This is a genomic window from Bradyrhizobium sp. 134, from assembly GCF_023074155.1.
Classification (GTDB): Bacteria; Pseudomonadota; Alphaproteobacteria; order Rhizobiales; family Xanthobacteraceae; genus Bradyrhizobium.
Genome location: NZ_JADPKX010000026.1, coordinates 169,648 through 227,318, shown reverse-complemented (window position 1 = coordinate 227,318; position 57,671 = coordinate 169,648). Strand labels below are relative to the sequence as shown.

At 59.4% G+C, this 57,671-nt stretch carries 42 protein-coding genes (2 of these 42 only partly in view); 24 read left to right on the top strand and 18 right to left on the bottom strand.

The genetic code is table 11. From position 1 onward, the window contains the following. From IVA75_RS09240 to IVA75_RS09210, 7 genes are all read left to right on the top strand, one after another. On the top strand, nt 1-642 hold the 3' portion of the coding sequence (locus tag IVA75_RS09240) for a glycosyltransferase family 1 protein (RefSeq protein ID WP_247282734.1). 444 nt of this gene lie to the left of the window's left edge; the window shows 642 of its 1,086 coding nt (coding positions 445-1,086); its start codon lies off the left edge, out of view; the stop codon is at nt 640-642. Between the two features lie 267 nt (nt 643-909). Then, on the top strand, nt 910-2,046 hold the full coding sequence (locus tag IVA75_RS09235) for a glycosyltransferase (RefSeq protein WP_247359011.1): 1,137 nt from the start codon (nt 910-912) through the stop codon (nt 2,044-2,046). Nucleotides 2,047-2,080: 34 nt separating this feature from the next. Continuing rightward, entirely contained in the window at nt 2,081-3,427 is a 1,347-nt protein-coding gene (locus IVA75_RS09230; protein ID WP_247282724.1) for a glycoside hydrolase family 5 protein, read from the top strand. 27 nt (nt 3,428-3,454) lie between these two features. Then, the gene (locus IVA75_RS09225; RefSeq protein WP_247282723.1) at nt 3,455-4,729 is read left to right on the top strand and encodes a glycosyltransferase family 4 protein; all 1,275 of its coding nucleotides are present in this window, start codon (nt 3,455-3,457) and stop codon (nt 4,727-4,729) included. After that, complete coding sequence (locus IVA75_RS09220) at nt 4,726-6,117, top strand: hypothetical protein (RefSeq protein ID WP_247282722.1); 1,392 nt, start codon at nt 4,726-4,728, stop codon at nt 6,115-6,117. The genes IVA75_RS09225 and IVA75_RS09220 overlap by 4 nt, the downstream gene beginning before the upstream one ends. A gap of 479 nt (nt 6,118-6,596) precedes the next feature. Then, on the top strand, nt 6,597-10,508 hold the full coding sequence (locus IVA75_RS09215; protein ID WP_247282721.1) for an RHS repeat protein: 3,912 nt from the start codon (nt 6,597-6,599) through the stop codon (nt 10,506-10,508). Between the two features lie 214 nt (nt 10,509-10,722). Further along, a complete protein-coding gene (locus IVA75_RS09210) occupies nt 10,723-11,880 on the top strand; it encodes an acyltransferase (RefSeq protein WP_247282720.1) in 1,158 nt (385 codons plus the stop codon). A 16-nt stretch (nt 11,881-11,896) separates the two neighbouring features. Here the strand turns inward: IVA75_RS09210 and IVA75_RS09205 are convergent, their stop codons facing one another. Then, complete coding sequence (locus IVA75_RS09205) at nt 11,897-13,258, bottom strand: polysaccharide pyruvyl transferase family protein (RefSeq protein ID WP_247282719.1); 1,362 nt, start codon at nt 13,256-13,258, stop codon at nt 11,897-11,899. Between the two features lie 19 nt (nt 13,259-13,277). Beyond that, complete coding sequence (locus IVA75_RS09200; RefSeq protein WP_247282718.1) at nt 13,278-14,735, bottom strand: lipopolysaccharide biosynthesis protein; 1,458 nt, start codon at nt 14,733-14,735, stop codon at nt 13,278-13,280. 247 nt (nt 14,736-14,982) lie between these two features. On the opposite strand from IVA75_RS09200, the gene IVA75_RS09195 reads away from it, so the two are divergent. Beyond that, nucleotides 14,983-16,128 carry a glycosyltransferase family 4 protein gene (locus IVA75_RS09195; protein WP_247282717.1) on the top strand — a complete coding sequence of 382 codons (1,146 nt, stop codon included), beginning with the start codon at nt 14,983-14,985 and terminating at the stop codon, nt 16,126-16,128. A gap of 22 nt (nt 16,129-16,150) precedes the next feature. Here IVA75_RS09195 and IVA75_RS09190 read toward each other — a convergent pair whose 3' ends face one another. From IVA75_RS09190 to IVA75_RS09175, 4 genes are read right to left on the bottom strand one after another with little or no spacing between them, the layout of a single operon-like run. After that, a complete protein-coding gene (locus IVA75_RS09190; RefSeq protein WP_247282716.1) occupies nt 16,151-17,245 on the bottom strand; it encodes an acyltransferase in 1,095 nt (364 codons plus the stop codon). Then, the gene (locus tag IVA75_RS09185; protein ID WP_247282715.1) at nt 17,242-18,348 is read right to left on the bottom strand and encodes an acyltransferase; all 1,107 of its coding nucleotides are present in this window, start codon (nt 18,346-18,348) and stop codon (nt 17,242-17,244) included. Before IVA75_RS09185 ends, IVA75_RS09190 begins: the two co-directional genes overlap by 4 nt. 8 nt (nt 18,349-18,356) lie before the next feature. After that, complete coding sequence (locus IVA75_RS09180; protein WP_247282714.1) at nt 18,357-19,700, bottom strand: hypothetical protein; 1,344 nt, start codon at nt 19,698-19,700, stop codon at nt 18,357-18,359. A 7-nt stretch (nt 19,701-19,707) separates the two neighbouring features. After that, complete coding sequence (locus IVA75_RS09175; protein ID WP_247282713.1) at nt 19,708-20,919, bottom strand: acyltransferase; 1,212 nt, start codon at nt 20,917-20,919, stop codon at nt 19,708-19,710. A 581-nt stretch (nt 20,920-21,500) separates the two neighbouring features. Here IVA75_RS09175 and IVA75_RS09170 point away from each other — a divergent pair. From IVA75_RS09170 to IVA75_RS09160, 3 genes are all read left to right on the top strand, one after another. Next, entirely contained in the window at nt 21,501-22,049 is a 549-nt protein-coding gene (locus IVA75_RS09170; RefSeq protein WP_247282712.1) for a hypothetical protein, read from the top strand. A gap of 30 nt (nt 22,050-22,079) precedes the next feature. Further along, nucleotides 22,080-24,311 (top strand): AAA family ATPase, encoded by a 2,232-nt coding sequence (locus IVA75_RS09165; protein ID WP_247282711.1) that lies wholly within the window; start codon nt 22,080-22,082, stop codon nt 24,309-24,311. Between the two features lie 441 nt (nt 24,312-24,752). Continuing rightward, nucleotides 24,753-25,046, top strand: a complete 294-nt coding sequence (locus tag IVA75_RS09160) for a hypothetical protein (protein ID WP_247282710.1) — start codon at nt 24,753-24,755, stop codon at nt 25,044-25,046. A 40-nt stretch (nt 25,047-25,086) separates the two neighbouring features. Here the strand turns inward: IVA75_RS09160 and IVA75_RS09155 are convergent, their stop codons facing one another. Then, nucleotides 25,087-26,517 carry an undecaprenyl-phosphate glucose phosphotransferase gene (locus IVA75_RS09155; RefSeq protein WP_247282709.1) on the bottom strand — a complete coding sequence of 477 codons (1,431 nt, stop codon included), beginning with the start codon at nt 26,515-26,517 and terminating at the stop codon, nt 25,087-25,089. A 595-nt stretch (nt 26,518-27,112) separates the two neighbouring features. On the opposite strand from IVA75_RS09155, the gene IVA75_RS09150 reads away from it, so the two are divergent. Next, entirely contained in the window at nt 27,113-27,850 is a 738-nt protein-coding gene (locus IVA75_RS09150; RefSeq protein ID WP_247282733.1) for a metallophosphoesterase family protein, read from the top strand. Between the two features lie 85 nt (nt 27,851-27,935). On the opposite strand, the gene IVA75_RS09145 is transcribed toward IVA75_RS09150, so the two are convergent. Next, entirely contained in the window at nt 27,936-28,199 is a 264-nt protein-coding gene (locus IVA75_RS09145) for a hypothetical protein (RefSeq protein ID WP_247282708.1), read from the bottom strand. A gap of 184 nt (nt 28,200-28,383) precedes the next feature. Here IVA75_RS09145 and IVA75_RS09140 point away from each other — a divergent pair, with 184 nt between their 5' ends. Next, nucleotides 28,384-28,557 (top strand): hypothetical protein, encoded by a 174-nt coding sequence (locus IVA75_RS09140; RefSeq protein WP_247282707.1) that lies wholly within the window; start codon nt 28,384-28,386, stop codon nt 28,555-28,557. Nucleotides 28,558-28,759: 202 nt separating this feature from the next. After that, complete coding sequence (locus IVA75_RS09135) at nt 28,760-29,026, top strand: hypothetical protein (RefSeq protein ID WP_247282706.1); 267 nt, start codon at nt 28,760-28,762, stop codon at nt 29,024-29,026. A gap of 674 nt (nt 29,027-29,700) precedes the next feature. Here IVA75_RS09135 and IVA75_RS09130 read toward each other — a convergent pair. The 3 genes from IVA75_RS09130 to IVA75_RS09120 form a co-directional block, all read right to left on the bottom strand. After that, the gene (locus IVA75_RS09130) at nt 29,701-29,916 is read right to left on the bottom strand and encodes a hypothetical protein (protein ID WP_085383826.1); all 216 of its coding nucleotides are present in this window, start codon (nt 29,914-29,916) and stop codon (nt 29,701-29,703) included. Nucleotides 29,917-30,280: 364 nt separating this feature from the next. Further along, on the bottom strand, nt 30,281-30,697 hold the full coding sequence (locus tag IVA75_RS09125) for a DUF5681 domain-containing protein (RefSeq protein ID WP_247282732.1): 417 nt from the start codon (nt 30,695-30,697) through the stop codon (nt 30,281-30,283). A gap of 327 nt (nt 30,698-31,024) precedes the next feature. Continuing rightward, complete coding sequence (locus IVA75_RS09120) at nt 31,025-32,515, bottom strand: hypothetical protein (RefSeq protein ID WP_247282705.1); 1,491 nt, start codon at nt 32,513-32,515, stop codon at nt 31,025-31,027. A gap of 389 nt (nt 32,516-32,904) precedes the next feature. Between IVA75_RS09120 and IVA75_RS09115 the strand changes: the two genes are divergently transcribed. Beyond that, entirely contained in the window at nt 32,905-33,786 is an 882-nt protein-coding gene (locus IVA75_RS09115; RefSeq protein ID WP_247282704.1) for a hypothetical protein, read from the top strand. A 53-nt stretch (nt 33,787-33,839) separates the two neighbouring features. Here IVA75_RS09115 and IVA75_RS09110 read toward each other — a convergent pair whose 3' ends face one another. The 4 genes from IVA75_RS09110 to IVA75_RS09095 form a co-directional block, all read right to left on the bottom strand. Next, entirely contained in the window at nt 33,840-35,150 is a 1,311-nt protein-coding gene (locus IVA75_RS09110; RefSeq protein ID WP_247282703.1) for a DNA methyltransferase, read from the bottom strand. Between the two features lie 104 nt (nt 35,151-35,254). Continuing rightward, entirely contained in the window at nt 35,255-35,767 is a 513-nt protein-coding gene (locus IVA75_RS09105; RefSeq protein ID WP_247282702.1) for a hypothetical protein, read from the bottom strand. A 37-nt stretch (nt 35,768-35,804) separates the two neighbouring features. Next, on the bottom strand, nt 35,805-36,419 hold the full coding sequence (locus IVA75_RS09100) for a hypothetical protein (protein ID WP_247282701.1): 615 nt from the start codon (nt 36,417-36,419) through the stop codon (nt 35,805-35,807). Nucleotides 36,420-36,853: 434 nt separating this feature from the next. Continuing rightward, nucleotides 36,854-37,369: a hypothetical protein gene (locus IVA75_RS09095; RefSeq protein WP_247282700.1), complete on the bottom strand. Its 516-nt coding sequence runs from the start codon at nt 37,367-37,369 to the stop codon at nt 36,854-36,856. A gap of 179 nt (nt 37,370-37,548) precedes the next feature. Here IVA75_RS09095 and IVA75_RS09090 point away from each other — a divergent pair, with 179 nt between their 5' ends. The 6 genes from IVA75_RS09090 to IVA75_RS09065 all read left to right on the top strand — a co-directional run bounded on the left by IVA75_RS09090 (nt 37,549) and on the right by IVA75_RS09065 (nt 50,756). Further along, nucleotides 37,549-37,836, top strand: coding sequence for a helix-turn-helix transcriptional regulator (locus IVA75_RS09090; protein WP_247282731.1), 288 nt, complete (start codon nt 37,549-37,551; stop codon nt 37,834-37,836). Nucleotides 37,837-38,002: 166 nt separating this feature from the next. Next, the gene (locus IVA75_RS09085; RefSeq protein WP_247282699.1) at nt 38,003-39,076 is read left to right on the top strand and encodes a helix-turn-helix transcriptional regulator; all 1,074 of its coding nucleotides are present in this window, start codon (nt 38,003-38,005) and stop codon (nt 39,074-39,076) included. A 301-nt stretch (nt 39,077-39,377) separates the two neighbouring features. Then, the gene (locus tag IVA75_RS09080) at nt 39,378-47,117 is read left to right on the top strand and encodes a tandem-95 repeat protein (RefSeq protein WP_247282698.1); all 7,740 of its coding nucleotides are present in this window, start codon (nt 39,378-39,380) and stop codon (nt 47,115-47,117) included. A 1,044-nt stretch (nt 47,118-48,161) separates the two neighbouring features. Further along, complete coding sequence (locus tag IVA75_RS09075) at nt 48,162-49,025, top strand: YqaJ viral recombinase family protein (protein ID WP_247282697.1); 864 nt, start codon at nt 48,162-48,164, stop codon at nt 49,023-49,025. Further along, a complete protein-coding gene (locus tag IVA75_RS09070) occupies nt 49,009-50,157 on the top strand; it encodes an ERF family protein (protein ID WP_247282696.1) in 1,149 nt (382 codons plus the stop codon). The genes IVA75_RS09075 and IVA75_RS09070 overlap by 17 nt, the downstream gene beginning before the upstream one ends. 41 nt (nt 50,158-50,198) lie before the next feature. Then, entirely contained in the window at nt 50,199-50,756 is a 558-nt protein-coding gene (locus IVA75_RS09065) for a hypothetical protein (RefSeq protein WP_247282695.1), read from the top strand. 406 nt (nt 50,757-51,162) lie between these two features. Here the strand turns inward: IVA75_RS09065 and IVA75_RS09060 are convergent, their stop codons facing one another. Next, entirely contained in the window at nt 51,163-51,393 is a 231-nt protein-coding gene (locus tag IVA75_RS09060; protein ID WP_247282694.1) for a hypothetical protein, read from the bottom strand. Between the two features lie 724 nt (nt 51,394-52,117). Between IVA75_RS09060 and IVA75_RS09055 the strand changes: the two genes are divergently transcribed. Together IVA75_RS09055 and gmd are read left to right on the top strand one after the other, a co-directional pair. Continuing rightward, nucleotides 52,118-52,702, top strand: coding sequence for a transglutaminase-like cysteine peptidase (locus IVA75_RS09055; protein WP_346658418.1), 585 nt, complete (start codon nt 52,118-52,120; stop codon nt 52,700-52,702). Between the two features lie 190 nt (nt 52,703-52,892). Continuing rightward, entirely contained in the window at nt 52,893-53,984 is a 1,092-nt protein-coding gene (gmd, locus tag IVA75_RS09050) for a GDP-mannose 4,6-dehydratase (protein WP_247282693.1), read from the top strand. 324 nt (nt 53,985-54,308) lie between these two features. On the opposite strand, the gene IVA75_RS09045 is transcribed toward gmd, so the two are convergent. Together IVA75_RS09045 and IVA75_RS09040 are read right to left on the bottom strand one after the other, a co-directional pair. Beyond that, on the bottom strand, nt 54,309-55,283 hold the full coding sequence (locus tag IVA75_RS09045; RefSeq protein WP_247282692.1) for a GDP-L-fucose synthase: 975 nt from the start codon (nt 55,281-55,283) through the stop codon (nt 54,309-54,311). Nucleotides 55,284-56,027: 744 nt separating this feature from the next. Then, nucleotides 56,028-57,101 (bottom strand): ABC transporter substrate-binding protein, encoded by a 1,074-nt coding sequence (locus IVA75_RS09040; RefSeq protein ID WP_247282691.1) that lies wholly within the window; start codon nt 57,099-57,101, stop codon nt 56,028-56,030. A 233-nt stretch (nt 57,102-57,334) separates the two neighbouring features. Here IVA75_RS09040 and IVA75_RS09035 point away from each other — a divergent pair, with 233 nt between their 5' ends. Then, nucleotides 57,335-57,671, top strand: the beginning of a protein-coding gene (locus IVA75_RS09035; RefSeq protein ID WP_247282690.1) for an undecaprenyl-phosphate glucose phosphotransferase. It continues 1,106 nt past the right edge of the window; 337 of the gene's 1,443 nt are visible here — the first part of the coding sequence; the start codon lies at nt 57,335-57,337; the stop codon falls past the right edge of the window.

Here is a 57,671-nt window from a genome sequence, read left to right as displayed (position 1 = left end):
CGCAATGAATTGGCTGCGATGCTTGGCCTTTCGAAAACGGACATTCCGATATTCCCCAACAGCGCGGAGCATTTCGCGTCCACAAAGCCTGACCCCGGCATCCTCGACCGACTAGGGCTTCAACCGGGAAAATATTTTCTCTTTGTCGGCTCCAGAACCAAGAACAAGAATCTCGCCGTTGCAATCGAGGCCGCGCGGCTGCTCGAACGAAAAGACGTTCCGCTCGTCATTGTTGGCGGAGATAACAGCAAGGTATTTCAAGACAATCTGGGCGAGAGCGAATCGGGCCTGCTTCTCGCAGGACGCCTGGCGGACGGGGAGATTGCAGCTCTCTATGCGCACGCTCTGGCGTTTGTCTTTCCCTCTCTATACGAGGGCTTTGGTGTCCCGCCACTGGAAGCCATGATCTTCGGCTGTCCGGTCATCGCCTCCACCGCTGACGCGGTGATGGAAACGTGCGGCGAAGCAGCTGCTTATTTTTCCGCCAACGATGCTCGAGCGCTGCAACAGCTTATGCTCGAAAGGTTGGCAGTTGGCGCAATCTCTGATCAGGAGCGCAGAAAGCAACAGGATCGTCTTGCATTATATTCGTGGCAAGACTCGGCGCGAGCATTGCTTGGTTTTCTCGCATCGCGAGCATAGCGAGGCGCCGCCGGTTTGGCGGAAGCGCTCAGATTTTGCGCGCAGTTGCTTGAGCACGACGCCGACGGCGGCTCGGCATCCAACGAGTTCCATGCGCACGTTCGACTTCGAAGGATGCGAGCTTCAACATCGCGGCGCAACAACACCACACCGCTGCCTAAATCTCGCTATGGATTGGATGGATTGTGATCGCATCCGTTGATGCTCAATTAAGGATGCGCCATGTCGATCTTCCCAACTCAATCCTCCGCAAGGCAGGCGGTGAAGGTGCTGCATGTCGCGGAAACCATCCGGGGTGGGATAGCGAGCTACCTGAACGAATTGCATCCGCAGCAGCAAGCGAGCTTCGGCGCGGAGAACGTGCACTATGTTGTGCCATCGGATCATCGCCACGACCTCGTTGGAATCGATGACAGCCAGATCACAACCTTCGACAGATCGGGCCGCAGCATCGCCGGACTGTTTCAGATGCTGCGGGCGAGCATGCAGGCGCTCGACGCCTTCAAGCCTGACGTCATGCATCTCCATTCGTCGTTTGCCGGACTCGTCCTCAGGCCCGCGTTGGCCGCTCGTTCTGAAGGTCCGCGCGTCGTCTATTGCCCGCATGGCTGGGCATTCTCGCGAGAGACCGGCCGCCTGAGCCATCTGGCGGCAAAAGCTGCAGAGACTCTTCTGGCCCGCACGTCGGATCGTATCATCTGCATTTCCGGCGATGAATTCAATGAAGCGGTGCGGGCGGGAATTCCGACTGACCGTCTGACCCTGGTGCACAATGGCATCTCCAAGAGCCGCCCGCTGCCGCACGGCGTTGCAACGGATTGGACTTCAAAGAAGGCCAAGGTCCTTTTCATCGGTCGCCTTGATCGACAGAAGGGCTTCGATCTCCTGATCGAGGCCGCACGATCCCTCGAAGACGTCCTGGATGTTCGCATTGTAGGCGCCTCCGTCGTCAACAAATTCGACGGAGCTGCGGTTCCCGCCAACGTCTCGCTGCTAGGCTGGCTGGATCGTCAGCAAATCGAGACTCAGCTGGAGGCGGCCGATCTCGTCGTCATCCCGTCACGATGGGAGGCCTTCGGCCTCGTCGCTCTGGAAGCGATGCGCGCGGCCAAGCCCATCCTGGCGTTCCACAGCGGAGCGCTCCCTGAAATCGTCGTTGACGGCGTCACCGGCGTGCTTTGCGAACCTGTCGCCGTTCAACCTCTCATCGACGGCTTCCGACGGATGCTCGATCTGGATCTCAAGGTCCTGGGTCAACGCGGCTACGATCGCTTCAAGCAGTTTTATGACGTCCAGAAGACACACCGCCAGTTGCATCAGGTCTATGTCGAACTCCTCGACGACAGCAAGAGCGGAGTCGAGCAGAACGTGGCGCTGCAATCGGACCTCTCGAAGCCTTTTTGAGGTGAGTTGCGGCAGGCGAGACATGATGACGAGTATGATCCAGGCGATGGCAGGCCACCGCACCTTGGGTCGCAACGGGCTGCTCTGGATCGCGAGCGTCATCGCGTCTGTTTCTCTGTCGGTCCCGGTATGCGCTCAACAGGCTCAAACGCTTGAGAGCAGATTCCTGTTGGGTATCGGCACCCATCAGGGACTGGGAGGGCCGGTCAGTTCGCGAGGCTACGTGCCCTCCGTGAACGTCGGTCAGATCAAGCAATTGGGCTTCAACGCCTTCCGCGACGATTTTCCCTGGTCTGATTTCGAATTGCCTGGCCGCCGGATGGGCTTCACGCCACGGTTGGGCAGGCTCGACGCGCAGGTTCAGTCCGGCATCGCCCGGCCGCTCCTCATCCTTGCATTCGGTCATCACCTCGTGCCGAACTCGTCACCCCCGACGACGGACGAAGCCCGGCAGCGGTTCGCGGACTATGCGGCGGCGGCAGCGCGATCGGTAGCGCCGCAGCGCCCGATCTTCGAACTCTGGAACGAGTGGAATCTGGCAGCGAAGAAAGACGCTGCATTCTCGGCCGAGAATTACCTGGCCCTCGCCAAGGCAGCACGGCCGGCGGTCAAGCAGGCGGTGCCGAATGCGCCTTTCGTCGTCGGCGCGATCGGCGACGATCCCGGCTGGACGTGGACGGAGAAGATGCTGCAAACCGGTATTCTTCAATACGCCGACGGCGCCTCGATTCATCTTTACAATTTCTGCATGGCGCCGTCGAAGCGCAATTCGACCGAGATTATCGACCGGCTCACTGCGTTCCATCGGCTGGTCGGCCAAGCGAGCGGCAATCCCGACTTCCCCATTTACGTGACCGAAACTGGCTGGACCACGGCTGCGAACAAATGCGGTGTCAGCGAGCAGGCCCAGGCCGACAACACGGCACAGCTCATCCTGTGGGCCTCGACAGCGGCGCGCTGGCTCAAGGGGATGTGGATTTATGAGCTCAAGAACAGTGGCCAGAATCCAGCCGAGCTGGAGGACAATTTTGGCGTCTACGGTTTCGACAATTCGCCCAAACCCGTAGCCTGCGCGGCGCGTGGCGCCTGGGCATTCATCCGCTCCACCCTAACCGCGGAACGTAGGAGCCTTGCCACCGGGGTGATGTCGATCGGAGCATCCTCGACCACCGGCGGCAAAGTCGCGGTCTGGTCCGAAGATCCGGATCGACGCTACGAGGTCCGGATCAGAGGCGATCTGCCGGGTGCGACTTTCGCGGCGCCCTGCGATGCAACCGCAAGGCCTGCCTCCGGGATCTGGCTGCCGGTTTCGAGCACGCCGGTCCTGATCGCCGCCAATAATGACGCCATTCCCGCACTGGATATACGGCCGGCACGGTAATCGGATCGGCACAAAGAGGTTGACGCGATGAAGATCCTTTTGACATCCACACTTTATCCGACCCCGCAGGCACCGAAGATCGTCGGCGGAGCAGAGATCTTCGCGCGGAGATTCGCCGAGGGCCTGGCTCAGCGCGGCGACGAGGTCGAGGTGGTGCGCGCCGCATCCGCACCCGAGCAGGGGCGTGAATTATGCAACGGTATCAACGTCTATTCCGCACCGGTGCAAAACGTCTATGCGCCGTTCACGGAGCAAAAGACCGTCGTGAAACGGAGCATCTGGCATGCGATCGACGATTGGCAGATCCAGGCCCCGATGATCGCGGAGCGCATTCGCGCCTTCAAGCCGGACGTGCTGCATTCCAATAATTTATCGGGCCTGACCACGGCGATCTGGCGGGTAGCCGCCAAGCTCGGAGTTCCGGTCCTGCACACGCTTCATGACTACTATCTGACGTGTCCACGCTGCTCCCGCTTCGACAAGGGCCACTCCTGCGAACGCACCTGTACGAGCTGTGGGATCCTGACGTACCACCGCAAGCGGGCGACGCATTGGCTCGATGCCGTGGTCGGCGTCAGCGAGCGCGTCCTTTCCATTCACACCGATATGGGCATGTTTGCCGAAACGCCCATCCGCACCGTCATCCGCAATGCCTCGACCGAGCCGCCGCGCTCACCCTACCCGCGGCCTGTCTGCACGACGGAAGTGACGTTCGGCTTCATCGGACGGATCACTGAGGAGAAGGGCATCGACAATCTCATGCGAGCGCTTGCCATGCTGCCGCCTGATCGGATCCGGATGATGATTGCCGGCCGCTTGAGCGATCAGGAGCAACAGCGCCTGAGAGCACTGGCGCCGCATGCGCGGGTCGAATTCATGGGATTCGTATCTCCCGATGAATTCTACAGGCAAGTCGACGTCGTGGTCGCGCCGTCCATCTGGCACGATCCCGGCCCGCTCGTCGTCGCGGATGCCAAGGCGGCGGGCAGGCCGCTGCTCGGTACGCACTTTGGCGGCATGCCGGAGGCGATCGAGCATGGCATGACGGGGTGGTTGACCCAAGCGGATCCACAATCCCTGGCCAGGAGCATGCGGGAAATCGCCGCGGATCCGCACAAGATCGACGAGATCAGCCGGCGGCTTATCGCGGACACGAACAAGTGGATCTTTTCCGACGTATTGTCGTCGTACAAGAACCTGTATGAACAACTGCGTCAGCAACGGATGTCGTCGGTGCGTCCAGCAATAGCCGGGGCGCCGCATGCGCATGCGGTGGCAAAGAGTAGCTTCATTCCGAGATGACACGTCTCTTCGCGATCGCCGGCTACGTTTACCAAAGCGCAGCAGCGATCATCCTGATCTTTGTGATCAGTCACCTGTTGCCTGCCGCCGACTACACCAATTATTCCCTCGCAATGGCCTCGAGCCAGTTGCTCTGCGTCCTCATGTTCGAGTGGCTGCAGCTCGCGGGGCTGCGCTTTCTTGCGGCCGCCAAGGAGAGCGAGGCTGCTCGACTGAGATCGTCGCTCTTTGCGGCGGCGCTCATGAGCGCCGGCGCGCTCGTTGCCGTCGGGAGCTGCGCCTCCTTGATCAGCGGCCTCACGCCACGGCTGGTCGTCCTCGGCCTGAGCGTGGCCGTTCTTCAGGGCTCGACCGATTTGTATTTCTTGTCGGTACGTCTGTCGAACCGGCTGGGGACCGCCTCCTGCCTTCTTGCCCTGCGTGCGACAGCTCTTCTGTGCGGGGCCGTCGCGGGCGGAATGATCTCAGGCACAGCCGAAGCGACGCTGCTCGGCATCGCATTGGGTCACCTGCTTGGGCTCCTTGCCGGTCTCGTCGCATATCGCACGCCGCTTGATCGCGTGTCGCTGCGAACAATGCTGGCTGACTGGAAGGACTTCTCGCGTTACGGCATGCTTGCAGCCGGCGCGTCCGTGATCCATTTGTCCGTGCCGGTTCTGCTTCGTATCATCGTCGTCGGGCGACTCGGCGCCACGGGAGCCGGTGCGGGATTTTCCATTGCGCTCGACCTGCTGCAACGTCCCTTTTGGGTCCTCAATGCGGCGATCCACACCGTGAGCTATCCTGAAGTGGTCAATGATTTCGAGCACGGGAGCGCCACGACATCGAGACAATCGGCGCGGCACATGTTCGAGTTCATGATCTGCACGACCCTGGTCCTGCTGGGCGGGCTTGTCGCCTTCATTCCAGACGCGGCCCGCATCCTGGTCCCGCGGGAGAGCGTCGACGGCTTCCTGGCGACAGGGCCGGCGGTCGCTGCTTTCTACTTCCTCCATACCCACCTGCAGGCGACGATCGCGGTCGTTCCCCACCTGGAAAAGCTCGCAACCAGGCTCGTCCTCGTCGCTGCCGGGCAGCTTGCAATGGTTGCGGCGTTCTCCCTGGTTGCCGTCTGGGCCGGCCTGTCGCCGCAAGCAGCAGTCACCTGCGCCTCGATCGCCACGCTCGCAGCGATCTCGGCCGGGCTTGGCCCTACCCTCAGATTCGAGGCGTTCCCGCGCTGGCCCCTGGTGCTTCAGGCGCTCGCAGCCGCCATCCTGATCGCGTCGTTAAATCATGCGCCGAGCGAACCGGTGACGTGGCTTGCCGGAAAAATCGTCATCGCCGCAATCGTCACGGCTGCGGTCGGCTGGCGCGGAAACTTTCTCCTCATGGCCCGCCCAAGCTGATCTGTCGACCGGTTCCCGTCACAAATCCTCTTTGGAGCTGAGGCGACTGACACTCCGCTCGTGTTCGCGAAGTTCCTACCGTGGAACTCTCTACTTCGCCCCAAATGCGGCAAAGTGACTGGCAACCAATACGCGAATACTGAGTGGCTTGCTCGTACCGGCAAAATTCTACCAGCGCATCGGGTCGGCCTGACAGTTTCACCGCATCCACGCCCGAACTCACATGCATCATTGAAGCGCGACATGCGAATTTATTCAGCAGTGAAACTCTGCGAATTCTTGGAAGCGCCATGTTCAGGTCATGCTGCGTCGGCACGACATCGTTATTGTCTTGAATCAGAGTCGACCTGTTCCTGCGAGGAACTGCTGATCGCTCTCGATTTGTAGCTCCGATTTTTATCTGAAATTCACACTCGATCGAGAAGGTTGAACGCAAATCCCTGCGAGCAATTTCGTTCGCGTAGAAATTCGAGTGTGAAATGTCGTCAGATCAAACCATCCTCTCCGCAAGCGGCTTCATCAACTCCATCGGCGTCAACACGCATGCCGGCTTCGGGTGGACCGACTACAATAACCTCGCATTGATGGTCGATGACCTGAAGTATCTCGGCGTCACCCATCTCCGCGACGCGATGGGCACCAGCCCGGCGGCACAACCGGTCGTTGAAGGGCTGGCGGCTGCCGGCTACAAATTCGACTTCCTGGTGTCCTCCGCCCTACCCCAGCTGGGCACGGCCGGCCTTCAGAAGTATATCGTTTCGCTCGAGAAGTTCGTGGCGAGCCATCCGGGCAGCATCAGCGCCATCGAGGGGCTCAACGAGGCCAATCACCAGCCCTTCAGCTACAATGGCAGCTCAAGCCTTAACGCCGCGGGCCAGTTCCAAAGCGCACTCTATCAGGCGGTCAAGGCAGACGGCACGCTTTCCAGCATTCCCGTATTCAATCTGTCGCTCGCCTACAACGATCCCCAGGGCTACAGCCAGCTCGGCAACATGTCGGGCTCGGCCGATTTCGCCAATGCGCATGCCTATGTCAGCACCAGCTTGGCGACCAGCAGCTCACTTGCCGCCACGTTGAGCGCCGTCTCGACCGCGGCGCCGGGAAAGCCCGTCGTGATTACGGAGACCGGCTACACCACCCAGGCCAACACCCAATATCTCGGCGTCGACGAGACGGTGCAGGCCAAGTCGATCTTGAACACCCTGGTCGATGCCTACAAGGCTGGCGTGAGCGCGACCTATCTCTACGAGATGTTCGACCGCGACTCGTCCGCCAGCAACACCAATCCTGAAGCCAACTTCGGCTTATTCAACTCCGACGGAACGCCGAAGCTCGCCGCGACGGCAATTCACAACCTGACGAGCATTCTGGCCGATGATGGCAAGGGCGGCCTGCAGCCGACTAATCCATTGAACTACACGCTGAGCAACATGCCGGCCTCGGGCAACAGCATGGTGCTCGGCAAGAGCAATGGCGCCTACGAGCTGGTCGTTTGGGCGGAGCCGAAGCTCTGGAATGATGCGGCCGATGCCGAGATCTCCAATCCAACCCAGACGGTCACGGTGAATCTGGGTGGCATGCATCACTCGGTCAAGGTGTACGACACGCTGACCGGAACCACCGCGATCGCGAGCTACACGGACGTCAGCACCATTACGATTCCGGTCAGCGATCACCCGCTGATCATCGAGATCGACGCGCCTGCGACCACCCCGATTCCGCCGGACACCCGAACCAGTGTCAGCGGTACGGCTGCCGAGATCGTGCCGCAACTGTCCGACCTGAGCACGTCGACGGCGCTTAAAACCATCACGCTAACCGACTCGCATGTCCTGCCCGTCGCGTCGAAAGCGACGATGGACTATATGATCGCGCATTACGGCAGCGCACTGTCCAAGATCCAGGGCGGCCATTCCTTCTCGGTCACGAACTCGGCCGCGACCTGGAGCAGCACGAAAACCTATGACGCCAGCGGCAACCTCCTCTCGAAAGCGGACACCGGCCTGAACGCAAGCGGACTGCCTATTTCGACCACGATCGTCTACACCGACGGGTCCAAAGACGCGATCGGCTACACCGGTGGCGTAAAGACCACCTCCGTCCATTTCGCTACCGACGGAACCAAGACCACCGACACCTACAACACGACCGGCACGCTTCTCAGCGAAGTCTTGCAAAAGTCGGACGGCTATTATTCGACGACCATCTACACCAACGGCGTGAAGACCACGGTCTATGTCAAGAACGCCGACCACACCCAGGACAACTATACCTACAACATCAAGGGGCAGAGCTACACGAGCCAGGTCCAGCACCTCGATTCGACTGGCAAGGTCACTTCGGTGGTCCGCAGCCATGCCGACGGCTCGCTCGATTCGACACAGGTCTACAACAGCGACAGCAGTCGCGTGATCACCACCTATAGCGCCACGGGGGTCAAGCTGATCGAGACCGACTACCATGCCGATCGCAGCAAGGACGTCTGGACCTACAACATCAAGGGGCAGAACTATGCGACCGAGCACGACGTTTACGATACGACCGGCTTTCTCACGACCCTGACGCGCCTCCACACCGATGGCAGCCTGGCGTTCAAGCTGACGCAAACGACGGACGGTACCAAGACGACCGATTGGTACAATGCCGCCGGCGGCCTCACCAGCGAAGTCGTCCAAAAGGCCGACGGTTTCAGCTCGACGACGCTCTACAGCAACGGCGTCAAGACCAACGCCTATGTCAAGAATGCCGACGGCAGCCAGGACAATTACGCCTATGGCATCACCGGCCAGAGCTACAGCACACTGATCCAACACGTCGATCCATCCGGCAAGGTAACGGCCGTGACCCGCAAGCATGCGGACGGCACGCTCGACTATACGCAAGTCATCAACAACGACGGCAGCAGCGTCGTCACCAACTACAACGCAGCGGGAACGAGGACGAAGGAAACCGACTACAACGCCGATGGCAGCAAGGATATCTGGCTTCTCAACATAACCGGCCAGACCTACACGACCGAGCACGATATCTACGATGCGGCAGGCTTCCTCACCTCGCTGGTTCGCACGCACGCCGATGGCAGCCTGGCCTTCAAGCTGCAGCAGAGCAGCGACGGCACCAAAGTCTCGGACTGGTACGACGCCAGCGGCATTCTCACCAGTGAGGTCCTGGAAAAGACGAGCGGCTACAGCGCAACGACGATCTACACCAACGGCGTGAAGACCGCCGCCTACATCACCAATGCGGACCAGAGCCACGACAATTACAGCTACAACATTACAGGTCAGAGCTATACCACGCAGTACCAGCACCTCGACCCCTCCGGTGTCACAACCGAAGTCGTCCGCACGCACGCCGACGGGTCGCTCGACTACAGCCAGGTCGTCAATAGCGACGGCAGCAGCGTGGTGAGCAACTACAATGCCTCCGGCGTCAAGATGACGGAGACCGATTACCACGCCAACGGTTCGAAGGACGTCTTCCAGTTCAACATCGTGGGGCAGACCTACACGAACGAGCACGACAGCTACGATTCGACCGGCTTCCTCACCAACATCGTGCGCACCCACGCCGATAGCAGCCTCGCCTTCACGCTTGTCCAGAGCTCAGATGGGACCAAAACCTCGGACTGGTACGACGCCAAGGGCGTTCTGACCAGCGAGGTGACGACGAAGATCGACGGCTATAGCTCCACGACCGCCTACACCAACGGCGTCAAAACCGCCGCGTACATTACCAACGCCGATGGCACGTCGGACAATTGGAGCTACAACATCAAGGGGCAGTCCTACACCACACAGCATCAGCACCTCGATGCCTCCGGGCATATCGTCGAGCTTACCCGGACCCACGCCGATGGCACCCTGGACTATACCCAGGTCACCAACAACGACGGCAGCAAGCTGACCGACATCTACGACGGCTCCGGTTCCAAGACCCAGGAGATCGCCAACAATGCCGACGGTTCGAAGGACGTCTTCCTGTTCAACTTCAACGGACAGGCCGGCACGACGCAACACGAGAACTACAATTCGGCCAACGCACTCCAGTTCTTCGACGCCACCAAAACCGATGGCACGCACAACGTCACAGCGGTTGCCACCGGCGTGACGATCCAGGGCGGGGCCGGCAATGACCTGTTCTCGGCGGCGCCGAGCTCGACCACGATCGCCTACGATCACGGCCAAGACCAGATCGTCAACTTCCAGGCCGGCAACGCCGCCACTCACGACGTGCTCCAGATCTCGAAGCTCCTCGCCGCGGACTATAGCCATCTGCAAATCACGCAGTCCGGCGCGAACGCCCTGGTCACGCTTTCGGCCAGCGACTCGATCCTCCTGAAGAATGTCAACGTCGCCAGCCTGACGAGCCACGATTTCCTGTTCGTCTGACCACGGTGAATTGTCTGCAGGATCGCATCAACATCTCAGGCGTCGGGGCCAGCTCAGGCAAGTTCCGGCGCCGTTCAATAATTAGGCGGCTGCCTTGTCGCGAGGCATAAGCCGCATAATGGCTATTCGCCTGCCGTCGAACGCGGCCCAGCGAACTTGCGTCACAATTCACCGCTAAGCAGAAGGTAGCGTCACGCAAGGAATTCGACACACGATGGAAGCCAATGAAGCCAGACGGTTCGTCGTTCTCGACTTCTATCGTTTCGTTGCCGCTCTCGGCGTTTTCATTTTCCATCTGAAGACCATCGACAGCGGCGTTGCACCGGTCTGGAACGGATCTTATGGCCTTTTCGTGGACATGTTCTTCATCTTGTCCGGATTCGTGATCTCCTATTCCTATCCCTCTGACGCCCGTGGTCTCAAGGCATATTCCCGATTCATGATCCGCCGCATCGCGCGGATCTATCCGCTGCATCTTCTGACTCTACTCGTGTTCGTATTGCTGATCGGGTTCGGTCTGGACCGATCGGCGAGGTCCACGCCGCTGGACTTCCTGTACAACCTCGTGCTGCTTCAAGCCTGGGGCGTTACCGATCATTTGAGCTTCAACTCTCCGTCCTGGTCGATCAGCGCGGAATTTTTCTGCTATCTGATCTTTCCCCTGCTTATGCTGCTTGCACGCAAGGTCCATCCGCTGGTGCTGGCCGCCAGCGTTGCCGCGCTCTATCTGGTCCTGGCCCACGGCCATCTGCCGATCTGGCAAGAACGATCGCAGATGTATGGAGCCAATTACGACTACGGGATGCTCCGTGCGCTGCCGAGCTTCCTGAATGGAATCCTGCTCGCCATATTGTTCAGGTTGTCGCAACCGTATCGGCACAAGCCGGTCGTCTTCGCCGGCATCGCCCTGTTCGGGATCTCCGTGCTTGTTCTGAACGTCTTCGCCAAGCCGGATCTGGCCATCATTCTGTTCTCCTGCGCGATCCTGCTCACCGCCGTCGGGGAGAGCGCCTTCGTGCAAATTCCCGGCAGCCGCCTCCTCGGGCGGCTCGGCAACACCTCATATTCGATCTACATGCTGCACGACGCCGTGCTCATCGCCGTGTTCAAGCCGTTATGGACCGCGCTTGGGCTGCGTCCGGATCAATTTGGCCTCTTCGCCCTGGCCTGCTGCGCGATCCTGACCATCATCGCCGATCGCACCTATGCCTATTTCGAGAACCCGGCGCGGCGCCTGATCAATCGTGCGGCCGACATCGGATTTGGATCGCCTCGCAAAGCGCAATCGTCCGCCAAGACGTCTGTCACCAACAAGGCGCCTGCCACCAAGACGTCCGTGCGTTTCGACGAGACGGAGCAGGCCGCCAACTGACGTCCGCCCGCTTCTCTCAGGCGACCTTACCGTTGGACGCCGCGTCAACCGACATCAAACCATCGCCCCGCAGCGGAGCGATGTTGGCGCGCGACAGCTCCATGACTGTCGGCAACATATTGCGGACCTGCGCGCCAGCCGTCTCGTAGGCGCCAAGGAACCTCAGCAGAAACTTCTCGAGATTGTCTCCCGCGAGAAGTTGCTCCGGTGAGAGAAGAAGCGATTCGCTCACACCGAAATGAGCGAACAGACCCTGGAACTTATCCTGGTATGTGATGGCCGCAACCGGCGTTCCCTGTCCGAGAGCCGCAATCGCCAGATGCATGCGGCCGGTGACGACGCCGTCCACCAGACCGACGACCGCCTTGATCTCGCTTGCCGACAGAATGTGCTCGACATGATGAATATGGTCGCCCAGCGCCGCGCGCAGGCGACCAGCCAGCGGTCGAAGGCAAATATCGTCAGCGATCCCCGGACGATAGTCGTGCGCGAGCAACACCCAGCTCGCGTTATGCTCTCGAGACATGCGCCCCATTGCGCTCGCCGCGAGTTCGATCATTCGCTGCAATTTGGCCGGCTCGGATTTCCTGAACAACATCGGGTGGATATTGAAGACAAAGACGTTGCGTCCCTGTCTGCGCTGCTCCGCAATCGCGGCCTCAATCTGCGTCACAGCCGCAGTCTCCGGCTGCGGCACCAGCATGAATGCGGAATCGGAGACGAGATGCGCACGATTTGGGGCGAAATCCTTGAAGCGCTGAAGCGATAGTGCATCGCGCAGATTCAAGACCACGCCGGGATCGAGCAGCCGAAACACCTCGCGCAATGCCTTGGCCGGACGGGAATTGAAGCTGAATCCGAGCACGCTGACCTTGGCGCCGCACGCTGCCATGAGATCAGCGACGAGCAACATGCGAGCGGCGTCCACGGGGGAATAGTAGCCGTCCAGCACATCTGCCCCCAGAACCATTCCGAAATCCGGCCGGGTGAGAGAAAGCTCCTGCGCCACCGTCATATAGGAAAACGGCTGCCTCCAAAGTTCGAGCGGCTTGAAGCCCATTGCGCGCACTTCCGCGCTTGCCGCTTTGGTGGCGGTGACAATGTAGACCTCGATGTTCGGATGGGCCTGCTTCATCTCGCCGACGGCCGCCTCGATCATGGCCTCATCGCCGCGCGACTGATGAATGCTCCACGGATCGGACGGGAGCAGGACGAGCCGGCGCGGGTTGTTACGCGGCGCGGCATTGACACCGATAGCCTTCCTGGCAATCTGCCACCTGCGCAGTTCGAGCAGATCGACCGCAAAGGGCGTGTTCTTCGCGCTGTTGAGCCAGCCTCGGAGATGCTTGCGAACAGGTACCGGAATCAATTGCTTCACGACGTCTTCCTTGTCTTCATCAGGCGGTCGCACCACGCTTCACGACGAAAGCGATCAGGGAGAACAGCTGCTTCCGCCAGAACAGCAAGATGCTCATCAGATAGGTCGCCCCGAAGCATGACGAGAGCAGCCCTATCCGCAAATAGGGATTCATGTCCGGGGTGGCTTCGCGGCATAGCGCAACTGCGCCATAGGCCAGAAGGATGGCGCAAAGACAGCCCGCGACGGGCCGCAGAAACTGGTTCCAGCTCAGGCCCAGCAGCCTGAGCGCCAGCGCGAATGTCACGGGCGTAACCACGAGCTGTGCGACAGCGAAGATGGTGGCCAGCTGACCAATGTCGCGCGACGGCAGCAGGAACATTGCCGGCACCACCGTGGCGAATTTGAGAATGTTCAGCAGGAAGACGTAGTTGGGCTTGCCCATGGCGCCGAAATAGGCGCTGTTCACGAACTGCACCGTCTGAATCGCGCCGATGAGCATCAGCGGCCTCATCACGGCTTCGCTGCCGGCCCATTTCGAGCCGAACAGCAGCAGGGAGAACTCCGGCGCGATTGCTGCCAGTAGCACAAAGACCGGAGAGCCAATCAATGCTCCGAGGCTGACGCTGCGCAAATACGCGTCTGCAATACGGTGGCGCTCATGCGCGATCTTGGACAGTGCGCTCAGCGCGACATCCATAACCGCCTGTGTCAGCAATTGCATCAGGATGATGTAAACTCGCGCGCCCACCGTGTAGATGCCCAAGGCCGCGACGCCATAGAGCGACAGGATGATCATGTCGATCGTACGCACGATGGCGAAGTCCAGCAGCCTGTTCGACACGACGTGGATGCTGTAGCCGGAGAGTTCGCGCAAGCTCTTCAGATCGTAACCGCGCATCGGGAGCCATCTGGGCTGGCTCCAGAGCCACAGGCCGCTGACCGCGCTCTGAACGACCACCTGGATCACGAGGCTGAGGGCGCCGAACCCGGCATAGGCACAGGCGATCCCGACCACTCCGGAGATCGCGGTCGCCACCATGGTCCTGAGCGCAAGCACGCGAAAATCCATCTGGCGCTTGTAGAGCGCCTCCTGGAACAGCGTGGCGGTACCGATCGGAAGCGAGAGGCTCGCGGCCGTCAAGAGCGGGGCAAGTCCCTTCACGCCGAGCCAACGTTCGATATCGGTCGCCAGCAGGGCGATGAGAACCGCAAGGAGGGCCGACGCCGCCAGTGAGCAGAAAAATGGCAGCGTCACGTCCGTAGGCTCGAGCGCGCGTCGCTGGATCAACGCGTCACCGAACCCGAATTCAGAAATGGAGCTCAGGAGCAGCAGGATGAAGCCAACCAGCGCGGCAAGACCGAAATCCGCAGGATTGAGCAGCCGCGCCAAGATCAAGAACAGAACAAATGACAGCGCACGGCCGCCCCAGTTCTGCGCCAGCGACCACAACAACGCGACCACGACCTGATGTTGTTTGCCCGGAGTGACGTTCATCAAAAAATCGACCTAATTCCGACAGATCCAATCACAATCGCCCGCTAAACAAGTAGTCAATCGATGACCGCGCGTGACCTCGCCATTTTCCACTCCGTCCCGATGGCGGCAGCAATCGCGCAGCAGTGCGACGACGTTATGGCAATCAGATGAGCGCCATCAATCATCCGATTTAGCGTGGAAGTGAGTTCAAATCGTGGACTACACTCCAACCGGCTCAGCGATGTGATGCAAAATGGATGCTTTGATGAATTCGCCCGCCACTGCCTTCAAACGTGACTCCAGGCGCTTGCGCGTGGCGATCTATGCGCCGCATTTTGCAGAATATTCCTACCGGCTCGCATCGGGGTTGGCGCGCCATTGCGATGTTCGCCTCGTCCTCAACCGCAAGGATGCGAACCAGCAGTGGGAACTGGCCGATATCGCGGCGACGACACCCTTCAACACGAGGATTCGCGATTTGAGCCTGCGCCGCGCCGGCGCCATCGGCATTCCGGCTTCGTTCATGGACATAATTTCGTTTCGTCCAGACGTGGTTCATTGTCACGAAGTTCCGGAAGTCTATACGTCCAAGCTGATCCAGTTGCTGCGACCACTTGGAATCCCGCTGGTGCTGACCGTTCATGACGCGATTCCCCATTCGGAAGGCGGTTCTGGCACTTCTCCACGCGAGGATGGCTGGCGCGCGCGCATGCGCGCGGCAGCATCAGTCGTCACGACGCACGGCGAGAGCTGCATTGCAGATTTTCGCCAGGCCTCGCCGGACTTTACTGGAGAAATCGTCTCCAGCATGCATGGCGTGCTCATGGTGCCCCCGACGCGCGCCGCCGCCATCGAATCCGAATCTGCACGAATCCTGTTTTTTGGGCGGATGTGGGCTTACAAGGGGTTGGACGTCTTCATCGACGCAATCGACCTGCTCGACCGGCGCGGCGTGGCCCACGAAGCGATCGTCGCGGGCCGCGGTCCCGAGATGACGCGGCTTGGCGCGCGCATGGAGGCGATGCCGACGGTCAAAACGATCAACGCCTATATCTCGCCCGAGGATACCGGCCAATTGTTTCAGTCGGTGGCCGTGGTCGCCCTGCCCTATAAGGATGCGACGCAGAGCGGCGTGCTGGCGTCTGCTTACGGGAATTCCCGTCCCGTCGTCGCCAGCGCCACCGGTGGCATTCCTGACGTCGTGACAGACGGCGTGAACGGGCTTCTAGTTCCGCCCGGCAATGCTGCCGCCTTGGCCGATGCGCTCGAACGCGTCCTGACCTCGAAGTCGCTTGCCGCGGCATTGACCGATGGTGCACGGCAGACAGCAGCCGGTCCGTTGAACTGGGATCGCATCGCCGATGGCCTGTTGCCATCCTACCGCAAGCTTGCCGGCCGTACCGTGAGTTGATCGTGACGGATATTGCAATCTTCTAGGCGGATTGTTCCAGCTTGCTCAACGACCGAAAGAACATGCCGCGGACCGCGCCATCCAACAGGCGTCTCAACCTTACCTCGATCAGCTCATAGCTGATCGCGCTTGCAATCAGCGACATCAACGAGCCCAGCAGGATGAATGCTGCCCACAGCAGCCAGCGGTCGACACCGATAGCCACGAGCTTGAGCCCGATCACCTGCAACGGAAACAGGACAAACGGGTGCACGAGATACAGGCTGTAACTGATCTTGCCGACATACTGCAGGGCCGGCGTGCTGAGGACCCTGGCGAAGCCGGAGTCCGGAGCCAGCACCATGGCAAACAGCAAAAGGCCCGGAATAAGACCCACGAACGGGTGAAACAGCACGAGACTCGCGTACATGGCGATCCCGCAAGTCAGGCCCGCCATCAAACCAAGAGGTCCCGGAATGGAGATGCGCCAGCCCGTGGCGCTGAGAAGCATGCCGATGCAGAAGAACGCCGTGATCGGCCAATGCAGAAGGCAGGCCACACCCAGCAAGATCATGGGCGCCGCCAGCATTCTACCTCCGATGCGCACCATCGAGAATGTCAGCGCGAACCAGATGTAGAACGCCCACTCGTAAGTCAAGGTCCAGGCATTCTGCTGAGCGATGGGCAAGCCGAGAGCATCCTGCACGAAGAACAGATTGGCCGTGAAGATCGCCAGATAGCTGGTCAGATCGATCCCGCGGAAGAATTTGTAGCCCACGATCGGGCCAATCACGAACAGCGCGAGATGCAGCACGACGAACACCGGCATGATGCGCAGGATACGGTCGAAGAAGAACCGTGGCAGCGAGCCGTGCCGCACCAGACTGGCCGGGATCAGGAAGCCGCTGATCATGAAAAACAGCTCGACACCGTGGCCGCCGACATTGATTACCGATTGCAGCCAGAGCCAGAGCGGCGGCAGGAAACCGGGATCCGGAATGTCGTACACGCCTCCCTTTGGCATGTCGTAGAAATGATCCATCAGCACGCTCAGAGCCGCAATGCCACGAAGTCCCTGGACGGAGGGAACGAAAGATCCGTCGTATCCGGCATTCGGCTGGCGCGTTGTTTCGATCACTCAGCTGCCCCTTGCGCGCTGAGTGCCGGCTCGAGAACGACCGCCCTCCTGCGCTTCGACCGGAACCTCTGGCCGAACGAGATACTGGGCTTCTCGACGAACGCATAAGTCGACCAGCTGACCAGGATCGACAGCGCCGCGACCAGCGCCGCGAAGGCCGCCCATCCCAGCGGTCCATCACCGAGCCAGACGAGGCGATGGATCCAGACGATCACGAATGGCGACATCAAATAGACGGAATAGCTGATGGTTCCCACGAACGCCATCGGGCGCCAGGCCAACCTCTCACCGAACGCCGCAAACGCGATGAAGACAAGCGCAGCGCAGACGTAAGCCGCTCCGATCGAATAGCTGTAGAAGAAGTTCTCCTGATAGACGCCGCCGAACCGCCTCTCCGCCAGCGTCATGGCGAAGATCGCATAGAACACCGTACACACGGCGACGTGCGACCATCGCAGCTTCCCGCCGATGACGGTGTCGCGGATGACCTTGCCCAGGAACATCGCCGAAAGGTTCAGCCCAACCTCCATGAGCGACGACACCGTCCTGCTTTCGACCAGGAGTGCTGCGGCTGTCCCGACCAGCGCCGCAGCAATGACAATCGCAACTGCAGTAAACCGGCGGTTCAGCAGTCCCATCGCGAACAGAATGGTGCATCCGACATAGAACAGGAGCTCGATCGCCAACGTCCAGTAGAAGACCCAGAGGTTCGGGATGTTCACGAAAGTCTGCAGCATCGTCACGTTCGCGATGACCTGCGACAAGGGATAGGCGTTGGACTCCAGCAGCTGCATCGTGACGAGCCCGATCAGCATCGACGTCCAGTACGCCGGATAGAGCCGAAAGAAGCGGCTGATCGTGAAATCGCGCACGGGCGTAGCACTGTCCGGAAAACTAAAGGGGATGACGAATCCGCTGACGAAGAAGAACAGCACGACTCCGAACCGGCCGAAGTTCATGTAGTAGCCGATCGCATCGTGGAAGACCCAATAATACGCGCCGGTGGGGTGCTTCTGGACGATCACCTCGAGCACGTGCTGGAACAGCACCGCCAACACGGCAATGCCGCGCAGCGTATCGATGAATGCAAGCCGTCTATGCATCGTTTATCTCACCTGCTCCCACGCGCTGCCGTCCCTGGCATATCGACGCCGAAACCCTCCAATGAGCGGATCGGCCGCGGCAATTCTATCGGAACGGTATCGGCTGCCCGCGCGGACGTCGCCCGCCGGGAGAATACTTCGCTGAAGCTCAAGGCGATGATCAGGAGTCCTGATGCGGGGCCGTAGTTCAGGACGGTGATCGTAAACAGGTTGACGACGAAGAGCAGCGTCAACTTGTAGACGTCGGTCGCTCCGAAGTTGGCCCGGAACACCATCACCATGAATGCGGCGAACGGGAGCCCGAACATCAGGTATGTTCCGATGTAGAAGTTGTCGACCGGCACCCAGTACGCCGCCAGCGGCGAGAAAAGCTTCTGGGGATAGTTGAAGCAGCCTGCGCCGCAGCCGGTTATCAGGCCGATCGGCATAAGCTGGCTCATGTAGACGAACGGCAGCTGCCAGCTGTTATTGATACGGTCGAGAATGCTGAACAAGGTCGAGTGCGGCACTGCTGCGGTGCCCGATGCGACCACGATCATGAAGAACGGAACGAGGATCGCAGCGAACGACCACAACGCAATCGCGCGGATCGCGGGGAAGCGCGACTTCTCCGGCAGCATTCGCACGATCACCAGCAGCACCAGGTACAGCACAAGAACGATCATGGTCGTCTTGCTGGTGGTCAGACGAATGACGTAGACCGCCAGGGAGCCGTACAGGAGGCACCAGAGCGTGCTCTTGCGGATCGACGTGATCGCAAACGACACGAGGATGAAGAATGCGGCCATGGTATTGTCGGCGGCAAAGCCCATCAGGCGCTGGTCGTCACCGCCATAGGCCCACCACAGCCGGCCCGCCTCACGCACGGCGCCAAAGGATTCATATTTGTAGCCGACCCAGGGCATGAGGTAGAACTTCGTCAACAACACGCCGATGACGGAGAGATAGAAGGTCACGGCGATGACCGACAGCAGCTTTCGGTAGGAACCCAGGCTCGAATCGCAGAAGCAGAATCCGACGAACACCGGCAGCATCATCTTGAAAGCCGAGATCGCGGCCGTCGCAGTGCCCATCATGAAGTAGCCGAGCACCAGCGACAGCATGATCTGCGCGAACACTAGGAGCGCCAGGGTGCTGCGGTTACGCAAAATACAATGCACGAAGAACTGGACCAGACACAGAAGCGCAACGCCGTCGGGCAGGTACCAGAGCGTGTCCAGATGAAAGATGCTGGTGTAGTAGCGGATCACGCCGCCGAAGGCGTCCCGGACCAGATAAACCCCGAGCGCGATCGCCTCGATGTTGAGGCTGACCAGCGTGATCTGCGGGCGCTGCAGCGCTAGGGCCGTCATGCTCGCCTCAGTTCGTCAGCCGCGCCGATGGCGCGGGAGATGGCGAAAAATCGGGCCGGCTTCCAAGAACATTCCGAAGCAGCTTGCCGCCGAGAATCTCAACGTAGAGATAGCTGAAGTGCGAAACCGCCAGCACAGCTGCCAGGGAGATCACGAGATTCAGCGTTGCCGGCAGCCCCGCCCAGATCGAATCGAGTGCCGCGATCGGCCGCGGCCCGAGTGCCCGCACGAAGTACTCCGCGAAAAGCACCACGAGCGCATGCACCATATAGATCGAGTAGGATCTGCGCCCGAGCCACACCAGCGGCCGCGCCACCAGAATCTTCGGCACCAGCAACGCATCCGGAAACGCCAGCAGGCTGCCGAGGAAGGCTGCGAACACAAGCGGCGCCAGGAAGGTGGCCGCCGGATTGGTCTCGGCGAGGCTGACCAGGACGATACTGGCAATCATGGCGATCAGCTGCAGCCCTCCCTGCACGGCAGGGCTCGGCTTGCCTGGCAGGCGACGAACGATCCTGACGGTCAAGACACCGAGAAAGAAGCTCACAAAACAGCGAAGAATGCCGAAATCGGTCTGGAGTCCCAGGCTCCTCTTGTCGAGCACGAAGACGATGATGACCAGACTTGCGACCGCGACCAGCCCGGAGACGGCGTAGAACCACGACAGCGAACGCATGCGCTGGGCCAGCAGGACGATCAGGCCGAACACCAGGTAGGTGTAGAATTCGACACTTATGCTCCAGCTCGGAGCGTTCCAGCTGAGATAGTCGATCAGCCCCATCGAATGCAGGAGAAAGACGTTGAGCAGGAAGGAATAGGCATTGTTCACCTCGAAAGCGGCTGGCGCGGCAACCACGACGCCTGCGGCGACCAAGCCGATACGCAGGAGACGGAACAGCAGGTTTGCGATCAGCATGACGATGTGAAGCGGATAGACCCGCGCCAGACGCCGCACCATGAATTCGCGCAACGAGAAGCGCCCGAAGTCGCCCTCGACATAGCTCAACGACATCACGATGCCACTGAGGACGAAGAACAAGTCGACCAATAACCACGCGCTTCTGAAGAACGAGCAGTTGATCCATGCATTGTGTGGGAATGCCGCGAGAAAGGTCGGCATCAGCAGGAGATGGTGGATCACCACAGATGTCGCGGCGATACCCCGGATGCTGTCGAGCGGCAGGACATGCGCTTTCTCACGATGAACCAACTCCGTCACATCGACATTCCGTAGCTGTTGCACCGCAGCAGTCTCTATCAGGTCCTTGCGTGCTTTCAATCGTCACGATTGAGGATTCGCGTCACGCATGACGACCGGCGATAAATTCATCGCTCTCTGTCATTCGAACATGCGCGCGACAACTTTGCGCCATTTTTGCCGATCGAGAAGCATCGCGACGAACGAACTGAGTCCCACGGCGAATGGTCGCGAGCCTTTGCGAGCAAAGTATGCGCGAAATCCGGCGGTGTTGCGATTTGGCCTTTATGGAAGATGTTTCTTCATCCGCGCGCTGCTGTCGCTGGAACAATTTCCGCGTGTCAATTTCGCGACGAGATTATTTCGATCGCCTCATAAATCTTCAAACTGCAAAATTCGCAGGCGGCATTGTGCTGATCTCGCGAGCATTGCAAATCGTAGTTGCACAACCGTCGAGAGGTAAGGCCCTGATTTGGCAATCGATGGCACGCGCGACCGAATGATACCGCTTTTGCGTCGCACAAAAATTGACACAGTTGACTGCCATTCTTCGTGTGTACTGGTTTTGCAGCAACGACGAAGGGACACGGATGAGCTGCGGAGTGACGCGTCGTGCGAAGCCGACATGGCTATCCATCATCTTGACGGTATCTGCTCTGATCGCATCGGGCGTCGGTCCGACCCGCGCTCAATGCGTCGGATTCTCAGACCGCGCCTCACAAACCGAACTCGACGCCTTCGTGAAGGCGCCGTCTTCGCTTCTGGAACGGCTACGCAACGACAAAGAGAAGCTGAGGTCTCGCCTCTCCTCATATATCGCGACCAATCCATCGGTGTTGCCGTCGGTGCAGACGCTCATCTCCGAATCGGCTTCCCCCGACCGCTCGACCATCGGCGCGGCGCTGCGGCTCGCAGAAGCGCTGTGTACGTCAACGAAACCGGACGCTGCGCGCAAGATCAGGGATTTCACGCAGCGGGTCGGCGACCTCGCCGTGCAAGCAGGCTATTCCGCGGCGGGAGAAGATGGCTCCAGCGCCCAGTTGCAGCCGAGAGACAACAAGCCGACGCAGTCTCGGGGCGGAGCGCTCTTGGAAGGCGAATGGAAGACCAAACTGGCCAACCCGTTCAAACCGGTCCCCCTTCCGAATTGATTCCTTGACCATTAAGGCAGCGATTTTCAGATGTATCAGCCTAGAGAACACTTCCAATCGGGACACCGATTCGGCATCGAGTTTGGCGGCGCGGTCCTCAGCTTTGACCGTGTGACCGACGTCCTTCGTCGGCAATGGCCGCTGATCGCTGCGGCAGTTGGCGCCTCGCTGGCTCTGGTGATCGTCTATCTGGTTCTGGCAAAGCCGATGTATACGGCAAACGCCCGTATCATGATGGACACCCGGCAAACCCAGGTTCTGGACAAGGACAGCGGGACCAACAGCGCTCTGATCGACACCGGCTATGTCGACAGCCAGGTCGAAGTCATCAATTCTGACGACCTTATCCTTTCAATCGTTCGCCGCCTGCGGCTCACCGAGGATCCCGAATTCAACGGATCCAATCCAGGACTTCTCGCCGTCGTCACCGGCAAGATCATGTCGGTGTTCGGATCCGGCGAACCGCCCACCCAGGAGCGGATTGAACATGCCGTGGTCGAATCGATTCAAAAGAGTCTCAGAGTCGAGCGCGTCCTGACCACATATGTCTTGTCGCTCAGTTATCGCGCACACAGCCCGGACAAGGCAGTCAAGATCGTAAATGCGATCGCCGATGCCTACATCGTGGGCGCACTGGAAGCAAAATACCAGTCCACGAAACGGGCGACCGAATGGCTCCAGCAACGGAGCGTCGAGCTCAGCGAGCAGGCGACGGCCAGCGACCGCGCGGTGCAGACCTTCAAGGCAGAGCACAATATTGTCGGAACCAGCCGCGGCCTCATGTCCGAGCAGCAATTGTCGGACTTGAATACACAGCTGGTTCAGGCGCGGGCAGCCACGGCCGAAGCCAAGGCGCGCCTCGATCGGATCGAAGCGATTTCCGACCAGGACCTCGCCCAGCCGACCGTGACGGACGCCCTTAACAATTCGGTTATCACGCGCCTGCGCGCCCAGTACCTCGATTTGCAGGCCCAGTATGCCGATTGGTCAAGGCGTTACGGCAAGACTCATCTTGCGGCGGTCAATTTGGCCAACAAGATGGAGGAACTGCGCAAGAATATCGCCGATGAGCTTCATCGGATTGGCGACGCTTATCGCAGCGACTACGAGATCGCAAAAAGCAGAGAGGCTTCTCTCGATAAGAACGTGAAAGAGCTGGTCGCCCAAGCGGGTCACACCGGCCAGGCGGAAGTCAAGCTCCGCGATCTCGAAAGCGCCGCCGACACCTATCGCAATCTCTACAACAACTTCCTGGAGAAGCTGCAAAGCGCCACGCAGAACCAGAGCTTCCCGCTCAGCGAGGCACGCCTGATCAGCACCGCGACCAAGCCTGATCGCAAAAGTTCGCCGCGGACGGTTTTGGCCCTGGTGGGGGGCTTGGTAGGCGGCCTCTGCCTCGGCTTCGGCGCGGCCTTTGCGCGCGAGCTCCTCAACGACGTCTTGCGGACCCCCGGAGAGGTCGAGGACGAACTCGGCGTGAAGTGCCTTGGTGTCCTGCCAGATATTCGCCCGCCGACAAAGACGCGCGCGTTGCTTTCGGCATCCGCGAAAGCCGACGAAGCCGGACTATCCCGCTACGTCGTCGATCACCCGTTCTCGCGGTTTGCCGAAACGTTGCGCAACATCAAGGTTTCGATCGACGTTGCGCGCATGACCCGAGAGATCAAGGTCATTGGCATTGTATCGTCGCTGCCAAAGGAAGGAAAAACGACGGTCGCGGCCAATTTCGCTCAATTGATCGCCATGACAGGTCACCGCACCATCCTCATCGACGGCGACTTGCATACGCGCTCACTCACGCGGGAACTCGCACCTAACGCCAACAGCGGACTGGTCGAGGCCCTCAGTGATCCCACGGGCTTCAGCTATCATGTGCAACGAAGCAAGGAGACCGGTCTCGATTTCCTGCCCTCCATCGTTGCTTCGCGCATGGTCAATTCGGCCGACGTCATCGCGTCGAGGCCAATGGCCGACCTGCTCGCGATGCTACGGGAACACTACGAATATATCATTATCGACCTTGCCCCGGTGATGCCGGTGGCGGACTCCAAGGCGTTCAGCCCCCTCATCGATGCAATGGTCTATGTGATCGAATGGGGAGCAACCACGCGAGCTGCGCTTCAGGAATCAATCTCGGGATCGGAGATCCTTCAGAAGAAGCTGCTGGGTGCCGTCCTCAATCGCGCCAACCCGAAGATGCTTGGGCGCATCGAGGCGTATAAGGGTAAGCACCGCAACAGCTATTACGTCGAACATTCCTAGGGCGAAGGAGGCGCAAGCCGCACAGTCTGCGGCCGCGCCCCTCGCCCCGACCTGCTGACGACCGTCGCGGGGTTTTCCCAAGATAGGACGCCCGGCGGGGCGAAGATGCGTCAGCGGGCTCTATTGAGTTCCGGGATGACGAGACGTCGGAACCAACCCGCCAAGTGACATTATCGTCGGCTCCGATACGCGTTCCATCTCCGTATTCATCCGGAATCCACAAATGGCGATCTCTGCCATAGCCCAAGGCATGGATTGACGACGGCAATCCGGACGAAAGATAGTAGATAGTGACGTGTTGCCTGCACAAACTTGCCCCCGGCACGAAGGGCTATTGATCGTGACCGCAGCCTGGACTGCCGAATTCTTGAGCACCTTTCCTTCCGAGGTTCAGGAGGCTAACGTGCGCTCATACTCTTTGTACTTTTTCGGCAGGTTCGGATGGTGATTGCTCTTATTGTCTTGAGCATCTGGGTGTTGCTCAATATTCTTTTCGTGTTGATCGTGGTTCCCCCGCGTAAAGCCCGCCGGGACTCCCGGCCGATGGCGACCACACTCGCGCCTGCCCCGCTCGATCCGAATCGCCGGGAGCTCGAGCATGACGAGCCTTTTTCGCTGCGCCACGTCGTCGTCTCGGTCGCCATGGGAGCGTTCTTCGTCCTTGTCCCGCCAATGCTTGCGCTGCGGGACGCCGTCCTTCGCCTCTTCAAGAAGACCCCCGGCAACGGAAGCTAACGGCTCATAGGTGCCGCTGGTCCCCCCTAGGCGGGTCCTACTAATAGGCCTCCTGGAACAGCACCGTCGAGGCCGTACGCGCCATGATCTTCAGATCCAGCCAGATACTCCAATTGCTGACGTACCAGACGTCATATTCCACCCTTTTTTCCATCAGGTCGATGGTCGGGGTTTCCCCCCGGAAGCCGTTGACCTGAGCCCAGCCTGTCAGGCCCGGTTTCATGTGGTGGCGGTAGACGTATTTGCTGATGAGCTCGTCGTAATAATTGTCGTGGGCGAGCGCATGCGGGCGCGGCCCGACCAGGGACATGTCGCCGCGCAAGACATTCCAAAGCTGCGGCAACTCGTCGATGCTCGTCATCCGAAGGAAACGCCCGATCTTGGTGACCCGAGCATCCCGCTTGGTGGCCTGGGTAATCGTCTGCCCGTCCTCGCAGACCGTCATGGTCCGAAATTTCCATATCTCGAACGGCTTGCCGTTGAATCCTCTACGCGACTGGCGGAAGATGGCAGCTCCCGGCGATCCGACCTTGATCAGAACGGCGACAGTCAGCAGCAGCGGTGTAAGTATGACGAGCGCCAACAGGGCTACTCCCACATCTAGACAGCGCTTTTGGAGACGCTCGAAAACGCTGAGCGGCGGCCGCTGAATCTCGACCGCCACGGTCCCACTGACCGGCAGGAATGGGCGCGACACGAGGTCGGCGATTGAATCGTCTGGCAGAAGGCGTACCGGTTGGGGCACCGCGCGCAGGAAGGGCCCGATCTTTCGAAGCATCGGCAATTCGTTCCAATCGATCGCTAGAAGATATTCGTCGACGTCTGCCTGGCGAGACTGCCGAATGACATCGCGAATCTGCCGCTCCCAATGGCCATCGCCGCTGTCGATCCCAAGCACGAAATGACGCATGACGTCGAAACCGTTCCTGCGCAAATCCTTGAAGCGGCTTGAGGTGAAATCGAGCGGCTTCAGGCTCAACAGGATCACCTTGCGATCGACCAGCCGGCTTCTGGCATAGTTTGTCGCGAGTACGAACTGCCAGACAAAGCGCAGGCTGATCAATCCGGCGCCGCCGATTGCAGCAAAAATGATCACTGTGCCGCGAGACAGATTGTCCGTCGATTTCAGCAAAAAGGCCGCGACAGCGAGGATCGTCAGCGACGCCAACCAGATGAAGACGGCCTTGCGCAGCTGCCAGACCAGATTCAGCAAGCGGTGCGTGGCGTAGACATCCTGGGAATATGCGACTGCGACGAACACAACGCCGACAATCAATCCAGCCCCCATCGATGCGCCGTCGCCAGTGGAGGCAAGCGCGACATTGTAGAGCGCCGCCCCTGCAGCGTAACTGAGCAGGATGAGCAGCAGATCAGCAGCGATTATGACGATCTGAAAAGGCCGCTGAAGAGCCGTGCCGCGCGCTGACGACAGTGCGCCAGCGCTTTCAGAACCATAAGTTGCAACAGCCATTCGAACCTCTGCTATCGAGAATGCTTGACGCTGATCCGTGATGCTGAAGATCCGTCACTTCCCCGAACGCAAACTGTGAAGTGAACACAGCGATATTGTGGCGCTGCACGCGAAACTTTTGCGATGCATGAATGCATCGCGTTTTGTTGAGATGTCGTCGCGCGCGGAAGATTTGCGTCACAGTGCTGACACACGATCGAAACTCGCTGCCCTATTTTGAATCAAGTTCCACTTCGAATTCGGTCGGGCGCTTGCATGAAGAGCTAGCAGCTCATCTTTGATGCGCCTGTTGTCCGCATTGAGTCACTCCGCAAGCGATATGATTCGATTACTAGAAATTCGACGAATTGCGATCTAAAGCTGTATCCTCCCCAAACGTCTTCAGCGAGGCATGCATCATCCCTCTGCCGATCGCGATGCACCCCAGGGCGGGATTGCCTGATTTGCTCAGCGCGCGCTGACAAGCTAAGCAAGCGAATATCCTCCTTTCTTTCGGCGCAATCGGGCCGTCTGAGAGGCGGCTCCCTTCAATAGGGGTCCGGCCGTGGACTGACTTGGCGAAATGATCCCCACCACCTCACCGAGTGTGCGCGCCATGACATCTCTTGCCCGGTCACACCCGCCAATTCACAGGCCGCAACTGCCCGACGGCGTTCGCATTTACGCGATCTCGGATATTCATGGCTGCTCGCATTTGCTGCAGCCCATGCTGCGGGTCATCGACGCCGACTTGGCCCACAGTCGGCCACGCTATGCGATCGAGGTGTTCATGGGCGATTACGTCGATCGCGGACCGGACACCCGCGCCACCCTTGACCTCCTGGTTGAACGAAGCCGGCGCGGAAACTCGATTTTTCTCAAGGGAAACCACGAGGCATTTCTGGTGAGGGTTTTCGAAGACCCTTCGTTGTTTGAAGATTGGCTTCGCATCGGCGGCGCCCAGACGCTCATGTCCTATGGACTCGCGCCGCCAGATCTGAAGCGCGACGACCCGGCGTCGATCATGCGCGACTTGATCCGCGCAATGCCGGGGGAGCATCTGGAGTTCCTGGACGAACTACGCCTTAGTTTTACCCTTGGAGACTTCTTCTTTGTCCACGCCGGCGTTCGCCCGGGTATCCCCTTGGCCGAGCAAAGCGAAAGCGACCTGCTTTGGATTCGCGAAGAATTCCTTCAGAGCGAGGAGCAGTTCGGCAAATATATCGTTCATGGTCACACGCCGGTGCGCACCGCCGAAGTCCTGGCAAACCGGGTCAACATCGATACGGGCGCCTACGCGACGGGCAATCTGACTCTCATGAGCATCCAAGGCAGCAGGATGCTCGCGGTATGACCAGCCCGGGATGACTGCCGTTCCGTCGGGGAGATTGTTCCTGAAGCGAACGGATGGCCTCGCAGTCACGGGCTAACGGCGTCACCTAGTTGAGCACGAGGGGCACTTCCCGTCCTGCTCGCGTGTCGGCCATCCAGTTGCGCCAGGCCCGCTCATGCTTGGCGTATAGCTCCAGCCATCGTTGTCCCGGCTTGCTCTGATCGAGGCGAAGGCCAGGGCCGAGGGGCGCGTCGGGCTTGTCCAACGTCTCGAACTCGATGGTTTCCGCAATCGTCAAACCGAAAAGCACACGCTGTCCTGTACCGTCCACGATGTAGCGTCGCGGTGCGTCCCTCATCGGCTGGGTCATGTCCTATGTCGCCTATGATCGTGAGAACCGAGGTGTCGCCCGCACCCTGGATGAGGCCTAAAAGGCACGTCGGGTGTGTCCGAATGCCGAACTGGGAGTCGATCGGGCCGTTCTGCGCGGCGTATCGGAGGGCTCGTTCGTCGTCGAGCGTTGCGGGCGCAAGGTCCGCACCGCATAGCCCAACATGACGCCGGCGCAGAAGATCAAGGCGAAGACAAAAGCAGAAGCCATAGGAATCGTCCTGAAGAGTGCGGTGCTCATCAAGAGTGAGCAGTGTGTCGACATGATGATTCCCGATGACTCTCCTGGCGCCAAAAGATTGTTCAGGCCTGATCATGTCGTGAGCAGCAGCATCTGAGTTGTCGGCTCATCGGTAGCGCTGTCTTCGCCGGCCGCAACGACGGGTGTCACCCTCAAGTCTGCTCTGCCCGAACCTTCCGGCTGGATTCGCGCACCTGAAAAGCTGGATTTCGCAGCCGTTCTATGGAACGATGCGCTTGCAACCTTTCACAGGCCGTCGCATTTTCTATTTCTCGCCCATTTCGAGAGGGATTGATCCAATGAACTTCCGCACCCTTGCTCCATCCATTGCTCTTTCTGTTCTTGGCCTTGCTTTGATAACGACCACAGCTTCAGCCGCGGAGCTTGCGCTGGCTCCTGCGCATCATCGGTCGGCCTACGTCCGAACCGGCTACGTGTTTTGGGATGATGTTTACCCGCCTGCGATCTATGGCCCCAACCTTCGCTCTGTCGAGGAAGTCGCGGCGCTCAAGGCGGAAGCGCGGCCCGTGTCGCAACGCTGGTGGGGGTATTGGTACGCTCGGTGAACGGCGACGCGTTTAGCGAGCAGCCGCGTTCAACCATGAATCGCCGCAAGGCCGGGCAGCCGGTGGCGGCGATTTTGTTTGAGCATGCCTGGCCCATCCAATCATGATCACCGCGCGGGCGGCAGCATGAGGCTCAAAACAGCGGCGGCAAGCCTATGTTTTTTCGCGGGATACTGGCTGCAAGCGCATGCTGCGACCGCGGGTGAATGTGCCTTGCGGCCCGAACGCTTCGTACTGCTTTCCGACACCGTATATTGGGTTATTTCAATCCCAGCCGGGACGGAATGCCTGCAAGGCCTGCGCGGCAGAACTCAGCTTTTGGACGAAGTTAAACTGGCAGAGGCGCCCAGTGCCGGTAGCGTGACGATCGCCGGCCCGTCATTTCGCTACCAAGCCCCCTCACGCCCAGGAACGGACCGGTTCCGAATTGCGGTGTCGGGCGAAAACCGCAGGCAGCGCGGATCCTCGGTCATCGCTGTGGAAGTGACCGTCAGATAGGCCGTGCCGACTGGCGAGGAAGCGGAGCCAGGGCCCGCTGCCCCGGGCGGCTCGATAGAGAAATTGAGGCAGCTCAGCTCAGCCCGTGCCGCGTAAACTCAGTTCCGTCACGGAAGGCTCCTTACGGAAGGCTGCCGATTGCCGGCAAAGCCTGCGAGTTCCCGTCGAGAACGCTGCTACTTCGCCTGGGCGCCCCGGTCCCAGGGCCGCTTGCCATCCGCGCCCCTGTCCCACGGGCGCGCGGTTGGGGCGTCCTTCTCCTGCGTGGCGGCCTGCGCACGATCGGCCTGAACCCGTTCGCGATCGGTCAATGGGGCCTTCGCAGCTGGCGGTTCGGGCTGCGCCAATGCCGGCGTCGCGATGAGCAGCATCGCCAAAATGAATTTTTTCATCCCCGCCTTTAACACACCGGCCGCAGGCTGTCCGATCTATTCGGGGGCCCTCCAAACGGAGCGGGATAAAGCTTTCTCCTGTCGCCTGAAAAAAACGCACTTGATCGCCCACCGGGGTGGCTGGCGAGAGAAGTTAGCGATTAACAAAGACTTGCGCGGCTCAGTGGCTTGCCGAGGGATGGCGGAACAGGCTCGAAAACAGGTCCCGAACAGGCAGCAAACAGGTACTTAACAGGCACCAAACACGCTCGGATCTGTCGCGGACGAGTCGCATCCCGACGGGCCTGTGCATGGCCAGCAGCAAGACAAAAAAAGGGAGCGCGAGAAGCGCTCCCTATTTGCGAGTGTGAAACGTCGAGTTTGTTTAAAGCAAGTAGTCCGGATCGATCTTCATGCGCAACAGCGCCAAGACCCGCTTATACTCATCCGTGACGTCCTCGGGAAACATGCGGATGCGATCTTCGCCCTCGAAGATGAGTTCGAGACTCTTAAGCTGCGCCCGGACATGCTCCAGCGTGTAGCGCTCGCGCCTCTTGTTGTATTCGCAGATGGCCCGCATGTCGCCTGACACCGCCTTGATGACCAACTGCTTGTCAATGGCATGGTGTGCAGGGATCATCTTACGCTCATTGCCTTCGATGATCGGCACCAGCATTTCGGTCGCATCAAAGAAATCGCGCCGCATCTGACCATCCGAGATGGGATGCGACCGCTTCCGCGGACGGCCCTTTGGATTGCCAGTCGTGCCCTTGTCGAACTGTCCCTTGCTGTTGCGAGGCATGTTGTACTCCTTGAACAATGGATTCAGGGAGGGCCCACAAAAGAGAAATGGCGTGGCCCTCCGGGTGACCAAATCCCTGCACGCAGGAATTCGGACCCATCAGGCGTCACGCCATCATTTACGCACTACATGCCGGGTTTCGGCGTCACGCAAAGCCCATTGGGCTCAACCGCAGCTCTCGTGCGAGGCAATTAACTTGTACCAAAATCTGCGATCTCAATCAAGTAAACCGGGCAGTTAGGCGCTTCATTAGCGCTGTGCAGTGACTGCGCGACCTTGGCCTCAGCGGGCCTCAAAGAGCAGCAATGCTGCACCGAACTTTTTTCGTCATCGAACCCAGGAGGCTCCTTGCGGAGGCCTGGTCTCCATGGCCACGATCCCGCGGGCGGACGCGCTAAATCGTCGAACGATGTTGCGAAATTCCTCCGGCAGGTACTCATACTTCGCGTCACGCGCAAATACAGTGACGGTGCCAGCATCGAGCAACGCTGCACGAACAGATCCATCGTGAATGGAAATCCAGACGGTTGCTTCTTTCACACCGCCTTGATGCTCGGCATTGCCCGTCAAGACGACGTCTGCGCCAATGAGCCCGATAGGGCTCATGACCGAGATGGAGTCCCGGAGCTTCTTCACTCGTCCGTCTCCAACAAGCTCTTGCAGCGCGCGTTTGACCTCGGGATCGTCCAGTACGGCATTATAACTATAGGTGCCAGCAAACGAGCTTAGGCGGCCAAGCTTGCCATTCTTCCAGTCTCCAAATGGGCCGTCTGGATCATTCGGCCGGGCTGACGGCGCCCCGCTCGTGGCGGCATCCACCCTCGCGTTCGTCATAGAGGCAACATCGGTGCGACTCACGGCCAGGGAGGCCACCACATTCTCAAATCCTCCGTTCAAAAGGGGATCAAAGTTGAACTCGAGCCTGGCATGCTTCGAGTCTGTAGAGGCTGAGGATACGCGGCAGGAAGACTTGTCGCGTCGGGGAGCAGCGCCCTCCAGAACCAGAACGCCATTCTGTCGCTTACCCGTGACTGGATAACCAGCTCCTTCGCAATTTGCCTTGAAGACGTAGGCGGTCCCGCTTAGCGCTCCACCGGTCTCCTGCCCCGAAAAGAGAACAGTGTTCGGCTCTATGGGAAGGCCCTTTCGGGGCTCCTTATAGCGGATCTCAATAAGCCCGCGCTCGGATCGGGTCAGATCCACAATCGAGCCGTTATGGTCTAGCAGCTCGGAGGAAGCGAAGTGGCCATCCAGTCTGCTGATGTTGCTTCCATTATCGTCGGCCGCCAACGAAGGCTTGTCGATACCACATCGGAATAACGGACCACGATCATCCGCCAGCCTGCGAGCGTTGCTCAGGGCACTCACCCCCAACGCACCGAGCGTTGCAATCGCGCAACTGCCCCGATCTGTGACTTTCAGAACCATATATTCGAGGTGGCTAGAGCTGCTCGCGCCCTCCCCGGCAGCCCGCCATCGCGCGACGATGGCCGCGAACGGGATACCGTTTGACATCCTCCATTCAGCTCGCACGCCGATGGCGTCGCTCGTCGTCCCGCTCCAAGAGGAATCGGCGGTCAGCTCTTTTTCCTGATTGGTCCGCCCGAAGCCGATGCCGCTCTCGCCCTCACCTCCCGAGTAGACAAGTGAGAAGCCTGCAGGTCCAGGGCACCGCCATCCCACGGCCTCCCATTGCGCGGGCAGATTTTTGCAAGTTTCGCCTTTCGCCGGCATCAAAACGGATTCGGCGGCGATTGAAGGAGCCAAAGACAAGATAAGCAGGCCCGCGGTCGAGGCGGTAAGGCTGAGAAGACGCATGCAATGTCCCACGAGGCAGACCGAACGTCGCCCCGGTCAGGAATTCGACGTCCTGCGTACACATTAGTGACGCGCATTGAACGCAGCGTTTGCCTGCCGCAGAAAATGCCTCGCACCCGTGGGAGGTTCTTTTAACCAAGCGCTGGGGACGAGCTTGGATTGAGTCAAAGATCGCCTGGACAGGGCGTTCTAGACCTCAGAGCTCGCGAAGCGCCGCGACATGGCCGAACAAGACCGGTCGTCAGTGGGTACGCCATTCCACAAATCGAGAGGGGCATGCGGCATTCAGAGGGCATCAACCTTCAGGACAAGAGGCTGCACGGCTTAATGCAATCTTTGGCACTCGGCTCCCATCGTACCGCACATCACCAGGAAATGGTCTGACCGCGATGACCCAAGCCGTCCTCAAGCTTAAGAAAATCAACTCGCAACGCCTCCGATCGCTAGCTCTGAACGAATCTTGGCTCCAGCAACAGATTCTGGATGACCCCTCGCTGCTCGGACTTGGCGATTTGCAGGTGATCAAGCGGGAGCGAATCCAGGCCTCGGGCGGGCGCATCGACTTCCTGATGGCTGATTTCGAAAACGATACCCGCTATGAGGTCGAGGTGATGCTCGGCCCGGTCGACGAGAGTCATATCATTCGGACCATCGAATATTGGGACGTGGAGCGGCAGCGTTATCCGTCGCTGCAACATTGCGCGGTGATTGTCGCCGAAGAAATCACAAGCCGCTTCTTCAATGTCATTCGATTACTGAATCGCGCAGTGCCGCTGATCGCCATTCAGCTCAGCGCCTTCCAAATCGACAACGAAGTCGCCCTGCAGTTCATTCGGGTGCTTGATACCCACGAATTCAATCCGAATGGCGATGGCGATGAACCGCAATCGCCGGAGGCCAATCGCGCCTATTGGGAAGCACGGACAAAGCCGGAACTTCTTGCCGTGGTCGATGCTTGCTGCTCGCTGGTCCCAGCAACAAGCGGTGAAGCGAAACTGTACTACAACAAGTCGCATATCGCTTTGACTACAGGCGGCTATCTGTTCTGCTGGTTTTTTCCGCGGAAGGTGGCATCGCATTGCGCCGTTTGGATCAAGGTTGGCGCTACGGAACGACAATCCATCATCGATAATTTGGAAGCGGCAGGACTCGAAGCGCTGAGCAAGGGCAAGGAATCCATCCGGATGAACGTCCGAATGGATGATATCCACAAGCACAGGAATGCTCTTATCGAGCTCTTTCGGAAAGCCGAGGAATGGTCGCAGCGCTGAGCTAGGACTTCGCCCTCGTCGCTGCGTCAGAAAGCCTGGGCGCAGAGCAAGCCCTACTGCAGCGGGTCGGCGCGACGCCGCTCGATCTCCGTAAAGGTCTCTGCCGTCAGTGTCATGGTCGCCGGCTGGCCCGTATAGGCCTGCCAGCGGCGGATGGCGACATCGACATAGAGCGGATCGAGCTCGATCGCGCGGGCCCGCCGCCGGCACTTCTGTGCCGCCATGATCGTGGTGCCGGACCCACAAAACGGGTCGAGCACGATGTCGCCGCGGCGCGAGCAATCCTTGATGGCATCGATCACGAGTGCGGTGGGCTTGACAGTCGGGTGCATCTCGAGCTCGGCGTCTCTGCCCGACCGAAAGCTGTTCGCGCCGGCGTAGTCCCATACATTGGTGCGATAGCGGCCGTGCTTGCCGAGCTCGATCGTATTCAAATGCGCCGCCTGGCCCACCTTGTAGACGAACACCAGCTCGTGCTTGGAACGGTAGAATGACCCCATGCCGCCATTGCTCTTATTCCAGACGCAAACATTCTTCAGCTCGGAATAGACCCCTCCGGCCGCCTTCAACACCTCGCCCAAATGACGCCAATCCATGCAGATGAAATGGATCGCGCCGTCCAGGCTCACCTGCGCCATATTGCCGAACACCATGGCCAGGAACCCGGCAAACTCGGCTGAGCTCATCTCGCCTGAGGCCATCTTGAATTCGCGATGCTTCACCGCCCCAAGCCCGCTGACATGACCATCGATCCGCACATTGTAGGGGGGATCGGTGAAGACCAAACGGGCCTGGTCGCCGTCCATCAGATCGGCAAACGAAGCCGCATCGCATGCATCGCCGCACAGCAGACGATGCTCTCCGAGAGTCCAGAGATCTCCGATCCGCGACACCGCATCTGACCGGACCGGTGAAACCAGATCACTGCGATCCGGCTTCTCGCGCATCGCTTCGCCATCGACCAAGAGATCAATCTCGGCAGTCTCGAAGCCGGTCACTTCCAGATCGAAATTGACCTCGGCGCCCGTCAGCTCGCGCCAGAGCACGCGCAGCTGGTCCGTATCCCAATCCGAGTTCAGCGCAACCTTGTTGTCGGCGAGCGAGAACGCGGTCTTCTGCGCGGGTGTCAAATGGCCGACCCGCAGCACCGGCACCCGCTCCAATCCCGCAAGGCGGGCGCCCTCGATCCGGCCATGGCCGACCAGGATCACCCCCTCCTCATCGGCCACAACGATGCTGTTGAACCCGAACTCGCGAATCGAGGCGGCGATCTGGTGCAGCTGCTTGCGCGAATGCCGCCTGGCATTCGCCGGGTTCGGCTTCAGCTCGGCAATGCCTAGGTGCTCGACGCGGAAATCACTCATGGGACCTCTCCTGGGGGACAGGCCTTATGTATACTCAATCTACAGCATACTTCAACAATACTTTGCGAATAGCCGCGTCCAACGCCCGCGGTGGTTAATCCACGTCACCCCTTGATGATGATCTCGATATCTTCGGGCCGCACCCCAAACGTCGCCGCCAAAGCTTTTTTGGCATCGGCAATGGTCAAACCACCGGCCTTGCCCGGTCCCACGGATGAAGAGTCGGGGATCGGTTGAAACTTGAGCCGCCGCTGCTCGATCCCGAGCTCCTTCAGACTGGCATAGGCAACCGGGTTGCGCAGCTCCTTGCGCCAGACATCCGCAACGGCAATCTCGGCGAACTCCGAGATTCCAATTCGGAAGCGTGCCTGTCCCCTCGCATTCGCGCTCTCGTCAAGTGGCGTCAGCGATGAAAGACGTCCCACCAGAAACGCTGTTCGCGACGCTATGCCTTCGGCCTTGTTGTTCCAATCCTGCCGTCGGCAGCAAACCAGATAGGTGCATCGCTCGACGCTTTTCGGACTGAGCACCCAACCGCGGGAGCCCGCCTGGTCCAGGATATTCTGCCTCGTCTCGGAGGTGAAGACGACCACGGCGGCATCATTGGATTTGGTCATGCTCAATCTGCTTTGGTCTCAATTGTATGCTCGACCTTCACTTTAATGCATTCCGATGCGCGACCAGCAATTCATTCCCAGCCTGCTGCAGCAGCCGGCTTGGCGCAAACGCCCCATAGGCATTGCGCTCGTTACGCGCGCCGTGGACCATCAGCAAGAGCTTGTCGGCCAGCTCCACATGATCGCGCAATCCGGAGGATCGACAAAGCCCAACCACCCGGCGCCGCTCGGCCTGCCAGTACTCTTCGATCTCGCGGAGCTGGGGGTTCTTGCGATGCTCGTACAATTCCGCTGCCGTGCGCGCGAGCAGCGTCTGCGGCTGCATCGGACGACCCGCACTCTCTTGCTCGGTCGCAAGCCATTCCCGCAGTTGCGCCTCCGGATCGCCTGGATGGTCCTCCGTTATCACCTCCCAAACCGTCTCCGACTCCGCAATCAAGGACTTGATAAAATAGCTGATCAGCGCCTCGCCATGGCCGAAATATTTGACCAACGTCTCCATATTCGAATGCGCCTCGTGGGCGATCAAGCCGTTCGCGACCCTGATTCCGAGAAGACGAAACATCTTCTGGGCGGCCTCGATCAAGCGCTCCTTGGCGGGTTTGTCGAAGCCGAAACTGGCCGGCTGTTCCGTTTCGGGAAGCTTGCGCATCGAATTGGCTCCTCCAACCATGTATCAGTCAATTATAGCACAACTAATGCCAATCTTACTCTACGGCGAGCCGCCGGCGCCGAAGAGCCGCCGCGCACTGTGCCGTCCGGCACGCGCACCAACCCGCCATCAGAGCCAGCTGAGTTCCGCGTAGAACAATGTTTCTGCTGATATTTTTGACCAACGGCGGCGACGCGGAAACCCGCGCAAGGCACGATTTATGGGATTCTGGCCCTGTCCGGGTGCGGCTTGGACCAAATCTCCTACACGGCCTTCCCTGAGCCTTGGCGAGGCTATCGACTTTTTTTCGTCTCCGCGCGCCTCCCGCCGATTAGGCCGCCACCGCCCTGAACCCCCGATTGAGGCGACCGGTCGAGAGAACGATCGCCGATAGCCGATCATGCAAGCTGCCGCTTCCTAGCCCCGGTCGTCTTTCATCCGAACAACCTGGCGAGCAAATCATCTGCGCTATCGATGCGCTCAAAGCAGGCCTTGCCGAGGTCGCGATGCATGGGTCGTTCGAGCTTCTGTCCGGTGCTGTCACCGCGCGAATGCCGGCTGACCTTCGAGCCCAAATCCGGCAACCTTTCTCCCGGCCGGCCCCCGAACCAGAAGTACCGCTCCAGCGTCAATGTCTGCTGGTTGACCTCAAGCCAAATCACGCAGCCGCTGGGCTTTTCGAGCAGCCGGGTGCTGACGGTCACGTGCCGGACCGCGGAGCCCGAAAAGGTCGACTTCAACTGGATATGCCGAAGGATCCCGTTGGCTTCCAATACGATGTCGTAGCCGCCCCGATCGACCTCGCTCTTGAGCACCTCGATGTCGTGGTGGCCCTGCTGCCAGCGCGCGGCCATGAGCTCTCCGAGAAGCAGATGAAATAGCGCCTGCTCGCGAATGCTCGAGGCGCGGGAGTGAGACGTAAGCGGATCCTGATGTAGTTCGGCCAGCACTGTGAAACTCCTTGATTTGGGATGCCCCGCCGCCATTGCGCTCCGCTCACCGCATAAGCCCAGCGCAACCGCGCGCCCTGCCCGCCAGCTTCGCACAGCAGAGTTAATGCTATCCTGTTTTGGGATAATCCCGATCTAGGATCAGATTGATCGCCGCCGAATCGCAAGCGCCGGCGGCCATGGAAAAATCCCTCAAATCCGCCGAATATGCCCGTCTCATCGCCCTTCTTGTCGCAACGCGACATAAGGCCGGGATCCGTCAGCACGCCCTCGCCAAGAAGCTACGCAAGCCGCAATCCTTCGTGGCCAAATACGAGGGCGGCGAACGTCGGTTGGATGTCGTTGAGTTCATTGCCATTGCGGAGGCGCTTGGGGCCGATCCACGGAAGCTGCTTCGGCGGTTTATGATGGAGAAGGCCAAATCATCTTCAAAGGCGATCTTGGCAGCCTCTCGGGCTCGCCAATAATTGAGTGAGCCAACAGCGATGACTGGCGTTCAGCTTGACGGAGGCTCCTAAGGGGAACCGGTGTTGGGAGCACGGCAGGGGCTGGTTGAGCTGATTTACTTGGCCTCAAGTAGTATTGCGACGCGCTCCCTTCTTTTGTAGAGCGCGGAAAGGCTGGGTATTACAAATGCATTTTGACCGTTTGGTCGATGAGATTTACGAAGCCGCTATAGTCCCCGAGCGGTGGAAGATTGTACTTGATAGATTGGCAGGTTTAGCTGACGCTGAAGGTGCACTATTATTTGCTGCGGCCCCCGGGCTGGCTCGATGGCTGTCAACAGACAGTATTCGCTCCCGAGTAGAAGCTTGGATTGATAGTCCCTTCTACCTGAAAAATCCTCGAGGCGAGCGGTTGGTCCCGATCAAAGAACCGCGCTTCCTTACCGACCTTGATGCATTCACTATCGAGGAGCTAGAGCAAGAACCCTATTACACTGATTTTCTTCGGCCCCGTGGTTTAGGCTGGTGCATCGGCACCTCGATATACTCCCCGGCGGGCGATATCCTTGTTGTTTCGATCGAAAAGGCTCACGAAAAAGGGCCCGTACCGCGGGAGGTCGCCGAACAGCTCGATCGTCTTCGACCCCATATCGCTCGCGCCGCCTTGCTGTCGGGCCGTGTTGGCCTCGAGCGAGCACGAGCCACAGTTGAAAGTCTGAAAATGATTGGCTTGGCAGCAGCTGTGCTCGGCCATGGTGGCAAGGTGCTGGCGGCCAACGAAGCCCTGTTTGCTTATGAGCCCGATCTTCGGATTGGTGCTGGCTCCCAACTCGAATTTGCGAACTCAGCCGTTCATGCTCTTTTTGCCACCGCGTCGGAAGGAAGATCCGCCTCTACTCATGGGGCGTCTATTCCGGTTCGGAGGTCGCGCACGCGCGAGGCCTTTGTGGTCCATATCCTGCCGATGCGCGGATCGGGACGTGATGTCTTTTCGGGCGCCGAATTCCTGCTTTACGTGACACCAGTCATTCAGCAACCGGGCCCGCCCCCGGAAATCCTTCAGGCGTTGTTCGACCTCTCGCCTGCCGAAGCCCGCGTTGCCGCGATGATTGCCAGGGGCAGCTCGGTAGAGGCAACGGCGCAAGCGCTATTAGTCAAGCCAAATACGATTCGCATGCAGCTCAAGGCAATCTTTGCAAAGACCGGAACGAGCCGCCAAGCCGAGCTCGTGAGCCTGCTGCGCTTGGCACCTTCTAGGTAGCTGCGGTTCTCTGCCCGAAGCGTAAGCACGGGGGTTGTTTAGGTTAAGCTGCAGTAGCCTGTGAGTTTTTGCGCGCCTTTACCCAAATGGGTAAAGCAACGCTGCGGGTCGCGGGTAAGATGGTTACAAATTAATTTACGCTGTCACCAGGACAGTAAACTTTTTTCAGAGGCAGGAACGCTTTCCAAGGGGCAAGGGGGCTCCTCAAGCACAATCGCAATCTGCCTAGACATCGCCACACGGATACAGCCGTGCGTTGCGCGTGGATACGCGTGCGCTTATTTGAGGAGGATGAGAATCCATGATTATCACCGGCACAAACGGCACCGACACCATCACCGGCACCACCGGTGGAGATCTCATCAGCTCCGGCAATGGTAACGACACCATCAATGGGTCCGCCGGAAACGACATCATCGATGCAGGAAATGGCGACGATAAGGTCAACGGCGGCGCAGGCGTCGACCTGATCTTTGGGGGCAATGGAAACGATACGCTCGATGGTGGATCTGGTAGCGACGTCGTTAGCGGCGGCAATGGCAACGATATCCTCATCTACGGTGCATCCGAAAACGTCAACGCGATTGACATCTACGATGGCGGCAACGGGCAAGACACTCTTCGCCTGATCGTCAGCCAGTCCATGGCGAGCTCAGCGGGGTTTCTTGCAGATATCGCGGCACTGCAGGCCAAACTTGCGCACGGCAGCGCCACCTACCTATTCAACAGCTTCAATCTCCTCGTTACGGATATTGAAAAGCTCCAAATTGTCATCGAGCCCAGCGCAAATCACCCGCCCGTCGCGATTGCAGATGTCGCGAGCACTAACGAAGACACGACCCTTACGATTATTGCTTCTGCGTTGCTTGCCAACGATACCGATCCCGACGCCAACGATACGAAAGCAATCGTATCCGTGCAGGGAGCGCAGCATGGCACCGTCTCGCTGAACAGCAGCGGCAATGTCGTGTTCACCGCCGACGCCAATTATTCCGGCGTTGCTAGCTTTACTTACACGATGAAAGACAGTGCCGGCGCAACGTCGACGGCGACCGTCACGGTAAATGTTGCCGCCGTCAACGACGCCCCGACTGCTACGAACCTCTCTGCTAGTGAGACCTATAAAGAGGATACGCCGCTCAATCTCACTGACATCATTGTCACTGACCTCGACAGCGCCACTGTCACGGTGAAGTTGGCGCTTTCGAATCCGGCTGCCGGAACTCTGAGCACCGGCGCGTCCGGCGGGGTAACTTCAACCTACAATGCGCTAACGGGCGTCTGGTCGGCTTCCGGCGCAACCGCCGACGTCAACGCCTTGCTGGCAGGGGTCACTTTCAACCCGGCGGCGAACTTCAACGGAAGCTTCTCAATCGCGACCAGTGTCAGCGATGGAGTTGCTCCGCCAGTGATAGGCGCCAAGATCTTCAGCGGAATTGCCGTCAACGACGCCCCGATCGCAACGAACCTGTCTGCTCCTGAGACTTACACGGAAGACACAGCACTCAACCTCAGCGATATCGTCATCACTGACATTGACAGCAGCACGATCACGGCAACCCTTACGCTGTCAAACCCGGCGGCCGGCGCGCTGAGCACCACAACCTCGGGCGCGGTGACCTCGACCTACGCAGGGGGAGTCTGGACGGCGTCAGGTGCGACGGCTGACGTCAATGCCCTGCTGGCGGGTCTTAAATTCATTCCGGCAGCCAACTTCAACGGCAATTTCTCGATTGCCGCCACTGTCAGCGATGGAACGGCGTCGGTTACCGGTGCAAAGGCATTCACAGGCGTGGCTGTGAATGATGCCCCCGTCGCGATCGCTGACGCACTGGCTGCGACTGAAGACTCCGCTATTACTTTTACGCGGGCGCAATTGCTCGGTAACGACACCGATATCGACAATTCCAATGCCCAGCTCTCGATCAGCTCGGTAACGAGCGGAACAGGCGGTAGCGCCGTCCTTAACAGTGACGGCAGCGTTACGTTTACACCAACCCATGATGTCAACGGTGCCGCGACGTTCACCTACACCATCACTGATGGCCATCTGACAAGTACCCCCGCAACGGCGACCGTAAACATAGCGCCGGTCGCGACGGCACCGACGATCGCTCATGAACGAATCGAGGCAAACGTCACAACAGCGCCAATCGCATTGAACATTCAGATCAGCGACCCCGATACCAGCGACACGCTGGCGTCGACGGTTCAGGTTACCGGCGTTCCGCCCAAATATATGTTGACCGCTGGGGCCCAGTCCACAGACGACCCCGGAGTCTGGATCGTTAACCTGAGCGATGTGGCCGGCCTGGCCCTCCAGCTCAGGCCTGATGCTACGGCCGAAAAACAAACCATAGCGCTGAGCATCACGGCGAGCTCTTTCGACCACGCCGACGTTGCGCAAAAGACTGAAGTACTGAATATCCAGATCAATGATCCGGATGTAAAAGTTGCGGCCGACGGATACATCGCCGACGCACTTGTCTTTGTCGACAAAGCGGATGGGAACGGCGTTTACAATGGCATTCTCGACCTCGGGGAATCGTTCACTTACACTGCGAGCGATGGCACGTTCAGCCTTGACTCGTCGGGCGGCCAACTGGTCCTTCAGAGTGTTCATGACGGCGGCCATAACACCATCGACGTGTTGACCGGACTCCCGTTCAACGGCACGCTCAAAGCGCCGAGCGGCTCGACCGTCGTGACGCCGCTCACCAATCTGATCGTAGCCGTCGCGGGTGCCGGCGGTGACACTGTTGCAGCTGAAGCTTCCGTGAAGGCGGCGCTGGGGCTATCTGACTCGGTGAGCCTGACAACGCTGGATCCGATTGCCGCTACCGTCTCGGCGGCGCCTGGTGCGGCTGACGTTCTCGCGGCGTCAATCCAGGTGCAGGCGACCGTGGCTCAGCTCTCGGCGGCGACGGGTGCGTCCGCTGAGGCGGTCATTGGGGCGATCGCCCAGACCGTGACTGCAGGCAATGCTGACCTCGGCGCGCCCTCGACGGTTTCTGCTTTGGCGACCGCGGTCAACAATACGCTTCCGCTCGATCAGCAGCTCTCGGCGACTGACCTCAATGCGATTGCTCAGGTCGTCCAGGAATCCAACGCCCAGATTTCGAGCAGTCTTGCGAACACCACCGATCTCAGCCAGGTCGCCCAGGCGGCACAGGTCGCCTTTGGCGACACAACGCAGGCGCTCTCGGACGCTGCGATTGGTGCCGGCGGCACCACCTTCAACAGCGTACAGAACGACTATACGGGCGCTGCGCTCGACCAGAAAATTGCCGCGGCTCCGCTTACGCTGACGGGCACAGAAGCTGCCGACGCGCTGATAGGCGGCGACGGCAACGATTCGATCTCTGGTCTCGGCGGCAACGACACGCTCAAGGGCGGAGCCGGCGATGACACGATTTCGGGTGGCGCGGGCAAGGATGCTTTAACCGGCGGGGCCGGCAACGACACCCTCGATGGCGGTGCGGACTTTGACCGCGCCATATACACCGAAGCGACCGGTGGCATCACCGTTCACCTTGGAGCGGGCACTGCAACCGGTGCGGGCGTCGGCACCGATACTCTGATCTCGATCGATGGCGTCATCGGCGGCAACTTCAACGACTATCTTGACGGCACTGGCTACACCGGGAGCACCGGTTTGCCGGGCGCCATAATTGGCTTCACCGAATTCGAGGGTGGCGCAGGTGACGATACGATCATCGGCGGGAGGAATGTGCAGGGCCATGCTCTGACGCGCGTCAGCTATCTCGGCGCATCCGCCGGGGTGACTGTCGACATCCAGTCAGGACAAGCGCACGGAACGGCTCCGGGCGACGTCGCTAACATCGGCCAGGACACGATCAGCAACATTCTGAATGTCTGGGGTTCGAACTACGACGATACACTGCTCGGAAGCGACAACGGATCCGGCTCGTTCGAGGCATTCGAAGGGCGCCGAGGCAATGATTTCATCGATGGTCGCGGCGGCTATGACGTCGTCGTTTATGCGACGGACCTGACGACCACGACAGGCATCACCGTCAACATGGCCGCCGGGACCGTCACTGGCGATGCGACGGTCGGCACCGATACCCTGCGCAATGTCGAAGCCGTGCGCGGCACCAACTTTGCTGATTATTACAACGCCTCGAACTTCGGCACGGCGGGCACCGCCAATATCGGCTCGCTTGGCACGTTCAACGACTTCCAGGGAGGTGGCGGCGACGACGTTGTCATTGGCAACGGCAATACGCGTGTCAACTACTCCAGCGCGCTCGCCGGCGTCACGGTCAACCTGCAAACGGACCTCAATCAGGCAGGTGTGACGGCCACAAACGTCGTGGGTAATGCAACCGGCACCACGGAGGGAACCGATTCGCTGACGGCGGTGAATGCCGCGCAAGGCTCTTCTTTTGACGACACTCTGCTCGGCTCCAATTTCAACAACACGTTCACGGGGCTGGGCGGCGACGATCTCATCGACGGCCGCGGCGGGTTCGATACCGCCAGCTACAACAGCATGACGCTTGCGACCGGCGGCATCGTTGTGGACATGGCTGCCGGCAAAGTGACCGATAACGTCAACAACGCGATCGGCCACGACACGCTTCGCAACATCGAGGGGGTTCAGGGCACCGGCTACGCCGACACGTTCGACGCGACCGGCTATGGCTTGGGCGGTGCGCTGAATGTCTCCACCAGCAACGGCAACTTCAACCAGTTCGAGGGCCTTGGCGGCGATGACGTCATCACCGGCAACGGCGCTACCCGCGTGCTCTACAGCAATGCGACCGGCGGGGTGAACGTCACGATCGGGGTGAACGGTGCCGGCACGGCCACGGGTGACGCCTCGACCGGCCATGACAGCTTCACCGGCGGGGTCAATGCGGCGATCGGCAGCAATTTTGCCGACAGCTACGATGCCTCAGCCTTCAACAACGGCTTCAACTCGTTCCAGGGCAATGGCGGCAACGACACCATCACCGGCAACGGCGCCACCCAGGTGCAGTACAGCAATGCCACCTCCGGCGTAGCGATCACGATCGGAGCCGGCGGCGCAGGTTCGGCCTCGGGCGACGGCTCGGTCGGCACCGACACCTTCACCGGGGTCAACAGCGCGGTCGGCGGCAATCTCAACGACAGCTACAATGCCTCGGCCTACAACGGCGGCTTCAACTCGTTCCAGGGCAATGGCGGCAACGACACCATCACCGGCAACGGCGCCACCCAGATCCAGTACAACAACGCAACCGGTGCGGTGAACGTCAATCTGTCCACCGGCACCGCCACCGGCGACGGTTCGGTTGGCACCGACACCATCACCGGCGGCGTCAACAACGTGCTCGGCTCCAACTTCGCCGACACCATCACCGGATCCTCAGGCGCCGACTTCCTCAACGGCAACGGCGGCAACGACACCATCAATGGTGGCGGCGGCAACGACAATCTGAACGGCGGGTTCGGTGCCGACACCTTTGTCTACGCCAACGGCGGCGGCGCAGACTTTATCAGCGACTTCAACCGGGGCCAGGGCGACCGCATCGACTTCACGGGCGTGACGGGGATCTTCACCCTCGCCGATGTCCAGGCTCATGCGACGCAGCTGGGGCCGAACACCGTCATCGACTTCGGCGCCGGCAACATGATCACGCTGGCCAACATCGCGGTGGGCAGCCTGGTTGCCTCCGACTTCGTGTTCAACAATACCGTCCTCGGCAACTCCGGCAACGATACGCTGGTCGGCACCAGCCAGATCGACGGCATCTATGGGATGGACGGCAACGACCGCCTGCAAGGGCTCGGCGGCAATGACCTGCTGGACGGCGGCAACGGCTTCGACCGGGCGGTCTATACCGAGGCGTCCGGTTCGGTCACGGTCAATCTTGCGGCCGGAACTGCCACCGGCGCCGGGGTCGGCAGCGATACGCTCGTCAACATTGAAGGCGCCGTCGGCGGGGCATTCAACGACACGTTCAATGCCACCGGATTTACCGGGTCGAGTGCGCAGCCGGGTGTTGCCGCTGGCCAGAGCGGCTTCGAGGGCCGCGGCGGCGATGACGTCATCACCGGCCAGATCAACGCCCTGGGCCAGTCCGTCACCCGGGTGGAGTATCTGGGTGCTTCGGCTGCGGTGACGGTCGATCTTGCGGCCGGGACCGGTCAGGGCACGGCGGCCGGCGACCTCGCCAATGTCGGCCACGACACGTTCACCAATGCCCTGCAGGGCGTGTATGGATCGGCCTTCAACGACACCATCTACGGCAGCGACAACGCCAACTTCACCTATGAGGCCTTCGAAGGTCGCGCCGGCAACGACTATATCGACGGCCGCGGTGGCTATGACATCGTCGCCTACAATAACGACCCCGCGACCACCGCGGGGATCACCGTCAACCTTGCCGCCGGCACGGTGACCGGCGATGGCACCGTCGGCACCGATACGCTGCGCAATGTGGAGGCCGTTCGCGGCACGATCTTCGACGACGTGTTTGATACGACCGGCTACGGCGCCCCCGGCGCTCTCAATGCCTCGACCACCAATGGCAACTTCAACGACATTGCCGGCGCCGGCGGCAACGACAGCATCATCGGCAACGGCAACACCCGGCTCAATTACTCGATCGCGCAGGCGGCCGTCACCGTCGATCTGGAGACCACGGCCGGCACGGCCCTCACCGTTGCAGGCAGTGCGACCGGCACGACCGAGGGAACCGACACCTTCACCGGCGTCAATGCCGTTCAGGCCTCGGTCTTCAACGACACGCTGCTCGGCTCCAGCTACAACAACACGTTCACGCCGCTTGGCGGCGATGATTACATGGACGGCCGCGGCGGGTTCGACACGGCGAGCTACAATAACCTGAACACGGTGACGGGCGGCATCGCGGTAGCCATGGCCGCCGGCACGGTGACCGGCGATGCCTCGATCGGCCACGACACGCTTCGCAACATCGAGGGTGTCCAGGGCACCGGCTACGCCGACACGTTCGACGCGACCGGCTATGGCTTGGGCGGTGCGCTGAATGTCTCCACCAGCAACGGCAACTTCAACCAGTTCGAGGGCCTTGGCGGCGATGACGTCATCACCGGCAACGGCGCTACCCGCGTGCTCTACAGCAATGCGACCGGCGGGGTGAACGTCACGATCGGGGTGAACGGTGCCGGCACGGCCACGGGTGACGCCTCGACCGGCCATGACAGCTTCACCGGCGGGGTCAATGCGGCGATCGGCAGCAATTTTGCCGACAGCTACGATGCCTCAGCCTTCAACAACGGCTTCAACTCGTTCCAGGGCAATGGCGGCAACGACACCATCACCGGCAACGGCGCCACCCAGGTGCAGTACAGCAATGCCACCTCCGGCGTAGCGATCACGATCGGAGCCGGCGGCGCAGGTTCGGCCTCGGGCGACGGCTCGGTCGGCACCGACACCTTCACCGGGGTCAACAGCGCGGTCGGCGGCAATCTCAACGACAGCTACAATGCCTCGGCCTACAACGGCGGCTTCAACTCGTTCCAGGGCAATGGCGGCAACGACACCATCACCGGCAACGGCGCCACCCAGATCCAGTACAACAACGCAACCGGTGCGGTGAACGTCAATCTGTCCACCGGCACCGCCACCGGCGACGGTTCGGTTGGCACCGACACCATCACCGGCGGCGTCAACAACGTGCTCGGCTCCAACTTCGCCGACACCATCACCGGATCCTCAGGCGCCGACTTCCTCAACGGCAACGGCGGCAACGACACCATCAATGGTGGCGGCGGCAACGACAATCTGAACGGCGGCGGAGGCAATGACAATTTCGTCTTTGTCTCGGGAGCAACTGCTGGCGCCACCATCACTGACTTTACCGGCAATGGACCTTCCCAAGGAGATACGCTGGAATTTCACGGTTTCGGGGTGTCCGCCGACGGCGCGACCCTGACGCAGATTGGGTTGAGCAATCAGTGGCTCGTGCACTCAGGTCTGGACGCACACGACGAGACCATCACGATCAATGGCGCTGTGTATGCCACGGACTTCCACTTCCTGACATAGCCGCCGTTTGCGATTATTTGGCTAAACTCCTGACGGCCCTAGCGCGTCCCGCTAGGGCCGTTTCTGCATCGCCCAGACAGCTGCATTGACGAAACTCGGTGTGTGTGGCCTTCAAGCAAGCTCTTTGTAGCCCTGCTTCAGCCAGCGCCTCAGGAAACGTCGCTGCGCGGCCCGCACTGGCCTCTCATAGCGCTCCAATCTAGCGAGACGCTTGGAAAGCTTGGGACACGGGGTGTCCATCAACGCGACAAGCAACTCGTGGCGGGCTTGCCGGATGCGCCCCAGTCGCAGATTGGCGCGGACAAGGTCATCCACGGCAACCGAGCTGTGTTGCTGCTTAAGTCTTGTCGCGGATATGCAACCTCCTGTGCCGGAGCTGGCATTCTCCTCCATATCCGGACATGAGAGCCCGTGTCGACGGGCATTACGGCTCGACCTGGCCTTTCCAACCTTCGTTTTAGGCCCAGTGCTTCGCTTGGCATTCAGCCGGTTCGCTTCGATCTTCCGTTCTGAGGTCATTAGCTCCGCGTTCTACGGTTTGCGCTAACCCGCACCTTCCCTCCATGACCCGGGACAGCTAGGTGATCAAAAGGTCGACTGAAAAATCTCAACGGATTGATTGAAGCTCAGGCCGCATGCCGGTTCAAGTCCTCGGATGCGGATATCGAGGTCTGCATCGCATAGTCGCGGCGGAGATGGCTCCTCGCGATCGGCTTCGCTCGCTGGATCTGGCCAAGGTGAAGATATCGAAACGTGAAGATATCGAAACCTCACTGAACTGAGCCAGACCACCGCACGTTTCGCTGACTCCCGTTATTTGGCTTCGATTTGTCAGTTTGCGATGGAGAATTAAGGGCCGCCAATCTCCGCTGATCTAATTGCAATATGAGCAACAAGATTGCTGCAGAAACGACTGGCATTCCCCTGCGATTGGAGCGTTACTGAGTCGGCCGGGCGCGATGGCAGCACCGGTATCTCACCTCGCGAACGCGGGGCTTCAGGCAGTGCGGCGAAGAGCGCCGCTGTTCTTGAAGGGAGATACAGGTGCGTAGCGTACAGAGTGAAGGCCGGGCCGACCCACAACATCAAATCATCAGGTTCAACCCGAACGACCGGCGCCATTTCATCGGCGGCTCGGACGCCCGCATCATCATGGGGGATGATCAAGAGAGCCTGATCCGACTTTGGCGAGAAAAGCGCGGGGAAGCGGAGCCGCAGGACCTCGCAGACAATTTGATCGTACAGCTCGGGACAGTGACAGAGGTCTTGAACCGGGCCTGGTACCAGCGCACGAGCGGACACACGGTGAAGGACATCCAGAAACGGGTTCGTCATCCCATCCACAAATGGATGGCCGCAACGTTGGACGGGACGGTCGAGCAGACCGGTGCCGTCTTCGAAGCCAAGTTCATGCTGCCGTGGGCCTTCACGGAGGAAGCCGCGGCCGAGAAGCACATGGCCCAGCTGCAGCACAACATGTGGGTCACCGCGTCCCGCAGCGCGGTTCTCTCGATCATCACTGGTGGCGGCAAATGGGTCGAGATCAAGATTCACGCTGATCCGCTCTATCAGCATCTCCTGCTCACGGCCGAAAAGAAGTTCTGGCGCTGCGTCCAAAGCGGCGAGCCACCCATCCTCTTCAATATCGAAACGCCCCGCCCCAGACTCGAAGCGGTGAAGGTCGTCGATATGTCGACCTCGAACCAATGGGCTGAACTAGCGGCGATCTACCTGCGGACGCGAGAGGCCCACGGCGAGCACGAGACGGCCAAAGCGGATCTGAAAAAGCTGATGCCGGAGGATGCCAAGGAGGCGACCGGCCACGGCATCAAAGCCAAGCGTTCCAAGTCGGGCGCGATCAGCTTCGAAGCTCAAGCGTCGGAGGTCTCCCATGCACCAGTCCAGTGAGCACATCGGGACCATCGCGGCCGCCCTCGCCCGAGCCCAAGCCGAACTGATGAATCCGGAGAAGACTTTGACGGCCGTCATCAGGTCGCCCTTCCCGCGCGAGGAAGACCGGACGTTCCGCTACGCCTCTTTGGCCTCTGGTCTGGACATCGTCCGCAAAACGCTGAGCCAACAGGAGATCGCCACGATCCAGACCACCCGGATCGAACAGCCAACCGGGCAGATTCACCTCACCACCCTGCTGGCCCACGCTTCCGGAGAATGGATCTCCTCGGACCTTCCGGTCTGCGCCTCCAAAGAGGTCGAAGCGCCGCACCGGATGGGAGCGGCGCTAACCTACGCCCGTCGCTATGCCCTGTTTGCCCTTGTCGGAATTGCCGGGGAGGACGATCTGGACGCTCCGGACCTCATGACAGGGTCTCCTACTGCGGTCGAGCTGCAGATCGCACCAGCACCAAAGGTAAAGCCGCTCAAAGGCGTTCTGAACCGTTCTCCCCTTCTGCCGCCTGACCGCTCCGCTGAGCTGTTGGATCGGCTTTTGGGCGAGCTTGCCGCGCGGGAAGGCGGCGAGGACCTGCTCGCCTGGGCCAAGATCAGCCTCCCGCTCAAGAACACTCTTCTGGAGGGGGACGCCCGCGTTCTCGAGGCCGCCTACCAGAAGAGGCTCGAGGAAGCCGCCCTTCCCGATCTCGATATAGCAGACCAACAGTTTGTGGTCGCGGTCAGAGAGAGCGACGTTGAGGGGCCCGCCAACGCTTCGTCCGGAGCAGAGGTCGGCCTCGCCTTCCCGAAAGAGCCGCCTCGGAGACGGAGCAAGGATCACCTCGCCTTCGTTCGGAGCCAGCGTTGTCTGGTCTGCCAGAAGACCCCCGTTGATGCGCATCACTTGAAATTCGCTCAACCGAGGACCCTGGGACGAAAAGTCAGCGATGAGTTCACCGTGCCGCTGTGCCGATCTCATCACCTATCCCTGCACCGGCACGGAGACGAAAGAGCCTGGTGGACCAATCTGCAAATATCACCATTGCACATTGCGAAAGAACTATGGGATGCCAGTCCCGTCCAGCTTTCAAATGGAGCGAACGTCGCTGCAACGACCTCACTTCCGGGATCGGAGGCGCGAGGTCAATGAATGGTCCTCTCAGCCTACCTACGGCACAGCCGGCGAGCGTCTTGCCCTCTGAGTTCGAGGTCCTGTGTCCACCGCCTCAGCTTCTACCCGGAGAGAACATCGACCAATATCACGCTCTTCAAGCCGTTATCTTCCATGATCTCGATCCTCAGTCTGCCATCGAATGGCTGCTCGCCATCGACATCGCGGAACTCTCCTGGGAGATGCAACGCTACCGCTTGCTGCGGTATAGGCTGCTGAGTACCTATCGCCACAAGGCGATCGAGATAACGCTTCGCCGCATCGACGTGGTGGGCATCGCCCCGGAATTCCAGGATACAGCCGAAACTTACACCATCTATAACGCGCTGGATTGGCAACTGGATGCTTCTGCTGCGAGCGATATCGAAGCCCGTCTTCGATCGTACGGCTTCGATCAACATGCGATCAGCATGGAAGTCTATGTTCAAGCGCGCGAGATCCTCGTGCTGTTTGAATCGCTCCTGAACGGAGCACAGCTTCGACGCCTTATGCTGCTGAAGGAGATTGGCAATCTGCGGCGTTCGAATATGGCGGACCTTGCTCCCACTGCGTCGCAAAAGTCCGTGAGGGCGCCTTAAATAGGACCGATCATCAACTTGGAACGTGCTGAGATCTACCGAAAGTTAAGGGAAGCTGAGCAAACGGCTAAGCCGCCGGCTGCGCTGAGCGAGGAGCATTTCTGAAGTTGTCGAGCTGTCAATAGATTTGGATCACGTCATCTTTGACGTTGGTTGCCTGCGAGATACTGTTACGATCCTCAGGCGGCTATCCAAAGCCCAGTTTTTACCAGCGGAAGTAATCCCATGTCACCGCTCTTGCTGGCGCAGCTCGGTAGTTCGTGTGTACTGCGCGTTCATGACAGAAAATGAGATCTCAACTTGCACACGGGGCAGCTGTACGCGGGCGGCACCAGGATCTGAGTTTGGTATCACTGAAGCTAGACAATTGCTTAACTGGACCTTTCGAGCACAGGCCGGATCAACATCAATGGGCGCGGATATGCGCGACGAAATCAAAGATATTTTCGTGACCTTTGGAATTGTCACCTTTCTCGTGCGCCTCCATCGGCTGATTAAGCGCGGTCCCGGCGCTTAATTTCGCCTGCTGGCGTCGTTCTCGGGCACGCTTACATGCTATCTCGAGATAAACGTTACTGAGGAACACGAAGAGTGCCGCCCCTAAGATCATGCTTCCGACAACAACGAAAATAGCCATGATTGCCTCCCAGCGCCGGGCCTCGGGATCATTATAATATTTAATAAATAAATCACATTAAATGCACCAAATCAAATAAAAAATAACGCAATTGTGGCGCCTCGTAGGAGCTCGTTTTAATCGTGAAACCCGGACTTTTTTCGACTTTCCCGCGGCGCCTCAGTTGTTGAGGCTCGCCCGCTTCCGTTCGATCGAAGGTCCACCGACTCAGATCGCAGACTGACGAGAGGAGCGCCATCGCCTTACTCACGTTGTGTCGCCGCTTACTTCGGGGCTCCCTGCTTGAAGGCCGCCGGTATCATGACCGAGAGGCGGTTTTTGCTTGCGCGCAACGCGTTCGAAAGCGTCCATTTTGCCCTATGCCGCGCTCCGATTTTTTTCTCGTGTCGGCGCACGTGACGTTGTGATTGAAACCCGTAAAGCAGACCCTCATCACGGGTCCAAATAGCCCACTCCGATCATCCAACGAGCATTGCGAGGCCGCTTTTCGGTTGATTGAAACTCGCAAGCTCTGCGGTTCTAGCGCTTTCTCGGCGGGAGAACATTCTCCTCGAAACTAACGTTCACAACATCACCGTCGCTCTTCGCCGGACGAGTTAGCGAAACCATCCAAGGGGAGCGTCATTTCCTCACCGTCATCAGTGCTTCACAATTAAGCATGAATGCCTCACAATTGTCATAGCATCTCCATTGCAACGCAATATAGTTCGACCAGCAATCAGGCATGACCGAACGAATTTCAATGATCAGACATGCTCTACGCATGCTGGCCACAATTTACTGCATTTGCAGCCAGCCAGCCTATTCAAGCTACGAGCCTCAAGCAGTGGCTCCGCCGCTTTCATTCTCACTGTTCTGCATCCAATATCCTGAGGACTGCCAGCATCATGACGACCGCAGAATTCGAGACTTCCGCTCCTCGATTCAACGGTGGCGAGAGCTCGCTGAGACTAACTCGACAGTGAATTTTGCCATAGTGCCAAAGGATCAGGCCGCAAGTCGAAATGACGTGGAATGGCAGATATTCCCTTATGACGGCAACTGCGGCGACTATGCCGTTACCAAGCGCCATTTATTACTTCGATCCGGTTGGCCTAGTTCGGTGCTTCTTCTCGCTGAAGTCGTAATCCGAGCAACTGGAGAGCACCACCTTGTACTGCTCGTGCGCGAGGGAAGAGCGGTCCTTGTACTCGATAATTTGAGCCCGGTGGTCACGCCACTCGCGGATGCATTAGGCCGATACGTCCTCCTGCGGGCGGAATCGGGAACTGATCCCCAGTATTGGACGCGCGAAGTTGGCGTTTTCTAACAGCGTTTCAAGTATGCCTGGCGAGTATTCCTCCTCGTTGGCAAGCACGCTCAGAGTAACCATAAAGAGGATTCCAGAGCATCCCGATGGACCGAATAGGCCGTTAATCTAGGCTTGATTTTTGCTCGATTTCACTCTCCCTGACGGGGTCAATTTCGTGTAAGCACAAGTCTTCATTTTTGGGATTGCTATGACAAAGAAGCGAGCACTAATCACGGGCGTCACCGGCCAGGACGGCGCTTACTTGGCCGAACTTCTCTTGCAGAAGGGATACGAGGTCCACGGCATCAAACGCCGGACCTCGCTCTTCAACACCGATCGCATCGATCATCTTTATCTCGATCCGCACGAGCCCAATCCGCCCTTCCGACTCCACTATGGCGATCTGACGGATTCCTCGAGCCTGATCCGGATCGTTGGCCAAGTGCAGCCAGACGAGATCTACAATCTCGCGGCGCAGAGCCATGTTGCGGTTTCGTTCGAGGAACCCGAGTACACGGCGAATTCCGACGGCCTTGGCACATTGCGCATCCTAGAGGCGATGCGCATTACAGGCTTGGAAAGGAAGGCGCGCTTCTACCAAGCCTCAACGTCTGAACTCTACGGTTTGGTTCAGGAGATCCCCCAAAAGGAGACCACGCCTTTTTATCCGCGCTCACCATATGCGGTCGCCAAGCTCTATGCCTATTGGATCACGGTCAACTACCGCGAAGCTTACGGGATGTATGCCTGCAACGGCATTCTGTTTAACCACGAATCTCCTGTCCGCGGCGAGACCTTTGTGACCCGAAAGATCACGCGAGCCTTGGCGCGTATCCATTTAGGCCTGCAAGAGCGGCTCTATCTTGGTAATCTCGAGGCGTTGCGCGATTGGGGACACGCCCGTGACTACGTCGAGATGCAGTGGCTGATGCTGCAACAAGAAAATCCGGAAGATTTCGTCATCGCCACCGGCGTTCAACATTCAGTACGAGACTTCGTCAATGTGGCGGCGAGCGAAGTCGGCATGAAGATCCGGTGGGAGGGGGCCGGCATTGACGAGAAGGGCTACAATATTGCGAACGGAAAATGTGTGGTGTCGGTCGATCCACGCTATTTCCGACCAACAGAGGTTGCGACCTTGCTTGGCGACCCCTCAAAGGCGAAAGAGAAGCTTGGTTGGCAACCCCAAACTTCTTTCGAGAGTCTCGTTCGCGAGATGATGAAGGAAGATCTTGAGTCGGCAAAACGAGATGAGCTCATCAAGCAGCACGGCTTTAGATATTTCCCACGCCACGAGTGATGGTGGACAAATCCTGGATCTGGTGCGGCAGCGATGTCGCCCAGATCAAGGTCTGAAGGCGAAGCAATCGATCGCACTCGGGTATAACGCTTCCTATTTGAACGGCAGGAAATCTTGAGGCCAACTCGATTCTGGCATGCTTCAGCAACGCACGCTAATGCGTGACTTCTGACCAAAATGCGTCCACTCACATCACTGCATATAGCGATCAAAACCACGTCTTCAAATACCTTGACGTGCATTGTAGGCCAAATTTCAAGTAAGATCTCCGGTTGGCGCAGAGCAAGCACTACCAGCCTTGAACAGTCACTGAAGTTCGGAAACTCAAGTAGCCGCACGGACCTCTAGGTAACGACCGTGCCCCTTCAAAAAATCCTCATATGCGACGGCAAGGCCCGCCCGCAACGGCATGTTTGCGCGCCAACCCAGCGCACGAATTCGGGAGCTATCGAGCAGCTTGCGCGGCGTACCGTCAGGCTTGGACGCATCGAAAATCAAATCACCTTCGTAGCCGAGAACATCAGCTACAGTCGCTGCGAAGTCTGCGATCGACAACTCGTCTCCGCTACCGACGTTTATCGGCAGGTCACTCGAATAGTTCTTCAGAAGAAAAACGCACGCATCCGCAAAGTCTTCGACGTTGAGAAATTCACGCAGAGGCGCACCGGTGCCCCATACGGAGACACTGGGTGCTTTTGCGATCTTGGCTTCGTGGAAGCGCCGGATCAGAGCGGCCGGAACATGGCTATGATCCGGATGATAATTATCGCCGCGGCCGTAGAGATTGGTCGGCATCACCGAGATGAAGTCATCTCCATACTGTCGACGAAAGGCCTGGCACATCTTGAGCCCGGCAATCTTGGCGATTGCATACCACTCATTGGTCGGCTCCAGGGGACCGCTCAACAATTCGCTTTCGGCGATCGGCTGCTTGGCATGTTTAGGATAGATGCAGGACGAGCCGAGGAACAACAGGCGTTGCACACCAACCATGTGACTTGCGCGGATCACGCTCAATTCCAGCGCGAGGTTGTCGCAGAGAAAGTCGACCGGGAAATTGTTGTTGGCTGCGATACCGCCAACTTTTGCCGCAGCGTGGATAACAACCTCTGGACGATTGGCCTCGAGCCATTTCAGCGTGGGCTCTTCCTTAGTGAGGTCGAGCTCACGCCGGTCGGCCGTCAGCACAGTGCAGTTCTCTGATGCAAGCCTGCGGACGACAGCTGATCCGACCATGCCGCGGTGACCCGCAACGAAGACACTTTTGCCCGTGAGATCGTAGGTTGAAACCCCTGTCATCGTATCCTCTACCAGCATCCGTTTGGCCGGATCACCCGGCGGCCTACCGCACTATGCAATCATGCTGCCGATGCAGCCCCGCCAAACTGGTAACACAATCTTCACCATGCGACAGCCTGTCTGATCTCACAAAGATATTCATGGTGAACCTGCGCTGCGCGCACAAAAGGTCAGCACACAATGAAACAAAAACAAGCAAGGCAGCCGCATGAGCTGTGCGGCTGCCTTTAGACATTGTTGGAAAAAGCGGCAGACGCCGCCGGTTAGCTCAACCTCAGTACGCCCGGCGCAGGACAGGACCGAGAGGCGCGCAAACCCGATCCATATACCAGCCATAGGGTGTCTCGACCCGCACCAATGGGCAACGGCGCGACGGCGCATACCGATAAGGATAGGGCTGCGCCCAGAAGGTAATAGGCGCTACCTGGCCCTCACCCATGAGCAAGGCCGCAGGTGCGGGCATCTGCATCGCGGCGCTCGCTGCGCACAAGGTAACAGTTGCGGCCAAAAAGCCCGCTCGCATCAACGTCTTAAACATCCCAAAAAGCTCCTTGCCCCTGCGGATTTGATCCCGACTCGCGCTTGCCAGACCGTAGCCGCCCAACGTCACGATGCGTAAGCTAATCCGCGACTAGCCCAAATAGTGAACCGAAGCTTATCAAGGCCACCGGCGGAAATGCAACTCATGCTGGGCGGCTGCGGGGTTTTTGGGACGACATGGCGCACGAGTGTGGCTTCTTGGTCCTATTTCTCGTCACTCCAGGCGCCTGGAGCGGCGAGATCGGGTGAACGGCGGTACACGTCCCGAAGGAACTGGTAGTTGACCGTTTGAGCCAACGGCACGTCTTCCTCGCCGAGCTTAGCGAAGAGGAGGATGTCCCGAAGCATCCGCCAGCGGCTTCCGTCGTAGTCGCCGATACGACCGCCCGTCGGCATCACCAGCGGGCGCAGCAGCTGCAGTTCGAATTTCAGGCGCTGGGGATTCAGACTGGCCGGTCCGGTACCAGCGAGAACAGGCACGCTCCGTGCATAGTCAGCGTAGGTGAATTGCCATCCTCGAATGAGGCCCTGAAGGACGTCGGCGATCATGGATGGCTGTTCATGAATGAGAGTATCGCTCGCGAAGTAGACTAAGCCAGGAACATGGAGACCGTAGTCTTGCGGCTTGATGACATTCAGCTTCATGCTATTCGAACTGGCGGGATCTGGTTGCTCGTCGATTGCGGCGATGATTGCATCCACCTTCCCGGCCCTGAGAGCCTCGAAACTGTCGCCGTCGGGCACCTTGGTGATCTGGCTTCGAGGCAGTCCGAGCTGCGCCATCGTGGCATCGAACACGACATCGCCCTCACTCGCCGCGCGGTAACCGATCCGTTTTCCGACCAGATCAGGTGGCCGCCGGAGACCCGAGCTTTCGAGAGCAAAAATTGCGACCGAGGTATCGAGAAAGCTGGCCGCGAAGGCCGTGACGGGAACGCCGCGCCAGGTCGCCAGCAGGAACTTTTGGCCGCTGGTCACGCCGATGGCATGTTGACGTGCAACGGTCTGGACGAAGTCCGGTTCGGGTTGAGCGACCAGCTCTATGCGGGCAGTAAAATAACCCTGCTTCGATGCGGCGAGCTCGCCGGCAAAGCGCGCGCCATATGGCCCGTCCAAGAGGAGCTTGACCGTTGCGCTCGAGGCCGTCGGGGCTCGTACGGGAGTTGCTTCGGGGCGAAGAAGGAGAAGCACGGTTCCGACCAGGGCCACAGCAGCAAGGCCAATGGCGAGGTAGCGCTTTCCGCTCGGCCGGGTCCGCCGGGACTGGGTTCGAGGCAACGAGATCTTCCTAACGGGTTGTCAAATTTAACATTCAGTCGAGGCGAGATGGACTACAATGCAGCTTGTGGGCTAAGGTTAATTTTTCCTTCGCCTTCTTTTAATAGCGATTTGGACCGATAGCACGGATTATTCGGGGTAAGGATTTTGCGTCCGATGGGTTTGGCAGGATGACATTTTTTTCCACTCGACCGGTGCGCGTTCCGGATTCTGATTCGGCTGCAGAAATTCGTATGGTCGAGCCGATCGCAGCCGCAGCGACAGGGTTTGCGCGGAGCTGGTTACGACCTTCAGTTGTGGAAAGGTCGGTGGCAGTGGTCGATGCGGCGCTGATCGTGATAAGCGGGATCGGCTGCGCGGTCGGCTATCACCTCGCAGCCGCCGGCAGGCTCGGCAAGACCGACATCTATACGGTGGCGAGCGTGCTGGTGGCCATCAACTTCGTCCTGCTGACGATCGTGCAGCAGGGCTATCGCCTCAAGGCCGTGGCGGATCTCCCCCGCACGTTCCGCGCGACGCTAGCAACGTGGACTGGCCTATTCGGCGCGCTGCTGGCAATCGCCTTCACGA

Bases quoted from the DNA above. Each gene is read 5' to 3' on its own strand.
- IVA75_RS09230 (WP_247282724.1), top strand. From the start codon at position 2,081: ATGATCCAGGCGATGGCAGGCCACCGCACCTTGGGTCGCAACGGGCTG.
- IVA75_RS09225 (WP_247282723.1), top strand. From the start codon at position 3,455: ATGAAGATCCTTTTGACATCCACACTTTATCCGACCCCGCAGGCACCG.
- IVA75_RS09220 (WP_247282722.1), top strand. From the start codon at position 4,726: ATGACACGTCTCTTCGCGATCGCCGGCTACGTTTACCAAAGCGCAGCA.
- IVA75_RS09215 (WP_247282721.1), top strand. From the start codon at position 6,597: ATGTCGTCAGATCAAACCATCCTCTCCGCAAGCGGCTTCATCAACTCC.
- IVA75_RS09210 (WP_247282720.1), top strand. From the start codon at position 10,723: ATGGAAGCCAATGAAGCCAGACGGTTCGTCGTTCTCGACTTCTATCGT.
- IVA75_RS09200 (WP_247282718.1), bottom strand. From the start codon at position 14,735: ATGAACGTCACTCCGGGCAAACAACATCAGGTCGTGGTCGCGTTGTTG.
- IVA75_RS09195 (WP_247282717.1), top strand. From the start codon at position 14,983: ATGAATTCGCCCGCCACTGCCTTCAAACGTGACTCCAGGCGCTTGCGC.
- IVA75_RS09185 (WP_247282715.1), bottom strand. From the start codon at position 18,348: ATGCATAGACGGCTTGCATTCATCGATACGCTGCGCGGCATTGCCGTG.
- IVA75_RS09180 (WP_247282714.1), bottom strand. From the start codon at position 19,700: ATGACGGCCCTAGCGCTGCAGCGCCCGCAGATCACGCTGGTCAGCCTC.
- IVA75_RS09165 (WP_247282711.1), top strand. From the start codon at position 22,080: ATGTATCAGCCTAGAGAACACTTCCAATCGGGACACCGATTCGGCATC.
- IVA75_RS09160 (WP_247282710.1), top strand. From the start codon at position 24,753: ATGGTGATTGCTCTTATTGTCTTGAGCATCTGGGTGTTGCTCAATATT.
- IVA75_RS09155 (WP_247282709.1), bottom strand. From the start codon at position 26,517: ATGGCTGTTGCAACTTATGGTTCTGAAAGCGCTGGCGCACTGTCGTCA.
- IVA75_RS09150 (WP_247282733.1), top strand. From the start codon at position 27,113: ATGACATCTCTTGCCCGGTCACACCCGCCAATTCACAGGCCGCAACTG.
- IVA75_RS09145 (WP_247282708.1), bottom strand. From the start codon at position 28,199: ATGACCCAGCCGATGAGGGACGCACCGCGACGCTACATCGTGGACGGT.
- IVA75_RS09140 (WP_247282707.1), top strand. From the start codon at position 28,384: ATGACGCCGGCGCAGAAGATCAAGGCGAAGACAAAAGCAGAAGCCATA.
- IVA75_RS09135 (WP_247282706.1), top strand. From the start codon at position 28,760: ATGAACTTCCGCACCCTTGCTCCATCCATTGCTCTTTCTGTTCTTGGC.
- IVA75_RS09130 (WP_085383826.1), bottom strand. From the start codon at position 29,916: ATGAAAAAATTCATTTTGGCGATGCTGCTCATCGCGACGCCGGCATTG.
- IVA75_RS09125 (WP_247282732.1), bottom strand. From the start codon at position 30,697: ATGCCTCGCAACAGCAAGGGACAGTTCGACAAGGGCACGACTGGCAAT.
- IVA75_RS09120 (WP_247282705.1), bottom strand. From the start codon at position 32,515: ATGCGTCTTCTCAGCCTTACCGCCTCGACCGCGGGCCTGCTTATCTTG.
- IVA75_RS09115 (WP_247282704.1), top strand. From the start codon at position 32,905: ATGACCCAAGCCGTCCTCAAGCTTAAGAAAATCAACTCGCAACGCCTC.
- IVA75_RS09110 (WP_247282703.1), bottom strand. From the start codon at position 35,150: ATGAGTGATTTCCGCGTCGAGCACCTAGGCATTGCCGAGCTGAAGCCG.
- IVA75_RS09105 (WP_247282702.1), bottom strand. From the start codon at position 35,767: ATGACCAAATCCAATGATGCCGCCGTGGTCGTCTTCACCTCCGAGACG.
- IVA75_RS09100 (WP_247282701.1), bottom strand. From the start codon at position 36,419: ATGCGCAAGCTTCCCGAAACGGAACAGCCGGCCAGTTTCGGCTTCGAC.
- IVA75_RS09090 (WP_247282731.1), top strand. From the start codon at position 37,549: ATGGAAAAATCCCTCAAATCCGCCGAATATGCCCGTCTCATCGCCCTT.
- IVA75_RS09085 (WP_247282699.1), top strand. From the start codon at position 38,003: ATGCATTTTGACCGTTTGGTCGATGAGATTTACGAAGCCGCTATAGTC.
- IVA75_RS09080 (WP_247282698.1), top strand. From the start codon at position 39,378: ATGATTATCACCGGCACAAACGGCACCGACACCATCACCGGCACCACC.
- IVA75_RS09070 (WP_247282696.1), top strand. From the start codon at position 49,009: ATGCACCAGTCCAGTGAGCACATCGGGACCATCGCGGCCGCCCTCGCC.
- IVA75_RS09060 (WP_247282694.1), bottom strand. From the start codon at position 51,393: ATGGCTATTTTCGTTGTTGTCGGAAGCATGATCTTAGGGGCGGCACTC.
- IVA75_RS09055 (WP_346658418.1), top strand. From the start codon at position 52,118: ATGACCGAACGAATTTCAATGATCAGACATGCTCTACGCATGCTGGCC.
- gmd (WP_247282693.1), top strand. From the start codon at position 52,893: ATGACAAAGAAGCGAGCACTAATCACGGGCGTCACCGGCCAGGACGGC.
- IVA75_RS09045 (WP_247282692.1), bottom strand. From the start codon at position 55,283: ATGACAGGGGTTTCAACCTACGATCTCACGGGCAAAAGTGTCTTCGTT.